The following is a 57,671-nucleotide window of genomic DNA, read 5'->3' as shown; positions in this document are numbered from 1 at the left end:
CTTTTCTGTCAAATCGTCGAGCAAAAAATTCCCTCAGAAAAAGTTTACGAAGATGAAGAATTTTATGCCTTCCGTGATATTCATCCGGCAGCACCTGTTCATATTCTGCTAATCCCCAAAAAACATGTTGCATCCTTGATGGAATTATCGCCTGAAGATGAAGCATTAGCAGGCAGACTATTGTTGACAGCGCAAAAAATTGCTCGTCAATTTGGGCTCGATGAAAATGGGTTTCGAGTGGTCAATAATATTGGCGTAGAAGGTGGTCAAACAGTTTTCCACATTCACTTCCATCTTTTGGGCGGGAGAACGCTTACTTGGCCTCCAGGTTAAGTTTTTGACAGTTTGCCTGATATTTGCGTATAATTATATATTAGCGGGTGTATATCGGATTTGATCTAACTCGTTGGAACGAACCTCCATGATCAAGGAGTTGCGTAAAAGTTCCACTTGCGTTGCGTATCGTTCCGCTATAACGTTATTTAAGTGGTCGCAAAAATTTCCCAATAAGGGAGATCAACAATGAATCAAAACCATTGATGTTGAAGGGTTTTGTAATGGTTCCAGCTTGGAGCAACAATTTTTCTTCCGTCCATTTTGTTTGGATGGAGTTAGCAGGTGTTTTGTGCTGACCGTCCTCTGAGGATTCGGCCGCTTGCTAAAACATGTTTGGTCCCATTATGTGGCTGACCCGTGGAGGGAGGGAAAAGCATGATCACAACAAAAGTTCGCAAAAATGAATCACTTGACTCTGCTTTGCGTCGATTTAAAAAAGAGACTGGTGGAGTAGTGAAAGAATACCGTAAGCGCGAGCGTTATCAGAAACCAAGTGAAAAGCGTAAGCTTAAAGCTGCCGCTGCCCGTAAGAAAAAGCGCAGAAGACCTTAAAATGAGGTGTAAGTTGTGAGTCTGGTAGCTACATTGGAACAAGATATGAAAACAGCGATGCGAAATAAAGAAAAAGATAAATTAGCAGTCATTCGAATGGTTCGCGCCGCCATAAAAAAGGTAGAAATTGATTTAAAACGTCCGCTTAACGATGAAGAGGTGCTCGATGTCATCACACGAGAAGTGAAACAAAGAAAAGATTCAATCGCTGGTTTTGAAAAGGCAGGTCGTTCAGAATTAGCAGCAAAGGAGCAAGGTGAATTAGAGATATTGCAAGTTTATCTACCTGCTCAATTGAGTGATGAAGAATTACGCCAAATCGTTGTTGAAACGGTCGAGCAACTAGGTGCAACATCAAAAGCAGAGATGGGTAAAGTAATGGGAACTGTTCTTCCTAAGGTAAAAGGACGTGCAGATGGAAAAAAAGTAAGTCAAATCGTAAATCAGACATTATCCTAGTAAATAGCCGCTGAGGCAATCAGCGGCTTTTATACTGTCTGGAAATAATAGAATAATTGGTGTATTATACTAACTAAAATTATTATAGAGGATGATAATAAAATGGGTTCTGAATCACTAACTATAATACTTTTTTCTATACTAATCATCGCATTACTTATGCTTGTCTTCACTGTAATTCCAATTACACTATGGATTAGTACAATTGCCTCAGGATTATATGTAAAATTATCGACTCTGATCGGGTTGCGTTTACGAAGGATTCGACCTATCTATATCATTGATCCATTTGTAAGGGCAAAGAAAGCTGGATTAGAGCTTGAAATGTTGCAGTTAGAAGCGCATTTTCTTGCAGGAGGTAATCTAAATCAAGTAGTCAATGCACTGGTTACAGCGAAGCGCGCTAATGTAGTATTAGGTTTTGATCAAGCAACTGCAATCGATTTAGCTGGGCATGATATTTTAGAAGCTGTGCAATTGGCGATTCGCCCAAAAGTGATACATACACCTGAAATAGTCGCTATCACCAAGGATGGTATTGAATTGCATATGTTGGCTCAAATCACCATACGAGCTAGTCTAGATCAATATATAGGTGGTGCAGGAGAGCCAACGATTATCGCTCGGGTTGGTGAAGGATTAATTAGTGTAGTCGGTTTAGCAGACTCACATAAGGAAGTGCTTGAGTATCCTGATCAAATCTCCAAAAAATTATTAGAAAAGTCATTAGATGCTGACACAGCATTTAAAATCATTTCGATTGATTTAACTGATTTACAAATTGGGCAAAATATAGCGGCACGCATTGAAGCAGAACAGGCCGAAGTAGAAAAGAGAATTGTCCTTGCAAAAGCAGATGAGCGTCGTTCGCTTGCTTTAGCACAAGAACAAGAGATGAAAGCACGAGTTGAACGGATGCGTGCTAAGATGATGGAGGCAGAAGCAAAGGTACCAATTGCTGTTTCAGATGCCTTGCGTTCGGGTAAATTGGGTGTTCTTGATTATTACAAATTAAAAAATATCGAAGCTGATACAGCTATGCGAAATCACTTCTCTTTTGAAGCAGGAGTCGGAGGAAACCAAACCGTAGGTGGAGGAAAATGATGTGGCAAGAATTGATTCGCGCAATGGGAATTAGTCTCTTTTTATTACCTGTGTTCATTTTCATCGCCCTATTGCTACTCTTTTTGTGGAATTCTTATCATTTTTCGAAGAGAGTAACGGCTAGTCGCCAAAAAGAAACTGCACAAGTTTCAAGAAAGAGGCATTTTTTGGAAGGCTTTCGTGTCAAAAAAAGGATTGAATCTGACTCCTTTTCCCTGGCTCAACGATCCCAACAAACAGCAAGAGAAAGTAATCAGCGGTTCAAGATAAATCATATACGAGAAAGTCGATTCCGGCACTTCCAGCGAAAAACGGGCTGAGTGTCGGTTTTTTGTTGATGGTTTTGTTTTGCTTTCTTGGGTGAGCAAACTTTCATAAACGAGCAGAACGTAGCATAGAAGTATCAATGAAGCGGAGGTTTGGCGAATGGGTTGGAAACGAAAAGTTCATCAGATGGCGGAAGGTCTTTTTGATATCCCAACAGAGATTACCAGTGAAGATGTTCGATTGGAGTGGGTGGGAAAGAGTCTCTTACAAATCGAAAATCACCAAGGAATGGACTGGTTCCAACCTGATGAAGTACGCTTACACAGCAAAACAGGCAAACTGAAAATAAATGGGAGTAATTTAAAAATAGAATCAATGAATCGATATGAGATTCGAATTAGTGGTCAAATTGAGTCGATTCAATATCAATCATGAGAGGAGAAGCGATTTGGCAAACAATATTACGACGAAGCTCTGTGTGGGGAAAGTTCAACTTGAATGTCAAGGTGAACGCATACAGGACTGGCTTCGACAAGTCGTTCATGAGCAAATTGAACTTGAACAGACAATTTGGCTAGATACGAAGAAAATTCGCTTTATCATCTTGCTCACAGATTTTCATCGAGTTGTTCGAATGATTCGCCAATATCGATTGCAGATGAAAATTGTTCAGAAACGCGGTATGCCTTTTATAGTGAGTCAAGCATACAAACGAAAGTTTTTCTTCTTAGGAATAGGACTTTTTTTTCTATTGTTAATCGTAATGAGTTCCTTTATATGGCGTGTTGATATTGTGGGAAGTGAGCAGATTCCAGAAGGGGTCATCCGCTCCTTGCTCGTTCGAGAAGGTATTTTTGTAGGACAATGGAAAACTGCTCTGCCAAAAGCTGAGGAAGTACAACATCGATTGCTTGAACAGCTGCCGGATGCTTCATGGATTGGGTATCGAATTGAAGGTACGCGTGCGTTGATTGTGATTGTGGAGAAAAAAAGGATTGAGAAGCACCTTGATGAGATCCCTTCATATGGCCCTGTTCATTTAGTTGCCCGCAAACAGGGATTAATTCGAGATATGAAGATATTAAAAGGACATCCAGAAGTAGAGGTATCCGATATGGTTAAGAAAGGACAGCGACTGGTTTCGGGAATATATGGTGAAGATGAAGAGACAGGGAAAGGACAAGTCGTTGGTGCACAAGGGAAGGTTTTTGGTGAAGTTTGGTATGAAACAGATGTCGCTATCCCTTTAAATCAAGTGGGAAATCTTTATACAGGTCGTCGAGAGCAAGCTTATTTTCCTTATATTGGCGGGCAGGTTCTTCGTATTGACTGGTTCCAAAGACCAAAATCTCGAAATTTTACGCCGATGTCTTTTATTCAACCATTACAAATCATGGGTAAAAGATTGCCCTTTGGCTTGATACGAGAAGAGTATCGTGAGACGATGGTACAAAAGAGACATCTTTCAGTTAGTCAAGCAGCATTGCTCGCTAGAACACAGGCTCGTGAAGAATGTTTAAAAATGATTGGTAAAGATGGTAAAATTATAGAGGAAAAAGTTTTGCACCAAAACGTAGAGAATGGTAAAGTTTATTTGAAGCTACACTTTGATGTAATAGAGGATATCGCAACTCCTCAACCGATATTACAAGGAGAATGAGCCATTTGTCAGAACATAACTATTTGATAAAAATCCCGCTAGAGGGAGCTACAGAGGCAATGAGCTTGTTTGGTCCTCGGGACGCTTTTTTGAAAGTTATTGAGGCTCAAACATCAGCCAAACTTGTATTAAGAGGCGATCAACTAAATATTAAGGGTGATGAAGAATCCTGTAAACGTTTAGAAGAATTGTTTACAACGTTGTTGTCACTCGTTAGACAAGGTTATCAGCTTTCTGAACGTGACGTTTTATATGCAGATCGATTATCGCGGAGAGGTTTGACGAAAGAGTTACTCGATCTTTTTCAAGAGGATGTCGGAATCACTCAAAAGGGCAAATCGATTGTTGCAAAAACTTTAGGTCAGAAACATTATACCACGGCGATTCGTCGATCAGATATCGTTTTTGGGATTGGTCCAGCAGGGACAGGTAAAACATTTCTTGCTGTTGTGATGGCGGTAATGGCCTTAAAGCAACAAAGTGTGAAAAGGATTGTCCTGACACGTCCCGCTGTAGAAGCTGGTGAGAATCTAGGTTTTCTCCCAGGTGACCTGCAAGAGAAAGTAGACCCATACTTACGACCTTTATATGACAGTTTATATACAATGCTAGGTGCTGAACAAGTAGGAAAGATGTTGGAAAGAGGTTTGCTAGAGATTGCACCTCTTGCATATATGCGCGGTCGAACATTAGAAGATTCATTTGTTATTCTAGATGAAGCACAGAATACCACCCCTGAGCAGATGAAGATGTTTCTCACACGTCTAGGTTTTGGCTCAAAGATGGTTGTAACAGGTGATGTAACGCAAGTCGATCTTCCTCGTGGTAAAGAGTCAGGGTTAAAGGAAGCTGAACGCATCTTATTAACCGTACCAGAAATTCGTTTTATTTATTTGGGACAAGAGGATGTAGTGCGACATACATTGGTACAAAAAATCATCAAGGCGTATGAACTCAGTGAAGCATGATTAGATCGTAGGGGGTGAAATCTGTAGTCTAAGAGCAGCACAATTGATGTTTTTAGATAGCAGATTACATGATGAAAGAGATAGCAGAACCTCCCAAAAAAACTTTCAAACAAAAGGGTAAACCCTTTGACTGGAGACGGAGTAAAAGAATACGTATAGGTATTTACGCGATCTTGGGGATCGCGTTCTATTTGTTGTTGATGAAGGACGTTTTACCTGTACAGTATGATCTGCGAGAGGGGTCGATCAGTAAAGAAACGATTTTCTCTCCAATCACGACTATTGATAAATTTGCGACACAAAAAGCACGTAATGAAGCGATAGAAAAAGTGGAACCTCAGTATAGTAAAGATGAGGAAGTCATCAATACACAGATTGAGCGAGTTGATCGCTTTTTTACGGAAGCTCAAAAAGTGATTGTTGATAAAAACTTGGATGAAAAAGCAAAGACTGCCAAGTTGCAAAAATTGTTTCCAGTCGTTTTATCGGATGAATTTTATAAAAATGTATTAGTGATTCCGCTAGACCAACTACAAGAAATTCGTCTGAGTACACGGGAAATCGTTTTTAAAATACTAAATGAAGGCGTACGCCGTGATGAAGTATCGCAAAAAAAGAAACTAGTAGATATCTCATTTGAAATGCCATCCCTTTCAAGTGAATCTCAAGCTGTTGTACGAGAGTTAACAAAGCAAAGTATTATACCTAATGAATTTTATGATCCAAAGGCGACTGCGGCGCTGCAAAAGGCTACAGCAGATAGTATGAATCCCATTCCGATCCGAAAAGGGCAAGTCATCGTTGCAAAAGGCGATATCATCACAAGTGACCAATACCGTAAGTTAAAAGATTTAGGCTATATACATGACCAAACCATATGGTCTGTAAGAGCAGGATTGGCGCTGATTATTATCTTTATGATCGTGATGTCATATGTCTATTTGGATCGATTTCATCATCACTTACATCAAGATCTTTCAAAATTAATCATTCTAGCTTCTGTCTTATTTTTAACTGTGATAGGCATGAAGGTTGTATCAATTGGTCAAAATCTAGAGTGGAACACTATTGGTTACCTAGCTCCTACTGCTTTTGGTGTTATGCTAATCGCCCTATTACTCGATACTCATCTCGCATTTGGTTCGGCTGTTTTATTAAGCATTATTGCGAGTGTGATCTATCAGAATGAAAATTATTTCTTATTCGATTTTCGTTATGGTCTTGTTTCATTAGTCAGCAGTGTGGCAAGTGCTTTCTATATTTCAAAAGTGCGCCAGCGAAGCAAAATTTTAGTAGCGGGTTTAATTGCTTCGGGGACAAGCATCCCTTTGATTTTAGCAATGTTGTTATTAGTCCCAACCGATATTGGCGACTGGAAGACCATGTTGATCTCCCTTTCTTTTGGATTGGCGAGTGGGATTTTTTCTGCTGTACTTACAATCGGCTTCTTACCCTACTTTGAAACCGTGTTTAGTATTCTTTCGCCAATGCGTTTAATTGAATTATCGAACCCGAACCATCCACTATTACGTAAATTGCTTGTTGATGCACCTGGCACCTATCATCATTCCATTATCGTGGGCAATTTATCCGAAGCTGCTGCGGAAGCGATTGGAGCGGATGGATTACTTGCTCGTGTGGGAGCTTACTATCATGATGTAGGGAAAACAAAACGACCTCAGTTTTTTATTGAGAATCAGTTTTATCAAGAAAATCCCCATGATAAAATAGCACCAAATTTGAGTAAGACAATTATTCTCAATCACCCTAAAGATGGGGTTGAGTTATTGCGGAAATATCATATACCCAAACCATTACAAGATATCGCCGCTCAACATCATGGGACAACGCTCTTAAAATATTTTTATTTTAAAGCAGTTAAGCAATCAGCAGGTACACAAATGATTGAAGAGGATTATCGTTATCCTGGTCCGAAGGCACAGTTTAAAGAAGCAGCAATTGTGGGAATCTGTGATTGTGTAGAGGCTGCTGTGCGCTCGATTGCAAGACCAACACCAGCGCGGATCGAAAATATGGTTCGTAAGATTATTCAAGATCGCCTAGAGGATGGACAGTTTAATGAGTGTGATTTAACACTGAAGGAGCTAGAATTGATCCGTAAGTCGATCTGTGAAACATTACAGGGATTGTTTCATTCACGAATTGAATATCCAGAGTTACCGCATGGAAAAGGGGTGAAACATGGATAGACTACGTTTAGAATTAAATCAAGAGGTTCTGGTTAATGGAGAAATTGCCTCAGCCATATCACGCATCAAAGAAGCACTACAGATGGCGGCAGAAGTTGAAGACTTACCTCTGGTTGAAGTTTCCTTAACATTGGTTGGAAATGAACGAATCCGCCAGCTTAATCACCAGTTTCGTGATCGTGACCAGGTAACGGATGTACTCTCTTTTCCATTATGGGAAGATGATGAAGATTGGATTCTCGATGAGGATGAGGATGCTGTTTCGTTAGGTGATATAATCGTTTCAGTTCCAAGGGCTATGGAACAAGCGGATGAATATGGTCATTCAATTGAACGAGAACTTAGTTTCCTCGCTGTACATGGTTTTTTACATCTATTAGGTTATGATCATCAGACAGAAGCAGAGGAGCGCGCAATGTTCCAGAAGCAAGAACAGATTTTGGAACGGATCGGGATGAGTAGACATGTGGGTCCATAAATTTCTAAAAAGTATTGGATATGCATTGGAAGGGTTAAAATATACTCTGACCACTCAACGCAATATGCGGATACATTTTGTGATTGCGTTAGTTGTACTCATAATTAGTTTCTACTTACCACTTAATCGTCTAGAAGTGCTCATTCTCTTTTTATCTATAGCGATGGTGCTGTTTGCTGAACTTTTAAATACAGTCTTGGAAACAATTGTTGATATGGTGACTCAGGAGTTTCACCCATTGGCGAAAATCGCCAAGGATGTAGCGGCTGGTGCTGTTCTGCTTACAGTTGGTTTAGCAGTAATCGTGGGCATCAGCATTTTTTACCCTTATCTAAACTTATTATTTGTAGGCGTGATCAGTGAGCCTTTGCGACTGCCCAGTGTGCAGCTTGCTGGAATGATAGCTTTTACCTTCCTTTTTACATTGATGCTCAAAGGATGGCTATCTCGTTATAATCGGCAATCATTTGAACCAAGTATAGCTGTTTCAATCGCAAGCTGTATTGCTGCTTTGATCACTTTTGTAATTGGAAACTTAGCCATCGCCATCTTGTCCTATTTATTAGTCACTATGCTGGTAGCATCTCGCTATCGAATGAAACCAGACTGGGTTCCTCTGGGGATGGGAGCATTGATCGGCACTGCGATAGCGATCATTGGAGTACTATTGATCGGAGGTTAACGAATGGATCAACGTGTGATGAAAGTTCGCGAGGCACAACAACGGGCTTATGTACCATATTCTCATTTTCCAGTGGGTGCAGTAGTTGAGACAGCAGAGGGTCTTTTGATATCGGGGGCAAATATTGAAAATGCATCTTATGGGTTGACAATGTGTGCAGAAAGAGTTGCCTTATTTAAGGCATACTCTGAAGGATATCGGCAATTCCGTTCTCTTACTGTAGTAGCAAATACAAAGCGGATGATTTCTCCATGTGGTGCTTGCCGTCAAGTGATGAGTGAACTATGTCATCCACAGATGGAGGTCATCTTGATCAATGCTTCTGGAGAACAAATGAAGACAACAGTAGAAGAATTATTACCTTATGCATTTTCTGAGGAGGACTTACCATGAGTACGCCTTTTCGCTCAGGATTTGTCGCATTAATCGGACGACCGAATGTGGGAAAGTCAACATTAATGAATCATCTAATCGGTCAGAAGATTGCGATTATGTCTGATAAACCACAAACAACACGCAATCGGATTCATGGAGTATTAACCCAGGATGAAGGTCAAGTGATTTTCCTTGACACACCTGGCATTCATAAACCACACTCAAAACTGGGCGATTTTTTGGTCAAAACAGCACAAAATACGTTGAGCGAAGTTGATTTAATTTTATTTTTAGTTGATGCAGCAGAAGGGATTGGACCTGGTGATCGATATATTATTCATCACCTTAAGCAGGTGAAAACTCCTGTGTTTCTGGTAGTGAATAAGATCGATTTAGTACATCCAGATCAATTATTGCCGCTCATTGATCAATATCGTCAATTGATCTCCTTTCAGGAAATTGTCCCGATCTCAGCATTAAAAGGAAATAATGCTGTGACGTTGTTAAATCTTATTTTTAAACAATTACCAGAGGGTCCAAAATATTACCCGCCCGAACAAGTAACAGATCATCCTGAACAATTTATAGTTGCTGAGATGATTCGTGAAAAAGTATTACAACTGACACGGGAAGAGATTCCTCATTCAGTAGCGGTCGTCATCGATGAGATGAAGTTGCGTCCTGATAAAGAATTGATTGATATTCGGGCAACGATTTTTACCGAAAGAGCTTCTCAGAAGGGCGTACTGATTGGGAAACAAGGACAATTATTAAAGCAAATCGGTACACGGGCGCGTAGAGAGTGTGAGCGGTTATTAGGCTACCGTGTTTATCTAGATTTGTGGGTAAAAGTAAAAAAAGATTGGCGTAACCAAGTTCAACTATTACGGCAATTCGGATATGATGAGCGGGAATAAAGAAAACTGGAAAATTATGTAGTGTCGCTAAATCGCCTATCAATCGTGGACTTCCTTCGCTAAAGCGAACTCATAATCTCTTTCTAAGTAGGTCATTCTAAGCATAGATTATGAAATAGTAGAGACTTGTGGAGAAGGAAGGATGATGCTAGTTGCGTAATTTCTCTTGGGAGTGTTTTCAAGTAACTGGCAGTATAGACGCGTATCTGTTATATAAGGACTTAGAAGAACTCTTTCAATGCTTTGATCAAGATGAATCTGAGAGAAGAGCTGAATACCGAGAAGGAGAAATATAAGTCTGATGAGGGAGAGCTGAGGAGCGAGGTATGTTACAGAGAACAAAGGGAATCGTTTTAAAGGTGCAGGATTATGGTGAAAGTGATCAAATTGTACGTCTCTTTTCTGAACAGTTAGGACGAATTTCTTTGATGGCTCGCGGAGCAAAAAAGACCAGAAGTCGCTTGAGTGCTGCAACAGAGCCTTTAATAGAAGCTGAATTCTTGTTTTTCCAAGGAAGTGGTATTTCTTCGCTGTCTCAAGCCGATGTGATAAACTCTCATCGTCAGATTCGTGACGATTTGCTTCAGATGGCATATGCTGCTTATTGGTTAAGTTTAATCGAACACAATATAGAAGAGCAGGAGCCCCATCCTGCTCTTTATAGACGTTTGGTAAAATTGCTCCATTCTTTAGAACATGAGGTTGATGCCGAGGTGTTAACTCGGATTTGGGAATTAACGATTCTTGAAATCGCTGGATATAAGCCTATTTTTGATCGATGTGTACGTTGTCATCGATCTCCTGAGCAATTCTTTCTTAGTGTGAACCAAGGTGGGTTCCTTTGCCAACAGTGTCGAAGTAGTGATCATTTTTCGATCTCTCTTGCAGAGCCAGTAGGTAAGTTACTGCCCATGCTACAACAGATTGATATTACGAGAATCGGAAAAGTGAGTGTAAAATCAGAAACGAATAAAGGCCTTGAAATCGCACTCCATCATTTGCTTGATCAAAATCAAGTCACACCTAGAAAGTCATGGGAATTTTTACAGCAGATTCGGAAATTAGATTTTAAAACGGATTCAGAATCATAAGAAGTAGTATGAAACATGGAGAGTCAATATTTCACAGTGGGCGGAAAAATGCTCCTTACAACGCATTTTAATAGGCAGGTGTAGCGAAGGATAGGTTGAGGGAGCTAGCCAAGTTGATACTACCCTGAGTAAGTTGCATTCATCTGTAACAGCCCGAACTGGAGGCAAAACGTGAAATATTGATGGAACCATAATCTTTTGTCTTCAAACCGAACAGTGATCTTTTATGATCACTGTTCGGTTTGCCAATTTATCTTGTAGTTAAGAGCTTTATGACAACTTTTCGCGATTTGCGATTCCGTAAAGGATGCCACCCAGTATTAGACTAAGTGCAAGCAGGAGTAATAGATTACTGTATAGGTTTGCAGTTGGTAGAGCATGGGTAAGTGGAAGAGTAACTTTGTGTAGCGGCTTTGTTAAGAAGCTACCCACCATTGCGATCCCTATGCCTTCGGCTAAGAAACAAGCAAAGTTAAGAATTCCCATGCCTTCTCCTGCTTCATGATCAGCTAGCTGAGCTGAAACGGTAGCAGAGATTGCAGTTTTTATAAAAGAGAGACTGCCAAATGTAAAAATTGTCATCACGGTTACAAACCAAACTGAGAAGTCGACAAAGACTGATAGCAGCAGTAATGAGGTCACCATCACAGCTAAACCGAGATATAAAGTAGAGCGCTTCCCAAATTTGTCAACGAGAAGACCACCTATCATACCAAATAAAACAACGCTGATTGTTCCTGGCAGTAGTACACCTACTCCAATCACATCAGTAGACTTTTGAAAGATTTCCCGTACCATATAGGGGATCATTGAGATGAAACCCGCAACTGTACCTAATAAGATACAACCTGCAAGTACACTTAATATAAACCTTTTTTTCAAAAGTAACTTGGGATCAATAAATGGATGTTTTGTGTGTAGGATACGTAACATAAAGCCAATATAGCAGCACAAACTGAACAACATATAGCTGAGCTGATGAAAAGAAAGAAATAGTGTAAACATCGTGATCGCTAAAGATAGAAGAACAGCTCCGAAGACATCAAACTGCTGATCAAGACTTGGTTCTTCAGGCAGCAGCTGGCTTAGAAAGGGAAGTGCACATAGTGTCAGGGTAGGAACGAGGAATAAAAATGCCCAATGGATATGGTTTGCCATCAGTCCCCCAATCGCTGGTCCAATTCCTTCTCCTAGTGCTACAAATGAGCCAATTAACCCAAAGGCTTTCCCCTGAGTCTCTTTTTTTACATAACGGGTAATGATCACCATCATTAAGGCAGGTATAGCTGATGCACCAACTCCTTGAAGAATTCGAGCTATGATGATGAAGGGCAGATATACAGAACTGAGAAATCCCAAAAAGGAACCAAAATTATATACTGATAAACCAAAAAGAAATAGTTTTTTTACACCAAAGCGGTTAGAAAGGTTGCTGTAGATAACAGATCCAATTGCAAATGGAAGAATAAAACCAGTATTGACCCAATTAGCGATTGCAGGTGATATATGAAATTGCTTTGCGATATCAGGCAAGACTACATTAAAGACAGTTTCATTCATGACGCTGAAAAAAGCCAAAAAACTTAACCAGATTACCATTTTTGCTTGATTTGATGATATTTTCGATTTGATCACGTAATTAAACCCCTTTTCAACTTAAAGGGGAACCACGTAGTTTATAGGGCAGCTGATACGTCCTCCCCTTGAAAATATGCCCCATTGATCAATAAATACTTCACATCAATCCCTCCTTATTCTTAATTGAGAGTATACTAAAAGCAGACAAAAATGTTCAACGATTGTATATTAAACCCAAAGCCCTCCACTTTATCATTGTGGAGGGCTTTGGGTTCGGGATTTTAGCCGTGTGCAGAGCTGGTAGCTTAGTTGCTCATCTTGCGCCGGGTTTCAGTCCAGCTTCGAGCAAGCTGGGCGATGATCGGCGCTTGTTTTCCTCCTGCGAACCGTTCCGGGAGCTGCACCAAAGTATGGTGTACGACCTTGCCTTCGGATTCGAAAAGCTCACGAGCATAGCTCGCAACATAGTAGGCGAGGTGGTTGCTGCTGGAAGAAGAGGACTTGGTTACCTCGTTCAGGCTCATCCCCTCCCTCTGAAGCCGCTCGATCACATCTGCCGGCACATTGGAGTTGTAGTGGGGTACGTTGCAGATCTGCCCCCACTCGAATCGATATGGCATGTAGTAGTGTTGAACCACTTCTACATGCTGGCTTCCGGTTGATCCCCCGATGATCACCAAGTCAGGCTTTGTCTCTGCCATTTTCTCCTGGATATAGCTCTGGAATGGAGAGCGTTCAGAGACTCGCCGGACAATGAGCTTGCAGCGTGTCACCGGTGGGCTGCAAATCAGCCACGAAGTCAAGTAGAGAACAGTGAGAGGAGGTTGCTGTTGCTGCATCTAATACCTTCTTGTTGAGTGCTTTTCGTTCACTTCTATCGCTGTATCTTTCTTCGATAGGCGGCTCCCTCATGGAGTTCCCATGGTAATGGGGAACAATATGCTATGATTAAACAATCATAGCATATCTTTTACAAGTTGACATTTGACTTCTTAGCAAAGCTTTGCTATAACGAGGAGAAGTGAATCTAGCACGACGAAAAAGAGGAGTAGCTGGAATTAGGTTGTGAAGCGATCCAGGGAGGGTGTAAGCCTGGTCAACCTACCCAGTGAAGGGCGCTTTGGAGTGCTTATTGAATGAGGTGGGTCTGGGCATACAAGTCTAGATCAAATAGGGTGGTACCGCGAGTCAACTCTCGTCCCTATGCAAATGCATAGGAATGAGGGTTTTTATTTTGGAGGTAGATCAAATGAATTTACAACAGATGATTATGACCTTGCATCAGTATTGGTCAAAACAAGGCTGTATCCTTGTTCAGCCTTATGATGTTGAAAAAGGAGCCGGAACATTAAATCCCATGACATTTTTACGGGCTCTTGGCCCCGAGCCATGGAACGTAGCATATGTGGAGCCTTCACGTCGACCAGCAGATGGTCGCTATGGAGAAAATCCAAATCGACTTTTTCAACATCATCAATATCAAATCATTATGAAACCTGCACCAGATAATATTCAAGAGATTTATTTAGAAAGTCTACGTCAGATCGGGATTGAACCACTTGATCACGATATTCGTTTTGTAGAAGACAACTGGGAAAATCCGACTTTTGGTGCTGCTGGTCTCGGTTGGGAAGTATGGATGGATGGTATGGAGATTACACAATTTACGTATTTCCAACAAGTAGGTGGAATTGAGACACAGCCTGTATCTGTAGAGATTACTTTTGGCTTGGAGCGGTTAGCTACATATATCCAAGACACTGATGATGTTTACTCTTTAGAGTGGGTGGAGAATGTAAAGTATGGTGAGGTTTTTCAACAAGCTGAATATGAACACTCAAAATATACGTTCGAACTTTCAAGAACGGAACTCTTGTTTCAGTTATTTAATGAGTACGAGCGGGAAGCTGAGCGAATATTGGCAGAAGGAATTGTATTCCCCGCTTATGATTACATCTTGAAATGTTCTCATACCTTTAACTTACTCGATGCAAAAGGTGCCATTAGTGTCACTGAAAGAACGGGATATATTCAACGAGTGAGACGGTTAGCAAAAATGTGTGCCAAAGCTTTTGTTCAAGCTAGAGAGAAATTAGGCTATCCATTATTAAAAACAGAAGAGGAGGAGCAAATATGAGTCAAGATCTTTTAATTGAGATTGGTTGTGAAGAGATTCCTGCGCGCTTTATTGATCAAGCTGTTACTCAGCTAGGAAATCTGACAGAAAAATGGTTAGATCAAGAGCGAATTCAATTTCGTATGCTAAAGACTTATGCAACTCCGCGAAGACTCGCTGTTTTAGTAAAAGAAGTGGCACAGACCCAGGCTGATCAAACAGAGGAAGTGCGTGGTCCCGCATTGCGTATTGCGCAGGCACAAGACGGATCATGGAGCCCTGCTGCACAGGGTTTTGCTAGAAAGCAAGGGGTTACTGTTGATGAATTGGAAATACGAGAACACAAAGGCGAAAAATATATCTTTGCGATACGTCATGAAGTAGGCATCTCCACCTCATCACTTGTGCAATCAAAGTTTGTTCAGGTTTTGCAAGCGATTCAATTTCCATCAACCATGCGCTGGGGAGATCGGCATCGTTTTGTTCGTCCCATTCGCTGGTTAGTCGCTCTATATGGTGAAGAAATGATTCCGTTAAAATGGGCAGGGCTCGAGGCTGGACGACAAACAGTAGGACACCGCTTTCTAGGAAAGGAGATCTCACTTTCATCTGCATCTTGTTATGTTGAGGCTTTAGCAGCAGAATCGGTTATCGTAGATGTGAAGGAAAGAAAAGAAAAGATTGTAGCACAGATCGAAGAATTAGCAAGGCAATATGATTGTAATATCCCGATCGATCCTGGTTTATTACAAGAAGTAACTCATTTAGTCGAATATCCAACTGCACTAGTGGGGAGCTTTGATCAGAAATTTTTGGTTTTACCTAAAAAAGTGCTAACCACTACAATGCGTGAACATCAACGATATTTTCCGGTGGAGAATACGAAAGGAGAGCTACTCCCCTTATTTGTTACGGTTCGAAATGGTGATAAACGAAGTCTAGAGCTTGTAAAACGTGGCAATGAAAAAGTATTACAAGCTCGCTTAGCCGATGCTCAATTTTTCTATTTGGAGGATAGAAAATTATCAATTGATGCGGCTGTTAAGCAACTAGATCGGATTATTTTTCGTGAAAAACTGGGTTCAATGGGAGATCGTGTTCGCAGAATTTATGCCATTGTGACTGAGCTTGGCGAACGATTTCATTTGGATCAGACATCACAGAAACAACTTCAACGCGCAGCGCATATATGTAAGTTTGATTTAGCTACTCAAATGGTAGATGAATTTTCGAAATTAGAAGGGTATATGGGCTATATTTATGCGAAAGAAGCTGGAGAAGACGAACGTGTAGCACGTGCAATTGATGAACACCATGCACCGCGTACAGCAAATGATCAGCTTCCAACAGATATACTTGGTGCCCTTCTATCACTCGCTGATAAAATGGATACTATTGCTGCCAGCTTTGGGATCGGAGTTCATCCTAGCGGTTCACAAGACCCATATGGTCTAAGGAGAAGAGCATTAGGCGTTGTTCAGATCTTACTCGACCAATCAGAAATTGAGCTTACTTATCATGATTTGATCCAGATTTCGCTAAGAATCTTAGAACAGGAAGAACTATTAAAAGAAGATCGTTCAAAAGTAGAATTAAGTCTACTCGAATTTTTCCGGATGCGCGTTCGCTCGATCCAACTTGAACAACAGATTCGATATGATGTGGTAGATGCCTTGTTGAAAAATGACCAGGAACCCCTATCTTATCGTTTTCAAAAAGCAGCATTTTTAGAGCAAAAATTAGGGCAAGAGCAATTTAAATGGGAGGTAGAGGCATTTACCCGGACAGCGAACATTGTTCAATCTCAAAAAGCGCAGGTAGCTCAGCTCCTTCCTGAGCAATTAACAGAACCAGCGGAAAAAGAGTTATATGAGGCATTGTTACAAGCAGAAGTGTCACAACGAGCAGCTGATCAAGCACAAAATCCTGAAGCAGCCTATCAAGCAATCCAGAAAATGGCACCAGTTATTCATCGATTTTTTGATCAAATTCTCGTTATGGTTGAAGATGAAGCGATTCGTACAAATCGACTCGCACTGTTAAAAAGTGTAATGGACTGTACGATAAGCTTTGCCAATTTCCAAGAAATAGTATTTCCACAAGAAGAGAGTGTTCTATCTTAATAGAATGATTGTTATATTTGCAGCTAGGAACTTCTTTTTAAAAAGGAGAACTTGGCTGCATTTTATTGTATAGGAAGTGATCGGATGTGATTAGTATATAATATATAGTGTCTTTTTTAATAAAAGTATGGCATAATACATAAATAGAGCGACATTGGCAGTCTAGTGGGGGAAGGAAAGTGAGGTAGGAAACCATCGAATTATCAAAACGTCAGCATAAGATTATCGAGATTGTAAAAACGGAGGGACCGATAACAAGTGAGCAGATTGCAGAACAATTGCATTTGACCCGCGCTACACTGCGCCCTGATCTAGCAATCTTAACAATGGCTGGCTTTTTAGAGGCTCGACCTAGAGTTGGCTATTTTTATTCTGGTAAATCAGCCAATCAGCTATTAATCGAACATATACAAAGTCTGATGGTAAAAGATTACAAATCTCGTCCTGTTGTTGTCCAAGAAAAAACATCCGTATATGATGCAATTTGTACGATGTTTCTGGAAGATGTAGGTACACTTTATGTTGTTAAGGGACAGAATCGTTTAAGTGGCGTACTCTCTCGCAAAGATTTATTGAAGGCGGCGATGGGAAATCATGAGCTTACAGCGGTGCCTGTCAGCGTTGTGATGACGCGTATGCCAAATATTGTTACATGTAAACTTGATGATACACTTGTTCACGCGGCAGGGCAAATGATGCGTCATCAAGTAGATTCGGTTCCTGTAGTTCGAATAGCAGGAGATGAAGAGTGGGAAATTATCGGTCGGATTACAAAAACGACAATTGCTCGTGCTTTTGTTGAATTGGGAGAAAACATATCGATCTAGAGGAGGTCTGAAATGAGTCGACCGGTTATATATGTCATTTCTGACTCATTGGGGGAAACAGCCGAGTTTGTAGTACAGGCTGCAAAAAGCCAATTCCATGACAGTGATTTAGAGATTCGACGAATTCCATATGTAATGGATGAGCAGACCATTCATGAAACAATTCAAGCTGCTAGAGAAGAAGAGGCACTGATCGTATTTACATTAGTTGTTCCAGAATTACAATGCCTGTTGATCGAGGAGGCGAAGAAGGCAGAAGTACCATATATTGATCTAATGGGTCCGATGATAAATGGATTAGCTTCTCTTCTTCAACGATCTCCAAAGAAAGAGCCTGGTTTGATTCATAAACTGGATGCAGAATATTTTCGAAAAGTAGAGGCCATTGAGTTTGCTGTCAAATATGATGATGGACGAGACCCTAGAGGGATTATGCATGCAGATGTTGTTTTAATTGGTGTCTCACGTACTTCCAAAACACCACTATCCATGTATTTAGCACATAAAAGCCTAAAAGTGGCCAATGTTCCATTGGTTCCTGAAGTGGATCCACCTGATGAATTATTTTTGATCCCACAAGAGAAATGTATTGGACTTATTATTCATCCTGAGCAATTAACCAATATCCGGCGAGAACGGTTACGTTCGTTAGGCTTGGCATCTGGTGCAAGTTATGCCAATGTAGAGCGCATCCTTGAAGAGATCGATTATGCAGAAAAAGTAATTCGACGCGTCGGATGTCCTCGAATTGATGTTTCCAATAAGGCAGTTGAAGAGACAGCAAATTTGATTATGGATATTTTAAAAGGTGGAGGTGCTACAACATGAAACAGTGGGTCTATTTGTTTGAAGAGGGTCAAGCAGATATGAAGGATATTTTAGGTGGAAAAGGCGCTAATTTGGCAGAAATGACTTCGATTGATCTTCCTGTGCCACCCGGTTTTACTATTACAACAGAAGCATGTATGCAGTTTTTTGCCCAAGGCGAGCAACTGAGTAAAGAAATGGAAACACAAATTGAACAAGCACTAGAAAAGTTGGAGCAGAAAATAGGAAAACGCTTTGCTGATCCTACTGATCCTCTACTCGTTTCGGTGCGTTCAGGATCTGTTTTCTCTATGCCTGGAATGATGGATACTATTCTAAATCTCGGGTTAAATGATGAGACCGTAAAGGGACTCGCTACACTATCTGACCCTCGGTTTGCATATGATTCGTATCGTCGATTTATCCAAATGTTTAGTGATGTCGTACTAGGCGTTGATCATTTCTATTTTGAGCGACTGATTACTGAACGCAAACAGGCGCAAAAGGTGAGTCAGGATACAGAATTAACAGCAAATGATTGGCAACAATTATGTGAGCAGTTTCTCGCTTTGGTCCAGAAACATACTAGAAAACCATTTCCCCAAGAACCAAAGGAACAGCTTCGTTTAGCGATCATTGCGGTTTTTGGCTCATGGAATAATGATCGAGCAAAAATCTATCGAAAAATACATCAAATTCCAGATCATCTCGGAACAGCAGTAAATGTTCAATCGATGGTGTTCGGCAATCGAGGTAATGATTCTGGTACAGGGGTTGCTTTTACTCGTAATCCTTCAACAGGTGAAAATAGATTATATGGTGAGTTTCTTCTAAATGCACAGGGTGAAGATGTGGTAGCTGGTGTTCGTACTCCACAGCCAATCGACCAACTGCAACTTAAGATGCCTGAGATTTATCAACAATTTGTACGGTTAAGCCAACAATTAGAAGCACATTATCGCGAAATGCAAGATATTGAATTTACTGTTGAGCGTGGAAAGCTATATCTCCTTCAGACACGTGCAGGAAAAAGAACTGCGCAAGCTGCTGTCAAAGTTGCAGTCGATCTTGTACTAGAAGGGCTGATAAGCCAAGAGGAAGCTTTACTACGTGTTGATCCTGATCAATTGCAGCAAATATTGCATCGCCGTCTTGATCCAAATGGTGAACTAGATGTGATTGGGAAGGGTCTACCTGCTTCACCAGGTGCTGCTTCAGGGCGAATTGTCTTTGATGCGGATCAAGCGGAAGAATGGGCGAATCGTGGGGAACGTGTCATCTTGGTTCGACCAGAGACAACACCAGAGGATATCCATGGTATGCTCGCTGCTGAAGGAATCATTACCAGCCGTGGCGGCATGACAAGTCATGCTGCTGTGGTAGCGCGAGGGATGGGCAAAGCGTGTATCTGTGGGTGTGAACAAGCAAAAATCGATTTACGTCGGAAAGAAGTGGAATTTGGTCAACGCGTCTTAAAAGAGGGAGATACTATTTCAATCGACGGTGGTTCGGGACGGGTTATCGCAGGTGATGTTCCATTAATCGATCCTGAATTAACAAACGAATTTCAAACACTATTAAAGTGGGCGGATCAAGTTCGACGATTAGAAGTGCGTGCCAATGCAGATAATCCAGAAGATGCCGCCAAAGCTCGTGAATATGGTGCAGGTGGAATCGGCTTGTGTCGGACAGAACATATGTTTATGTCGACGGAACGCGTTCCCATTGTACAAAAAATGATTTTATCCGAAACACAAGAAGAGCGAAACCAAGCATTACAACAATTGTTACCCATGCAGGTAGAAGACTTTGTGGGAATTTTTCATGCAATGACAGGTTTGCCTGTCACGATCCGTCTACTTGATCCTCCTTTGCATGAGTTTTTACCAAACCTAGAAGATTTGCTTGTGGAAGTGACTCAGCTTCGCGCTTCGGCTGATGCTGATCCTCGTCAGTTAATTGGGAAAGAAGCTTTGCTCCGCAAAGTTAGAGCCCTGTCCGAAAGCAATCCGATGTTAGGTCATCGAGGCTGTCGATTAGGCTTAGTAAGTCCAGAAATCTATGCTATGCAGACTGAAGCAATCTTATTAGCAGCAGCAGAAGCGATTCGTGGTGGCGCAGATGTGAAACCTGAAATTATGATCCCATTAGTTGGGCATGTCAATGAATTGAAAGAGATGCGCCGCCTGGTCGAAGAAGTGGCGAAGGAGACTGAGGCTCAAACAGGTCTTGAAATACCCTTTACCATTGGTACGATGATCGAAGTACCACGTGCTGCATTAACAGCGAGTGAAATTGCAGAGGAAGCCGATTTCTTCTCTTTTGGTACAAATGATTTAACACAGACAACGTTTGGTTTTAGTCGTGACGATGCTGAAGGAAAGTTTTTGCATCTTTATGTGGAAAATAAAATTTTACCAAACAATCCGTTTGTTACCCTTGATCCGCAAGGAGTCGGTCGTTTAATTCGCTTTGGTGTCGAAGAAGGTAGAAAAAGTAAAGCAACTTTAAAGACAGGCATCTGCGGAGAACATGGTGGCGAAAAACACTCCATCCAATTTTGCCATCAAAGCGGCTTAGATTATGTTAGTTGTTCACCTTATCGTGTGCCCCTGGCACGACTTGCCTCTGCTCAAGCTGTCTTGCTTGATTCTTAAAACTTACTTTGGATAAAACGTAGGGTTTCTTACCTAACTACGGCTAATTGGTTCCTGTGCGAGGCGGATGATAGATGAGGACGTTGGCCAGTTAGAATATGTAATTTACTTTCAAAAGAAAAATGTTTGGAGTTGAATTAGATGTGGCTGAATCATCTAGCACTGAATTTTTTTTCGTGCTAGGTGTTTTCTTTTATTCATTTTGGGGAAGGTAATACGTTTGGGACTAACTTCTAGTGAAAGAGGAAGGAGAAGTCGTTTTTTATGTAGAATACCTGGGTAGGGGAACTCGCCTCCTTTGTGAATGAAAATATTTCCTGAAAGAAAGAATAGAAATTCTGAAGGACTTTGACGAATGACGGCGAATAGTATCGAGGTATTATGAGCATTATTTTTCTAGGCAAATTATAGAAAGCAGTGGTAACGTGGGGGGACGAATTCCAGAGGAAACAATCGAACAAATACTACAGCAGATTGACATTGTTGACTGCATTGGACAGTATGTCTCACTGAAAAAGAATGGACGTTATCATTTTGGTCTCTGTCCGTTTCATTCTGAGAAATCTCCTTCATTTTCTGTAACGCCTGAGCGGCAGATATTCTATTGTTTTGGCTGTGGTAAAGGTGGTACAGCAGTTAATTTTCTAATGGAGCTTGAACAGTTAACTTTTCGTGAAGCTGTACTTCAACTCGCTGAGGGGCTAGGTATTGAGGTACCGCTTACTCATGCAGTGGATGAAAAGAAGGAAGAAGAGAAAAGTCAGCTATTTCAAGCGCTTGAGTTAGCAGCGAAAATGTACCATCATCTTTTAACTCAGACCCAATATGGGCATTCAGCTAGAGAATATCTACTGCGACGAAGAGGGTTATCAAAAGAGACAATCCTTACTTTCCAGCTAGGTATTGCTCCACCTGATGGACAATTTTTATTATCATTCTTAAAAAAACGTGGCTTTTCCGAACAATTATTAGAGAGAGCAGGATTAGTTGGATCAAAAGATTTGTCGAATCAGCGCAAACGATATTTTGACCGTTTTCGTGGGCGGATTATTTTGCCAATTCATGATACCCAAGGGCGAGTGATTGGATTTGGTGGAAGAAGTCTACAAGCAGGACAAGCAGCCAAATATATCAATAGTCCTGAAACGATTTTATTTCAAAAAAGCAATTATTTATATAATTTTCATCGAGCTCGTGCTTCCATTCGTAAGCAACAACAAGCAGTGCTATTTGAGGGTTATCTTGATGTGATTTCAGCATGGCAGGCAGGTGTTGAAAATGCAATCGCTGTTCTAGGGACATCTTTGACAGAATCACATGTGAAAATCATCCAACGAAATACCAAGCAGGTAATTTTATGTTTTGATTCTGATCGTGCGGGTACTCAGGCTACCCTTCGCGCAATTGATTTATTTCATGATGGAGCCTGTACTGTCAAGGTGTTACAAATGCCCTCAGGGATGGACCCGGATGATTTCATCAGAGCACAAGGTATAGATGCTTTTAAAGAGCAAGTTTCAATAGGTGCAATCTCCACTACAGCTTTTCGGTTGGAACAATTAAAGAGAGAGTATCAACTGACTGATGATGACCAACGTATGGGCTTTATTTCACAGGCTGTTAAATTGATCGCCCAGCTACCACGACCCGTTGAGCGAGATCATTATCTTCAAAAGTTAGCTAAAGAATACCATCTTTCACTTGATGCATTAAGACAAGAGTTGCGTCATGCAAAATTTAAACAAAAGAAGAATCCAGACAGGGATAAAGAAAATTCTGCGTGGAATAATGGATATCAAGAAGTTAACAAACATTTGGTCGGTTTTGCTCGAAATAAGTCGATAGTAGAACAGTCTGAAATGTACCTATTAGCGCTGATGTTACGGGATCGGTCTGTATCAGAATGGGTGAAAGAGCATTTAGGGGGCGATTTTTATACTGAGATTTATATTGTTTTAGCCGCCCACTTATATGCTTATTACGATCAAGGAAATCCAAGCAATATTCATCGTATTCTTGAGTTCGTTGATGACCCATCTCTCGTACCTATCATTAGCGAATTGGCAATGATGAATATTCCAACAGAACCTTCAACAGATGCGTTAAAAGATTGCGTACGTCATATTCGAAATTATCCATTGCAACGTCAAATTGAAGATAAGCGGAAGCTGGTTGAGCAATTAGATAATGCTGGTGAAGCGATCAAAGCCGCTGAGCTCCTGCGCACGATCGAGGAGCTAAAGAAAAAGATTGTCTAGTGCGGTACGTTGGCTATCATCAGGAAGGAGGAAACATACTTTGGCAAACGAACATAATGTGGATACAGAGTTGGAGTTAACCTTAGATCAAGTCAAGACTGAGTTAATTGCAAAAGGCAAAAAGCAGGGACTACTCACATATAAAGAGATTATGGATAAGATGAGTGTCTATGGTCAAGACTCTCAGCAAATTGACGAGTTCTTTGAAAGTTTAGCTGATCAAAGTATTGAGATCGTCAACGATGAGAGTGAAGCTGATGATGTTGGGGAAAGTAGCGATGCAGAGACGATAGAGGAAGATCTCAGTGTTCCACCAGGTGTAAAAATTAACGATCCTGTACGTATGTATTTAAAAGAGATCGGAAGAGTCCCTCTTCTTTCAGCAGAAGAAGAAGTAGAGTTAGCCAAGCGAATCGAAGAGGGCGATGAGGAAGCAAAAAGACGTCTAGCTGAAGCTAATTTGCGCCTTGTTGTAAGTATTGCAAAGCGGTATGTAGGTCGGGGCATGTTATTTTTAGATTTAATTCAAGAAGGAAACATGGGCTTGATCAAAGCTGTAGAGAAATTTAATTATCGAAAAGGTTTTAAGTTTAGTACGTATGCTACTTGGTGGATTCGTCAAGCGATTACTCGGGCGATTGCTGATCAAGCTCGAACAATCCGCATTCCTGTTCATATGGTTGAAACAATCAATAAGCTGATTCGTGTATCACGTCAGCTACTTCAAGAACTAGGACGCGAGCCTGTTCCTGAAGAGATCGCTGAAGAAATGGGTCTTAGTCCTGAAAAAGTACGTGATATCATGAAAATTGCACAAGAGCCCGTCTCTTTAGAAACACCAATTGGTGAAGAGGACGACTCTCACCTAGGTGACTTTATTCCTGATGATGATGCGCAAGCTCCTGCTGATGCTGCAGCATATGAGCTTTTGAAAGAACAGTTAAAAGATGTTCTCGATACGCTATCAGAACGTGAAGAAAATGTCTTACGTCTCCGTTTTGGTCTTGATGATGGTCGAACCAGAACCTTAGAAGAAGTGGGTCGCGTTTTTGGTGTTACACGTGAACGAATTCGCCAGATTGAGGCGAAAGCACTGCGTAAATTGCGTCATCCCAGCCGCAGCAAACGATTAAAAGATTTTCTTGAATGAAGTGATACGCGCCCAATGGGTGCGTTTTTTTGTTCATATCAATTCTATTCGTTTTTAAGACGCAATGCAATCGACCATTCAACTGGCTTGTTAAGAAATGAAGTCGCACTTTATTCTAACCTATTACCATTTATTGGGCAAGTTTGTATTTTTTTCTTCTTTTTAGCTGGGCGATGATAAATTTCCATCGATTGGGAAAGATAACGGGGAGTCAAAGGAGTGAAGATGATGAACCGTCGTATCTTATTGAGCTTATGGACAATCATTTTTATCATGACAGGATTTGAAATTCAACCAGCAGAAGCAAATCATCATAGGTTAATATCTCGACCTCATTATCAAATTGAGGCACAATATGATCCACATCTAGATCAAGTCCGCGCCCATATGGTTGTTACATTACCTAAGAATCAATTTAAAAAACAGAAGGAAGTCTATTTTCACCTCTTTCCTAATGCATTTCGTCAATGGAGATTTGATCAAGTCTCTAAACCAACGAAACCCGGTTTTATTGATATATCAAAGGTAAGCGTAAATCGACAAAGTGTTAAACCAGTTGTTAGAGAGACGATCATGAAAGTTCCATTGCCAAAAACTGTTTCAAATGAAAACCAGTCAAAAATTGACCTTGATTTTATGCTTCAACTCCCTCGAGGAGGAACAAGGTTAAATACATTTAAGAATACAGCTTTCTTAGCACAATGGTATCCAATGCTAGCAGTAAAGGATCGAGAAGGTTGGCATATTGACCCATACACAACGACAGGTGATCCGTTTTATTCGATCATGTCAGACTTTGATATTACAATACACACTCCTCGTGGATATGAAGTGATTTCAACTGCTCAAGATCAGAACCAGCAAACAGGTAATTCTTTTCACCTCAAGCAGAACAATGTTCGAGATTTTGCAGCCGTGATCACTCGTGATTATCGAGTGTTAAGAAAAAATGTGGATGGGATCGAAGTAAATCTTTGGTATTTAGATGGAATGGAGGATGTAATAACATCACTCCACCAAGCTGCTCTTAATGGGATGCATTTCTATAATCAACGCTTTGGGAAATATCCTTATCGTGAAGTTGATGTTGTACTTGGAGAGACTGGCTTTGGGATCGCAGGCATGGAGTATCCGGGTTTGGTTACCTCTGTTCCGAAAATCCCCACACGAGAGGGAGAAAAGGCAGCGATTAATGTAGTTGTTCATGAATTGGCTCATCAATGGTGGTATGGAGTCGTTGGAAATAATCAAGTAAAAGAGCCGTGGCTTGATGAGGGTTTAACAACTTTTTCTGAGTTTCTCTATATGCAGGAGAAGATGAATGAACACGACAAATCCTTCTTAGATCGCGTTACTGTTCGAACCAATGAAATCCATAGAACTGTAGGGCTAACTTCAGCAGAACCTTTGTATCGATATCCTGATAGTGTATACGGCTTGATGGTATATGTTCGTCCAGCGGCGATGCTTTATGACTTGATGAAGCAAGTCGGCACTGAGAAAATGATGAAAATACTTAGTAGCTATTACAAAACGTATCAATATCGGGTGGCAACAACAGGTGACTTTATTAAATTAGCAAAACAAGTGACTGGCAAAAACTTAGACCCATTCTTCCAAAAATGGCTCTACTTTAAGTCACAATAAAGAAAGAGCGTACCAGATTCTCCTGGTACGCTTATTTTGTTTCAAATATTTCACGACCCATGACAACATGTGTACAGTGAGCTTGGCGTATTTGATTAAGATGTCTCTTTCGAATTCCTCCATCAACCCAAATCTGCGGCACTTGACTAATTTGCTTGACCGTTTCACATTTTTGTAGCATGGACGGAATGAATGTTTGTCCTCTACCATCTGGTTCTGCTGTCATGACTAAAACGGCATCTGCTTGATCAAGTGCATAAGCATAGGGTTCGATTGGTGTAGCTGGGTTAAAAGCAAGTCCAATTTTCATACCAAATTCATGTCCACAAGCGATAAAGTCCTGTATATAACCCAATGCTTCAACATGGCCAAAGATAACACTCGGTTGGTATTGTATCACTTGTTTTAGATATAGATATGGATTGCTTACCATCAGATGAAAAGAGAAAGGTTGCTTAGTTAATTGTCTTAATGCTTGTACAGTTTTTATTCCAAATGTGATGTTAGGAATAAAATGACCATCTTCAATGTCGATGTGTAGATCAGGATACTCTTGAACACGTAATACTTCATCCGCCAGTCTTAATGGATTAGCGGAAGCGATGGAAGGTGAGAAGATCATTGTGCTAATTCACTACGAAATGCTCGAACCTGATCCATAAATTCCTTCACACGCTTTCCATCGACATGATTTTCAAACTTTCCATCCACTTTAAATGTCGTTCCAACGACTGCGCCATCCGCGACTGATAGTTGATCACGGAAGTTGTTTAAACGAACACCAGTATTTGCAAAGACAACAGTTTCAGGAACGATTTCTTTCACTTTCTTTAGCAATTGTGAATTTGTCTCTTCTCCAGCAGTTAGCCCTGAGACACAAAGTGCATCTGGACGATTATTAAAGACTGTTGATTTAGCGATACTTTCAATATCGCGATCAGCTAGATATTTTGCAGCTTCTGGTACGATATTAAATAATAGCTTTACATTTTCTGCCCCAAGACGATACTGATGACGAATCGTTTCACCTACATTGGTATCCCAAGTACCAAAATCACTTGCATAAACGCCTGTAAAGATTTCACGAACAAATGAGGCGCCTGTAGCAGCTGCTAAATCAAGCGATTTTTTTGCATCCCAAAGTACATTTACCCCAAAGGGAACACGAATTTCTGACATTAGTTCGCCAATGACTCGACCCATTGCTGCAACAGTTTCTGTTTTTACATCTGTTAGATAAGGTAAGCTAAATTCATTAGAGAAAAGAACAGAGTCCACGCCACCATCCTGAAGTGCTTGTAAATCTTTTCTTGCCATTTCAACAACATATTCCATACCTTTTTCATGATCATAGTATGGGTCCCCCGGTAATGGCAATAAGTGACACATTGCAATAATTGCTTTTTCAGTTCCTATGATATCTTTTAACCAACTCATTTTATTCTCCTCCAAGTTTATAGCAGTAGTAGTGTTTTTTACGCTTTAAGTTTGGTTTTACGTGTAAAGAAAAGAAATCCACCAGTTAAAATAGCGAGCAGAAGTGCTCCGATCCATTTCCAGTTCAATACCTGACTGATGATAAAGGCAAGCCAGTTTCCTCCAGTAAGGGCAGTAATTTTCGATGCACCTTCTGGGAATTTAAAACCTGTATTGACCGCAGTCTCTGTGATCATAGGTCCAAAATAGCTAGCAACCATCAGCACAATTGCCATAATCACAGTTCCTGTAATTAAGGTCCGTATCAAATGCCCACGGTGCAATGGTGTAACGAGGGCTACAAAGAAGGCTGTCGCAGCTAAATCTCCAAAAGGAAGTGTTGTATTCATGGGAACAATCATTGCCAAGATGAGTGTGATCGGTATAAGTAAAATGGATACTGTAATAGTCGTTGGGTGACCAAGTGTAACTGCTGAATCAAGCCCAATATAAAACTCGGACCCTTTAAACCGTTTAGACATAAAATCTTTCGCGCCTTCAGAGATTGGAATGAGTCCTTCCATGATTACTTTGACCATTCTAGGTAAGAGCAACATAAGTGCTCCCATTGAAATAGCTAACTCTCCAGTTTTCTTAAAATCATACTGCACAATAATTCCTAGAATAACCCCTAGCAAAAGTCCAATAATCATTGGTTCTCCAAGAATTCCAAGCTTTTGCTGTAGAGATGAGCTTTTTTTATCGCTATGCTTTAAGCCAGGAATCAAGTCATACAGTTTATCGAGCAACAGTGTGATGGGAATCGCCGTAACAGCGGAACCATGAGCAATCGAAATCCCAGGAATCCCTATTTCTTTTTGCACCTTTTCTGCTGAAATATCGGCGAGTCTAAGTGTAACGATACAATGAGCAGCGGCAGCGATCAGACCAAATACAAGGCTATCGGTCAGTGTCATCACAATGGCACCTGTAAAGGCAAAATGCCAGTAATTCCAAATATCGATATCGACCGTTTTCGTCTGTTTACTAACAAGCATTAATAGGTTCACAACAATGATAAAAGGAATAATCACTGCACCCACTTTAGTGGCAAAGGCTAAGCCTGCCGCCGCTGGCCAACCAGCATCTACAACCGATAATTTTAAGTGGAATTTATCAACTAAAATTTTTGTGACAGGCCCCACTGAATCCCAGATGAGGCTCAAAACAAGATTTAGTCCAATAAAACCTACTCCTACAGTAACTCCTGCTTTTAAGGCTTTACTAAAGGAGAGTTGAAACAATAGACCAATAATCAGGATAATAATTGGCATCATGACTGTTGCGCCTAGATCACTGATATAGTTAAACGCTTTCAATATAATGTCCATCTGAAACCCCCATTTCGTATGCCTCTATTTGAGATGATGTAGGATTTGTTGTTCAGTCGCTTCTTGACCAATCCCCGTTAAGAAAGAAATTGCTGTTACAATAGGTTTTGAAAAGTTATCTTCCAGATGCATGGTTGTAATAATCAAATCAGCATGATCTGCATGTCCAGCAACATCGTTCATGGTACATTGGATAATATTAGCTTCAATTCCATTGTCTTGAAGTAAATTTTTAACCTTTTCGACTACTACAGTCGATGTTGCTACTCCTGTACCACAAGCGATAACAATCGTCTTCATTGGGGACTCACCTCCTTTCAACGTAACAGATGATCTTTGCCAAAAGAACTGTCTTCATCCAACTGGGTTAAAAATGGATAGAGCACTTTTACAACTTGCTCGACGTCTTGAACAGAAACCGTTTCCACCGGTGTATGTGTATAGCGTGTTGGTACAGAGAGTGAAGCAACAGGAATTCCATGTTCTTCAAATAAAATATAGGCGTTTTCTGTTATCACCCCGATTGCTACTTCACGTTGGTACGAAATTTGATTTTCTTTAGCTGTTTTGATCAGAGTTTGTAGTAAACGTTCATCAGGCATCACGCCAGCTAGTGTTCCACGACCATGAAAATTATAAAATGTAAAAGCTGGCCCTTTTCCAAGTTCAACGGGTGTGAAGCCCTTTAGTTCAGGTGTATCGCAGGCTGGGGTCACATCGATTCCAATCGATATGTCAGGCTGGATTCGACGTACTGCTGGTAAGATACCACGTATATTTACTTCTTCTTGTACACATGCGACGAGATAGACATCCCAGTTGAGCTTTTCTTTTGTTTGACCTAATCGGTTAGCAAGCTCGATCAAGATGGCACATGCGACGCGGTTATCCATCGATTTATTTGATATCAATCCATCAGCTAACTCCACAAAATTTGATTGAAAACAAATAAATTGACCAATTTCGACTCCTAATTGACGCGCATGTTGAGCTGAAGATGCCCCAATATCAACATATAGAGATTCAATTGTGGGTAAGTTATTTTTCTCAATTGGTTTCATAAAGTGATGTGACTTGATTCCAATGATTCCTGGAACATTCCCTTTTGATCCTAAGATATTTACTCTTGTCCCAGGTAAAATTTGTACATGAACACCCCCAACACGATCAACTCGTAGAAATCCATCTTTTTCTATTTGTCGTATCACAAACCCAATCTCATCCATATGACCAAAAATCATCGCTTTTTTTGCATTTTTTTTCCCTGATGGAAAGTGGCAGATTAAGTTTCCTAATTTATCGATCTGAATATTTGATGAGACCTTTTGAAAAGCTTGTAACATATATTGAATCACTTGATCTTCTCTTGATGACACTCCTACTAATGTTGTTAAATCCTCAATTAGTTTTTTCAAAGGGCTTCATCCTTTCGACTCTCTTTTATGATCTGAAAAATTTGTTCAACTGATGAAGCCCTTGTCAACTCCATTAATCGATCTGGATTTTGAAATAGACCTGTTAGTTCTTGTAACATCTCAAGCTGACCATGTGGTTCTTTCATTGCAAGCATAAAAATCAAGTTTACTTCTACTTGTTGATCATTCATTCCCATCATTTGAAAGGTTACGGGTTTGGATAATGATGCAAAAGAGACCGCTTCCATTTTCACGTGTTCGGGGTCAGTATGAGGGATAGCAACACCACATACAGATGTTTGCAGACCGGTTGGGTAAATCTTTTCTCTTGCTATTACTGCGTTTGCGTAGCTTGGATAAACGATATCTTGATTTTGTAATTGACCAGAAAGAAATGTGAGTAGATCTATCTTACTTTCCGGTTTTAAATCGAGAAAGACAGTCGTAGGTCGCAGAAGTTGAATCAGTTGGCTCATACTTATCCTCCAATCCTAAGTGGAAATTCGTAGGTCAATCCCTAGATTTTGTATCATTTGAACATGTTGTTGATCTAATTGTTCATCATCAGTAATCATTACATCTAACACATCTAAATCAGCGATTTTAGAAAAGGCAACCTTGTCCAACTTACTGCTATCGGCAAGTAAAATCGTTTGTCCAGCCGCTTCGATCATCATTCGTTTTAAACGAGTTTCTTCAATGTTTGAATTTGTCATCCCTTTGGTCATGTCGACAGCATCCATCCCTAAGAATGTTTTATCTACATTTAAATTTTGTAAAATATTCTCTGTTATCGGGCCGGTTAAACTATAGACGCTTTTTCTGCGTTGACCACCTAAGACGACCAATTCAATATTTTCATTGTCACTTAAAAGCATGGCAATTTTGATGTCATTTGTAATAACCGTGAGATTGTCCATCGCGACTAAACGCTTTGCTAACATGAGAGTTGTTGTGCCAGAGTCGAGAAGAATGGTTTCTCCTGGATGTATAAACTCATCGAAGGCTAGCGAAGCAATTCTTTCTTTTTGTTCTGTAGCATGAATCTCTTTTAAAATGTGTTTTGGTTCAAAGCGAGTTCCTTTGTGTAGGCTACTTGCACCTCCATAAGTCCGCACTATCAAACTTAAATCTTCTAATTTAATCAGATCACGCATAATCGTAGGTTTTGATACATGAAACATCTCAATGAGTTCAGAAATGCTAACAAATCCATGCGCATTCACATGTTGAACAATTTTTTCTTGGCGTTCTGCTGGAAGCATTTCATACCTCCTTTGATTGATACTTTATGATCATTTATGAGATGTTATGATTTAATGTGATCATAACATATTATATGTAAATAAATCTATATTTATTTAGAATGTATTCAAATGTGATCAAAATATTGGCTCCATGATTGCCTAAACCTTGTATATGTAATCTTTGCTATAATGAAACAACACTGCGTAGAAAGAGTGAAGGTTGGATGGATATATCTGTGCGGATACAAAAAATAGCATCCTATGTTCCAAACGGGAAACGTGTGGTTGACATTGGGGCTGATCATGCTTATTTATTATTGCATTTAGCCATAGAAGATGTTTTAGAAAAAGGAATTGCTGGAGAACTGAATCGAGGGCCTTATCGAAATGCATGCCAACAAGTGAAGCGATATGGGTATGAGAGTAAGATTGATGTACGGTTGGGAGACGGGCTTACAATTTGTCAGCCAGATGAGATAGATGTTGTGGTCATCGCTGGAATGGGGGGTGTATTGATCAGAGATATTTTGGAGCAAGGAGTTCAGCGACTACACACCGTTGAACGACTCATATTACAACCAAATGTAGCTGCTGATATTATTCGAAGTTGGCTTCAGATAAATGGTTGGCGATTGATTGCTGAAGATTTGATCGAGGAGTCTGGCATCATTTACGATTTACTTGTTGCAGAGCCAGGATATGATGATCAACTTTATCAAGACCCATTTCTAACACAACAAGAACTATTAAAAATAGGTCCTTTACTTTGGAAAGATCAACATCCCCTGTTAGTCAGACGACTAAAGGAAGAACACGAAAAAAGAACCCGGATTTTTGCACAACTTGCTCAATCAAAAGGTAGTCAAGCCATACAAAAACGTGATCAATTAAATCAAGAGCTCAAACAATGGGAAAGGATGATTCGATGGGCGTCACAGGAACAGCATTAATCAGGGTAATGGAGCAGATCGCGCCGCCATCCCTAGCTGTACCAAAAGATCGAATTGGCTTACAGGTAGGAAACCCGCAACAAGAGGTAAAGGGGGTACTGCTCACGCTCGATGTGACAGAGGCAGTTATAGATGAAGCGATTCAAAAAGGTTTAAATTGGATCATTACGCATCACGCGATTTTGTATCGACCGCTGACTACCATTGATACATCAACTCCTAAGGGAAGGCTGCTCACAAAGGCTTTGGCACATGAGATCAATATTTTGGTCGCCCATACAAATTTGGATACAGCTATCGGTGGTGTTAATGATGTTCTTGCCCAAAGACTTCAGTTACAATCGGTTAAACCACTTGAGATTCATTACATAGAGTCATTAGTAAAGCTAGTAGTAACTGTGCCGATTAGTCATGAACAACAAGTTATTCGAGCGATAACAGACGCGGGTGCAGGATGGATTGGTAATTATAGTCACTGTACGTTTCGCCAGCAAGGAACGGGAACCTTTCTACCTCAATCTGGAACGAATCCATTTATTGGCAAAGCGGGTAAGTTAGAAGAGGTAGCAGAGACACGGTTGGAGACGATTTTGCCCGAAAAGTTGACAAATAAAGTATTGACAGCGCTCTTTGCAAACCATCCATATGAAGAAGTGGCCTATGACCTATATCCTTTAAAACAAGCAGGCAAAGAATATGGATTGGGTCGGATAGGGGATTTAGAAAAAGAATTAAGTTTGGAACAACTAATAAAGGTCATAAAGAAAGAATATCAAGTAGATGGATTACGTTTGGTCGGTGATCCTACTAAGAAAATCAAACGAGTAGCAGTATTAGGAGGAGCTGGAGGTCGCTATTGGCCAAGAGCATTGAAGCAGGGCGCAGATGTGTTGATTACAGGTGATCTTGATTTTCATACAGCACAAGATGCTTGGCTGGCAGGATTTGTATTGATAGATCCCGGACATCATATCGAACACTTGGCGTTAGAGCCATTAAAAGAGAATCTGCAAGGTGCGTTATCACAGCTTGCTATTACCGTTTCACAAGTAAATACGAACCCGTTTCAGTTTAGATGAGGTGAAATGATGTAAATTCGTTATTAGGAAGAGATTACCAACAAAGAGTTATTTATTATATATTCTTCTTTATGGTACAATGAAGAATCAGGTGAGAAGTAAACGAGGTAATCGCTGGTGGTGAATACCACGAGAGGAAAGTCCGAGCTTTATAGGGCAGGGTGCCGGCTAACGGCCGGTGGGGGCAACCCTAAGGCTAGTGCCACAGAAATGAAGACCGCCGATGGAGAAGCTGATTCTCACAGGTAAGGATGCAACGGTGCGGTAAGAGCGCACCAGCAACATGGAGACATGTTGGCTAGGTAAACCCCACCCAAAGCAAGACCGGATAGGAGATCAGATACTGTTGCCCGCAGTGATCTCGGGTTGGTCGCTTGAACCTCATAGCAATATGAGGTCTAGAGAGATGATTACCCCTTCAATGTGGCAGATGTTCAAGCCATCGCAATGACCACAAGAAGGACAGAACTCGGCTTATTGTTTGCTTCTTAAAGCTTGTCCAAAGACGCTAACCAGCGTCTTTTTTATTTATGAAAAAGGCTAGCCTAAAAATGTATAGGCTAGCCTTTATGGTTCGTTTGTATAGGCAGGAATTTGAAGCAATTTATCCACTGTAACAAAAGTAAACCCTTTTTCACGAAGCGCATGGATAATTCTTGGTAAGGCGACTGTAGTAGCTGAACGATTTCCTCCACCATTATGTTGTAACACAATGCTTCCATTTTTAGCATTATTGATTACAGTCTGAAAGATTTGTTCAGGTGTTCGATTTGGCGTCCAATCTAGTGTATCAACATCCCAGTTCACAACCGTAAAATTAAGTCCTTTCAGTTGGCTATTAATTTTTTCGGCTGCACCATAGGGTGGTCGCAAAAGTTGCATGTTCTTCCCAGTCTTTTCATAAACAATACGATTTGTTTTTTCAAGATCGTCATGTAAGGAATTGGGATTTAATTTAGGTAAATATTTGTGCTGCCAACTATGACTGGCAATTACATGACCCTCTTCGAGAATCTGTCGCAGCATTTCAGGATATGCTTGTGCTTGATTTCCAATGACAAAAAAGGTAGCAGGTACTTTCTCATCTTTTAGGATTTTTAAGATTTTCTTTGTATAAACTGTTTCAGGTCCGTCATCAAAGGTGAGTGCAATTTGCTTCTTTTGTCGTGGACCGTGTAAAATAATCGGGTTTTTTAGCAATGCTGAACTTTCTTTCATTGCTATGGTTTGCTGCTCTTCTAATTTCTTTTGGCTTGTAAATTGCGCTTGTTTTTGTTCTTTAATTGCTTTTAAATGCTCTGCTTTTACTTTTGCTTGGGTTTGATTGACCGCCTGACCATCAGAACAACCAGTTACCAATAAAAAAAAGCCCATACATACAATCCCTATGGATCGTAGATGAAACATAGCCCCATCTCCCATAAAATCTGTAAATCTTTAACACCCATGTCAACATTTTTAGTATGATGGGCTATTCATTTTTTCCACCTAGATTATACATTTCTTTATAAATATTATCAAATATTGCATGTCATAAATATAAGATCCTATTAAGAATAGATCATATTCAAATGGTAAAAAATACATAGAAGAAATGAGCCACATGGAGTTGATGAAATGCGTTTATTAAAAGAATTAACAGAGGCAAAAGCTGTTTCTGGGTTTGAACAAGAAGTACATGACATTATGCATCGTGAATTAGAAATGGCTGGTACAAAAATTGTTACGGATCAATTGGGGAGTATTTTTGGTGAAGTAAATGGTACGGAAACGTCTCCTCGCATTTTAATCGCAGGGCATTTGGATGAAGTCGGTTTTATGGTGAATGAAATTACCAATAATGGGTATTTGCGTTTCACACCAATCGGTGGCTGGTGGAGCCAAGTGCTACTTTCTCAACGTGTCTCAATTGTAACCCAGCAGAGAGTTTTTACGGGGGTGATTGGTTCTAAGCCCCCACATATTTTAACACCTGAAGAACGAAAACGAGTCTATTCAATGAAAGAAATGTTTATTGATGTAGGCGCCAAAAGCGAAGAACAAGTAAAAGAATGGGGAATTCGTGTCGGTGACCCGATTGTTCCCATTTGCCCCTTTGAAATTATGCCTGACGGTGATACAATCCTTGCGAAAGCACTTGATAATCGGATGGGTTGCTATGTTGTCATTGAAGTTTTAAAACAATTACAGAAAGAGAAACATCCTAATACCGTTATTGCTGGGGCAACTGTACAAGAAGAAGTAGGTTTACGTGGGGCTGCTACCACACCTCATGTAACTGAGCCCGATCTTGCCTTTGCAATCGATGTAGGAATCGCCGAGGATGGACCTGGTGGAGAGCAAAATCATAAAGCGCGATTAGGTGGTGGGCCATTGATTACATTTTTAGACGCATCGATGATTCCACATCGAGGATTACGTGATTTTGTAATCGACATTGCCGAGAAAAATCAAATCCCACATCAAATCGAAGTGATGCCGGGCGGAGGTACAGATGCAGGAAGATTTCATATGTTTAAGCAAGGAGTACCTTCAATTGTGATTGGTGTAGCTGCTCGATATATACATAGCCATGTTTCCATGATTAGTAAAAAGGATGTCGAAATGACAGTAAAGTTACTCGTTAAAGTAATTCAAGCTCTTGATCTCAATCAATTTAAGGCTTTATAGCTACAATCACTTGTAAAGACTTTCGATTGTGAAAGGTTTACGATATGATAGGAATTGTTTTCATATCCCAGCCTGCAAGGTTGGGATATGAACATGTCTTTGATCCGAAGAGTATTTCAGCTTGATATAGAAGGTGTAAACATGAGTCGTCTAGATTAGATGAGGAGGGAGCGAAATGGGGCAAACTGAAGCGTTTTTTCAACATATACTGGAGAAGGTAGAACAAGCACCGAATGAATCTCTTGATCAATTGATTACACAAGCAGGTGATATAACATCTATTTTCCTTGTTTTTGTCGATATCTTGAAAGGATTTTGTGAAAAAGGTGCCCTTTCCAGTCTTCGTGTAAATGAAATGGTGATACCTGTTAAACAATTAACAGAAAAATTATTATCTAAAGGAATGCCAGAGGAAAATCTTATTTTCCTAAATGATCATCATCCAACTCAAGCGGTGGAATTTGCTGCTTTTGCACCACATTGTATTGCTGGAACGGAAGAAGCAGAAGTCGTTGACTTGTTAAAGCCGTTTCAGTCATTACCCACTGCACAAACCTATTTAAAAAATTCGACAAATGGGTTGTTTGGCGTGAACCAGCAAGGGAAGCGATTTTTTGAATGGCTAGAAGAGAGGTTTCAAATAGGAAAAAGTCTTTTTATGATCGTTGGAGATTGTACCGATTTATGCATCTATCAGAACGCAATGGGGATTCGCCTTATGGCAAACCAATATAATGCCGATGTAGATATCGTAGTCCCAGTTTCACATGTGCGAACATATGATGTGCCAGTTAAGCAGGCAGCAAAACTTGGAATTCCTGCTCATGATGGAGATGTGTTAGATACGGTCTTTCTGTATCATATGCAATTAAATGGAGTTCGAATCATACAATCAATTGCTGACTAAAAATGAGGTATGTCAATGGAAACACAATTTATACTCGAGCTACTTCAAAATTATGGCTATATTGGGATTTTCCTTTTCTTAGTACTTGGAATCGCTGGGCTTCCTCTCCCGGATGAAATCATGATGACCTTTCTTGGATACCTAACCTCAATTAGACAATTAGATTTTACTTGGACTTATTTAAGTGCCTTGCTAGGTTCTGCTTCAGGGATCACCATTAGCTATATACTAGGACTCAAATTAGGATATCCTTTTTTAAAACGCTACGGTAAGAAAATATTTATTACACCGCGTCGCCTAAGAATTAGTCAATTACTCTTTCGTAAGTATGGAAGTGGCCTGCTTTTTATTGGCTACTTTATACCAGGCGTTAGGCATGTGACCGCCTATTTAGCAGGAATATCAAAAATGAGTGTCACTCGTTTTGCATTATTTGCTTATTCAGGTGCAATCATTTGGTGTGCCACGTTTATTGGATTAGGCCATCTACTTGGAGCTAATTGGGAGCTGATTTTTGTATTTCTACACCGGTATGGTGCTTATGGATTGCTTCTATTGGTACCGATCCTCATATGGTTTTTCTGGAGTAAGAAAAATCGAAAACCCTTGCGGAATGGCCGCTAAGGGTTTTCAATTATCCTTGAACTTGAATTTTATGAGTTGTTTGTGTCGATTTTTTTCGTTTCATTCGATAGCGTGAGATGTTAAGTAGGATACCCATTTCGATCATTTTTATCATAAGTGCCGAACCGCCATAGCTGATGAAGGGAAGCGGTACACCAGTCACTGGTAATAGTCCTGTAACAACACATAAGTTAAAGATTGTTTCAATCGAGATCAAAGTAATAATTCCTACACTAAGTAATGTACCAAATTGATCGGGCGATTGGATCGAAATGATCACCCCACGAATAATCAGAGCGATAAACAATCCGATCAGTGTTGCCCCTCCGATAAAACCTAACTCTTCACCGATAATCGAGAAAATAAAATCAGTATGAGCTTCTGGTAAATAAGCAAGCTTTTGGATGCTGTTTCCTAATCCGCTGCCCGTTAGTCCTCCTGGTCCAATCGCAAATAGAGATTGGAGTAACTGATATCCTTCTCCTGACTGATCTTTCCATGGATCCATCACCGTTGTCAATCGTGCTACACGATAATCATCCATAACAAGAACAGCAGCGAGAATGGGAATTCCTAGTACCAATAAAAGGAGGAGATGTTGAATTTTGGCACCGGCACAATAAATAATGACAAGACAAGTGCTTAAAATAATGATAATAGCACTGTAATGTGGTTCAAGTACTAGCAATAGACAAATGAATCCAATCACAACTAACGGTGGGATGATCGCTCGTTTAAACTGATTTAAAACAGGTTGCTTTTTAACCATAATGGATGCTGTGTAGATGATCATCGCCAACTTGACAAATTCTGAGGGTTGAAAGGATGTAAAGCCGAGATCAATCCAACGCTTCGCACCGTTAACCGTATGTGCAAGGAATAGAACAGCAACTAATGAGCTAAGTGAGATTAGTAAAATAAGTCGAACTCTTTTTCTGTAAATATGATATGGAATATTCGCTGCAACGAAGAAAAGTATCAAACCAATTGATCCAAAGACTAACTGTTTACGAAAAAAATAATATGTATCTTTGAAGTCAGTTAAACCTTTATAATAACTTGTACTAAATACCATAACTAATCCAAACCCAAGTAAGAGAAAGGTGAAAAAAATAATCCAATAATCGGGTTTTTGCGGTTTCATTTAAAAAGTCTCTCCTTTATTCTAAAGAACTTATTATCTACTCTATTTTATCCAAAAATGTTTCATATTAACTTGATTCGCTCATTTCACACCATTTTCCTGGTCTTCGATTGATTAAAGACTTTATCTATAATGCTTAAAAATTTTATCAGCTATCTCTATCTCCTGTGTCAGAACAGCGTAAATCATCTGTTCAACTTATGATTCCTCCATTATAATGGATAATTGAATAGTTTCATAATCGGAGGGATCGGTTGTTTTGAGGCGTTTAACACCAATGGAGATTTATAACAAAGATTTTAAACAAGAAATGCGTGGTTATAACAAAGATGAGGTAAATGAGTTTTTAGATTTAATCATTCAAAACTATGAGGATTTAATTCAAGAAAATGAGAGCTTGCGGGAACAATTACAAAAAGCAAAGCGAAATGGAGGCGGAGGGAGTCGGAGTGGATCAGCAGATTTAAGTGCTTATGAGGAAGTGATTGAAGAAATTCTAATGAGACTTGAGCGAATTGAAAGTAATATCTTTTAAGTAGAATATGTTTTATTAATAGATGGATAGCCTTCCAATATATAGGTCACATATCCCCCTAGGTCGCAAGCCATACTAAACACATATCCGGCTAGAGATTTGGGGGGATTTACCCATGGATGAACGAGAACAGAAATACCGTGATCATGAGTATCGTTCCGAGTTTGCTCAAGATATCACGCCAGACGTAGATCGATCATTTTCTGATCGAGATGAAGTAAGTAATTCAGGTACCGGTTTTGGGATTGCTGGGATTGTCTTTTCGGTTCTCTCTTTTTTTCTCTGGCCGTATCTGATGGCTCCTATCGGTATTATATTAGGAGTTATAGCAGTCAGTCGCAAAAGTACTGCTGGTTGGTGGGCGATTGGCATAGGTGTGATTGCTCTCATTTTAGTTACGATTTTTATGATATTTGCAATTCCATTTCGAATACTGTTTTAGCCGGATATATAAAACCTGGCATTTCCAAAATTGGGGTGTCAGGTTTGTTTTTCTTTAAATGGAGAAAATGGTAAGATGGATATCAGATAACTTCTTCTACCTGTTTAGTTTCCAAATGATCGAATCTCAAACTTGTATATCCTCCTTTGAGGAGTGAACATATTCATGCTTGGATTTCAAACCATATTAAATACCGGTTGGGATCATGATGATATATATGTTCCATCTGGTTTTTTACGAAATGCTTGGAACCTTTGTTTACCAAAAGGCACACTCTCTATTTTACTAAGTGTTATGAGTTATGTGTTACAAGGTCTTTCGAAAGAAGAATTGTTAGAGCAGATGAGAAGAGAAGAAAAAGAATTACATCTATCTCCATTCACTTTTCATCTAAAGAATGATGGTGCAGACGGGGAAATTATTAAACGGGAAAATGAAGTTCGAAAGTTACTTGAACGCTCGGGTTATGAATATCCACAAAATATCGAATCATGGCTTTCACTTTTGGTGCAAGTTGGGATTTTGATTGAAATACGCTACAAAAATCGTATTTTTTTAGATTTAGTTGTTGAGCCATATCCCGTTCCAGAAAAAATTTTAACTTTTCAAGATGATGAACTTCATTTTTTATTAATTCACAGAGAATCATTGAAAACTCACAAATGATAAAGTGGTGAAATTCTAGGAGGTCATCGATGAGTCGATTAAATGAGATATTAGAATTTAATCAGAAGTTTGTTGAGGATGAAACATATCTTTCTTATGAGACTGACAAATATCCAAATAAACGAATGGTCATTGTTACTTGTATGGATACTCGTTTAATTGAATTACTGCCTAAGGCGATGAATATAAAAAATGGCGATGCAAAGATAATCAAAATTGCGGGTGCGTTAATCACTGAGCCGTATGGGTCAGTGATGCGAAGTCTTCTCGTTGCCATATCACTTTTGAATGCAGAAGAGGTCTATATTGTGGGTCATCATCATTGTGGAATGATCGGTCTACATACAGAGCAGATTGTTGAAGCTCTTGCTTTAAAAGGAGTTTCGCGTGAAAACGTTGATCAATTGGAGAAGACAGAGTATGTAGACTTGCAAAATTGGTTAACAGGTGCTAACAGTGTCGAGGAAGCAGTTAAAAAAAGTATCTCCATGATTCAGTCGCACCCACTATTTCCAAGATCAATTCCGATTCATGGTCTAGCAATTGACCCGCATACAGGTAAGCTCGACTTATTAGTTGATGGGCAAAAATAGTGCTCTTTCCCTAATCCTATAGAGGGTTAGGGTTTTTTAATGATATACAGAGAAAAACTCAGACAAGTTAAATAGAATAGTGCTTTGTGTTGATAAAAACGTTTGCATTAAGAGTGGATTCAATATTATGACACTTGTAAAAAATTAATTTCTATGTAAATTTATTAAAATGCAGGCGTTAAGTCATGAAAGTTCCTAGGAGGTAATGCATGGCAACGATTAAGGATGTTGCAAGAATGGCGGGCGTATCACCTTCAACTGTTTCTCGGGTCATTGCCAATAGTCATTTAATTAGTTTTGAAACCAAAAAAAGAGTGAAGAAGGCAATGAAGAAGTTGAACTATGTACCAAATGCAATTGCACGTAGTCTAGCGAGAAAATTTACGAGTACGATTGCTGTTGCGGTTACAACTGAGAATCGGGTTGAAAACCTTCATTCAGTCACGAATATTGTAAATGGTCTTGAACAGGCCGCTCAAGCGCGTAATTTCAATTTGCTGTTAACCCTTAGTCGTTCAGAGGAAGAGGGAAGGGAGAAATGTTTGCGATTGATTCAGGAGAGGCGAGTTGATGGGCTCATTTTATTGAGCTCCATTCATAATCCAATCTTGATTAATCAATTAATGGAAGAAAGAGTACCTTTTGTGTTAATTGGGGGAAATGATCAGCACTCAGTTCCTTCCGTCAATCATGATCATAGGTGGGCCGCACAAACCGCTACAAAGCATTTATATGACCAAGGATATAGAGAAATCATGTTATTATGTAGCAATCGTGAAATAGATCAACAAAAAGGTGTTTTAAATGGGTATCGACAGTATGTCCATGATGACCGAATTATTGAATCATCGTATGCGCCTGATCAGTTATATTCTATTTTAAAGCAAGCGTGGCAACATAAGCAATTTGATGCTGTTTTAATGACAAATCCTTTTTTATTGTTAAGCTTATTGCATTTTGCCGAGATGCATCAGCGATCAATTCCTAGTGATTTGGGGATATTATCATTATATGATTCACCATTGCTTCATTTATCACAACCAAGTATCACAAGTTTCTCCTTACAAAGTATCGAAATGGGCAAACAAGCAATGAATCTATTGTTAGATTCTATTGAAAGCCCTACAGAGACCAACTCGATTGACATTCGCTTAAAGAGCGAATTAATATTACGCACTTCGACATTACGACAAGCAATGGCATAAAAGGACTGTTATAATAAAGAATCGATTGAGAGACGGAAAATGAGTTCATTTTCCGACTTGGAAAGTTAACATTGAATGAAGAAGGATTTCATCACTCGCATGTTCGCCCATTTTTTGTTAAACTCGCAATAGAACGGATATCTTCGATGCAGCGTTCATAAAAAATTCACATAAATGATGTCCTTTTATGAAAGCATCACGAAATGGTCGAGGAGTAGTGAAACTATGATTGCCTAGCATTGTGGTTAGAAAGGAGAGGACTCCCAATTGATCTATCTCGACAATAGCGCAACTACAAAAGTCATCCCTGAAGTTGTCGATGTGATGACAGATATTATGAAGAACATGTATGGGAACCCTTCTTCGTTACATGGACTGGGTGTAAAAGCAGAACGGCTAATTGAAACTTCACGGAAAATCTTAGCCCAAGAACTGGGCGCCCAGCCTCAAGAAATTGTATTTACTTCAGGCGGTACGGAGGCAAACAACTTAGCAATTCGTGGTACAATTGAATCCTATGGACATCGTGGAAAACATATCATAACGACTATGATCGAACACCCTTCTGTTTATGATTTATTTCAGAAATATGAACAAGAAGGATGGCAAGTCACGTATCTCCCTGTTGATCAGCAGGGGAAAGTGAATCTTGCAGCATTAAAACAAGCACTTACGAAAGATACAGTGCTTGTTTCTGTGATGCATGTAAATAATGAAACTGGCGTGATTCAACCGGTTGAACAAATCGGAGAAATATTAAAGCAATATCCAAAGACGTTATTTCATGTGGATGCAGTTCAATCATTTGGTCGCCTTCCACTTCATCCTGTCAAACATCAGATTGATCTACTCACTTTCTCTGGACATAAGATACACGGCCCTAAAGGGATTGGAGCACTTTATATTCAAAAAAATCGACGGATTGCCCCAATGTTGATCGGTGGTGGGCAAGAGTATGATCTTCGTTCAGGAACACAAAATGTCCCTGGAATCGCGGGGCTTGCCAAAGCATTACTCTGGATCAAGCAAAAACGTGTTGCACGATTACCTGCAATGGAAAGCTGGAAGCAAGCGTTTTTAAAATCGATTGAGCAAATACCATTAGTGAAAGTGAATGGCGCAATTAATCGGATAGATAGTGTGCCATACATTATAAATTTATCATTTCCAGGTCTAAAATCAGAAGTAGTTGTTCATGCTTTGGAAGCAGAAAATTGCTATGTTTCGAGTCGATCAGCTTGCTCTTCACGTACGGAAAAAGTGAGTCGTGTGCTACAAGCAATGGGGGCAAGTGATCAACAAGCGATTGGCTCCATTCGAATTAGTCTCGGTTTTTTATCAGAAGCAGATGATTTAAATAGATTAAGTCAACGATTATGCAAGGTAATTCCGCAACTACAGAGAGTTATGAAGGTGTAAAAAGATGAAATATGATGCAATTTTACTTCGTTATGGCGAATTAGCATTAAAAAAGAAAAATAGGCGTATGTTTGAAGAGCAATTAATTTTAAATATCAAAGAGAAATTACAATTGTTTCCGAACACATCGTTAGAGCGGGAATTTGGCCGGCTTTTTGTTGTATTGGAAAATGAACAAGAGCCAGAACCGATTATTGAAAAGTTAAAGGAAGTATTTGGTCTGGTTGGATTTAGTCCTGCCAGACGTGTCTCTTCCGACCTAGAGGAGATAAAAAAAGCAACACTTGATATTGCGCTGAATCAGCCGAGTTCTTATCAGTCATTTAAAATTGAGTCGAAGCGCAGTGATAAACAATTTCCGATTCGCTCTCAACAATTAAACCATGAATTAGGCGGATATGTTCTTGCCAATACGGAAAGATTCGCTGTGGATGTAAGAAATCCTGATTTAGTGATCCATGTTGAGGTAAGAGGAAAATTTTCATATGTCTACGGGAATGATATACTGGGGTTGGGTGGTTTGCCTGTCGGTACAAGTGGTCGAGTTCTACTTTTGCTCTCTGGAGGGATTGATAGCCCGGTCGCTGGCTATTTGACGAGTAAAAGAGGAGTCGAGCTGCATGCCATCCACTTTCATAGCTATCCATACACCAGTGAACGTGCAAAACAGAAAGTAGTCGATCTGGCACATTTATTAACTCCATTTAGTGGCACAATCCATCTACATGTGGTTCCATTTACCGAGATTCAGACAGAGATTAATCAGCATTGTCTTTCTTCCTATTCAGTTACCATTATGAGACGTTTTATGCTACGAATATCCGAAGCGATTGCGAAAAAACACGGATGTTTAGCTTTAGTGACTGGTGAGAGTTTGGGGCAAGTGGCAAGTCAAACTCTTGAGAGTATGCACACTATCAATGCTGTTACGCATTACCCTTTACTGCGTCCACTAGTAGGAATGGATAAGGTCGAGATCACGAAAATCTCAAAAGAGATTGGTACGTATGAAACGTCAATCTTACCATATGAGGATTGCTGTACTATTTTTCTGCCTAAAAACCCAAAAACTCGTCCGACAATCCAAGCTGCTGTGAAACAAGAATCAGCACTTAAGATTGATGAACTCGTTTCTCGGGCGGTTGAAGGGACGGAATTAATTGTTTGCGAAACAAAGCATGAGGAAGAGTTTGATTATTTTTAGGGGGGAGGATGTGTATGATTGATTTCTATCAAGAGGTATATCGTTTGACACGTCTACTAGTGGAGCAACCGAGTATTGTGGGTACAGTAGATGAAAAGAATATGGCGCAGCTTCTTCATAAGACCCTCCAAGAAAATCCTTATTTCCAGGAAAATCCGAATCACCTCCATTTACAGCCAACAATCCAAGATGATCGTGAAAGATATAATGTATTAGCGTTAGTAAAAGGTAGAAATCCAGATAATAAAGGAACAATTCTTTTGCTTGCTCATATGGATACCGTTGGTGTAGAAGATTATGGGAAATGGAAGCGTTTCGCTTTTTCGCCAGATCAATTACGATCACAATGGCTGGAAAGTTCAGCCATCCCTGAAAATGTAAAGGATGATATCTTAAAAGATGATTGGTTAGGAGGACGAGGCATTCTCGATATGAAATGCGGGATTGCTGTGCAAATCGCCTTAATCAATTATTTTTCAGCTCATCGCGACCAGTTGGATGGTAATATCATGCTCGTGGTCACATGTGATGAAGAAAACGATCATCGAGGCATTTTATCAGCTTTAAAAGAGATTAAGCGTTTAGCTGGTAAAGAACAAATTCACTATATTGGTGCAGTGAATACTGATTATATATCTCCCCGTTTTTTAAATGATCCATCGCGTTATATTTATCTGGGAACAGTAGGAAAACTTTTACCTACCTTCTTTGTTGTGGGTAAAGAGACTCATGCTGGTCAACTTTTTGAGGGATTTGATCCAAACTTGATTCTATCGGAGCTGACAGGTCGTCTAAATTATAACCCTGATTTTTGTGATGTGATGGATGGTGAAATTACCCTTCCTCCAGTATCGCTTAAACAAACTGATTTAAAGAAGCGATATGATGTACAAACTCCACAAACAGCTTTTGCCTATTTTAACTTCTTTGTCCACAGTTGGTCACCGAAAGATGTGCTTGAACGATTAAAAGATGTAACAACGGATGCTTTTGCGGCAGCGATTGAGAAATACGAACAACGCTACCGCCATTTTTGTGAGGTGGCACAATTACCTTACCAATCACAGCAAATTCAACCACGGGTCTATACCTATCATGAATTCTATCAAAAGTGTGTAGAACAATATGAAGGTGAATTTGAGGAGAGCATCCTCAGATATTCTATCAATTTATTAAACGAAGAAAAGCTAGATGTTAGAGAATACTCCTTGAAAATGGTGGAAGAGCTATGGCGATGGGGAGGAGATGGGGAACCGGCGATTATCTTATTCTACTCATCGCCTTATATCCCTCGCATTGTCGTAGATGAATCAGAGAAGAAAAGCAAACATTTGATTGAGGCTGTAAAACGCGCGGTTGAAAAACTGCAACCGCAATGCGAAGAACCGATTCAAATTCGTAAATTTTATCCCTACCTCTCAGATATGAGCTTTGTGGCGATTAGTGATACAGAGTTTGATATTCAACACTTTGAACAAAATATGCCAGCCTGGGGTCGAAAATATCATTATGATGTGGAGTCAATACGTGAATTAGATGTTCCGGTTGTGAATATAGGTCCGTATGGTAAAGATGCTCATAAGCAGTGGGAACGTGTAGAGTTAAATTATTCCATGCAAATCGTCCCAAATCTAGTTGTTCAAGTGATGCGGGAGTTATTTGCATCATATCAATCTAAAAGTTAATTTTTTATAGGTCACTCACTTTATCGATTCAATGACTAAGAGCAACTGTTGCATAAATGGAGGTCGCGATGTACTTTGAAAGGTCTATGCAATTCTTTTAACAAGTGAATCGGCCGTGTTATTTTGAGATAGGGAGAAGGAGCTAGCGATGGAATTGATGTGGACCGATATCGATTTTTGGTTAAGTATTGTATATATTATTATCCTCGACTTAGTACTAAGTGGTGACAACGCTGTTGTTATCGGTATGGCGGCACGAAACTTGCCGATGAAGCAGAGAAAGAAAGCGATCATGATTGGCGCTGGATTAGCAGTGATTCTCCGCGCAGCTTTGACTGCTGTCGCCGCCTATTTGCTCAATATCCCACTAATTATGACGATTGGAGGAGGTTTACTTCTCTGGATCGCGGTGAAGCTATTAGTGGAAGAAGAGCCAGAATCATCAATTGCAGTTGGATCAAATATGCGCACAGCAATTAAAACGATTATTATCGCAGACTTAGTAATGAGCCTAGATAATGTGGTGGCAGTAGCGGGTACAGCACATGGCAATATTGTGTTAGTGGTTTTTGGACTAGCATTTAGTATTCCGATTATTATGTGGGGAAGTAAATGGGTAGCGAACTTGTTAAATCGTTTCACTTGGCTTACCTATGTAGGTTCAGCAATCTTGGGCTATACTGCTGGGAAATTAATCATTGATGATCCTGTGATTGACCGAATGATTGCTGATCAAAATCCTGTAAACCAAGCCTTGCCGATTATCCTTGCTATCTTAGTTGTGTTAGTCGGTTATCTTTGGAAGAAAAAGATCGAGATGGATGGAAAGACGATATGAGCAATATGACCAAACGAAAAACCTTACTAACTTGGGTTAGTAAGGTTTTTCGTTTATAATATTTCACCGTTTGATTCCACTACTTTTTGATACCAAGCAAAACTATCTTTCTTACTTCGTTCTAGTGAGCCGTTTCCATGATCGTCTTTGTCCACATAGATAAAACCATACCGTTTACTCATCTCAGAAGAAGAGCAACTCACGATATCGATCGGTCCCCAGGGGAAGTAGCCTCTGACATCAACACCATCGGCAATCGCTTCTTTGACTTGCCTAATATGTTGGCGTAGGAAATCGATCCGATATGGATCATGAATCTTTCCGTCGGCTGAGATTTGATCATAGGCGCCAATGCCATTTTCCGTGATCATAATCGGTAATTGGTAACGATCATAGTAGAGATTTAACGCAGTTCGCAAACCAATTGGATCAATTGACCAGCCCCATTCACTAGCAGGTAACGCAGGGTTGATATAAGGCTCTCGATGCTGTGCATCAGCGATACGGGTGTAGTAGTAGGAAAACGTTAAAAAATCAGCCGTATTTTTGAGAATCTCTTCATCTTCCTCATCGATTTGTAAATCTATATTGTGATCTTCAAAAAAACGGAATGCATAGCCTGGATAGTAGCCTCTCAAAAGAACATCGGAAAAGAAATATTCCATTTGGTTCATTTTTACAGTTGCTAAAATATCTTCAGGTTTTGTAGTAGCGGAATGGGCGATTGCGTCAAATAACATGATACCGATATGCATGGAAGGATTGATTTGTTTCGCTATTTTTGTCGCTTTTGCACAGGCAACTAGCTCATGGTGAATCCCTTGATATTTTGCTTCCTCAAGATTGGAAACTCGATCAGCTGGAATGCCCAGATGGTTAAATGATTCAAATGAGATAAGATTTATTTGATTGACCAGTATCCAATATTTCACTTTGTGTTGAAATCGTTTAAAGATAACTTCGCAGTATTTGACAAAAAAATCGATTGTTTTCCGATTGTACCAGCCATTATATTCTAAGGCTACATGTAAGGGCATTTCGTAGTGCGAGAGAGTAATCACTGGCTCCATGCCATGTTTCAGTAATTCATCTATCAATCGATCATAAAATAATAATCCAGCTTCGTTTGGTTCACTTTCATCACCATTTGGAAAAATTCTCGACCAGTTGATTGAGGTACGAAAAGCATTCATTCCCGTCTCAGCAAGGAGGGCGATATCTTCTGGATACCGATGATAAAAATCAATTCCTGTTCTTTTTGGATAATAGCCTTTCGTATCTTCTAACGCTCGTTTAATCTCTTGGACCGTAATTTCTTTATTTGAACGCTTTGTGATCTCAACATCTCCTTGATAGCGGTTGATATCGGCGACACATAATCCTTTGCCATCTTCTAGATATGCCCCTTCGCTTTGATTGGCAGCAATGGCTCCGCCCCATAGAAAGTCATTTGGAAAGGTTTTGGGATTTTTTTTCACTATGATTCCTCCAAATTGATTGAACATAGAAGATCTCAGAGTGTTGACAAAGTCCGTGATCGGCGGCTCGTCTCGGGGTTCTCGGCGACGCTCCGACCCGGGCTTGCAAGGATGTGAGCCTGTCCGCGTTCTGACAGCCTTCACGGCCGGGCAAAACTCGCCTCCTTCGGCATCCGCCTGCGGAGACTCGAACAGTTTGCCCGAAAGGAAAATGCCGCTTCAGCTGCCATTCCGCTAAGATGTGCCCGAAATGGAGCTTTGCCGATCACCTCTTCACTCGCTTATTCGGTTTTTCTTCGTGTGATCTTTCTTTTGAATGAGAAAGGTTCATCTGTTGTTATAGCGTTTCTCCGTTTGATCCAATTACTTTTTGATACCAATAAAAGCTATCTTTTTTAATGCGCTTTTTGCTTCCATTTCCGTAATCATCTTGATCTACATATATAAAACCATATCGCTTAGACATTTCTGATGTACCTGCACTGATGATGTCTATACCTGACCATGGTTGATAACCGATTAATTGAACCCCATCTTTGACTGCCTCTATCATCTGTTGAATATGTTGACGATGGTATGCAATCCGATATGCATCATGCACCTTTCCCTCTTCAGTCAGTTCATCTCGGGCACCCAAACCATTTTCAGCAATCAGTAACGGCAGACCACGATATCGTTTGTGTAGGTTATTTAATGCGATCCGTAAGCCGATGGGATCAATTTGCCATCCCCATTCGGAAGTTTCCAGATAGGGATTCATCTTATCTTCACCCATATTCCAAGCAATCGTATCCAATTGATTGTCACCATGTTTGGATACTGTTGTTAAATAATAACTAATGGCGAGAAAATCAATGGTATGTTCAGCTAATAGTTGTTCATCATCAGCTTCTTCCTCTATGGATATATTGTGTTCTTGGAAGTAACGAATGATATAGCTGGGATATGCACCATTTACCATAACGTCTGAAACGAAGAGACCTGCATCCGTTTCCTGCATTGCTGCTAAGACATCTTCAGGCTTTGTACTTGCAGGATATGTGGTCATATCATAGATCATGGAACCCATCTGCATCCCGGGATTGATCTCTTTCCCTATTTTGACGGCTTTTGCATTGGCAACTAATTGATGATGAAGCGCATGGAATTTTGCTGTTTGTAGGTCATCTTCTTCTTGAGCAATCAGTCCAAGCGCAAGATATGCATCAGTCAGTCCAGAATTAAGCTGATTAAAGATGATCCAGTATTTTACTTTAGATTGATATCGTTTTAGAATTGCACGGCAATATCGTTCAAAGAAATGGATTGTTTTGCGATTTTTCCAACCGCCATATGAAGTGATCAATTTTAAAGGCATCTCATAATGAGAGATCGTTACAATCGGTTCAATCCCATGCGCCAACAATGTATCAAAAAGATGATCATAAAATAGGAGCCCCTGTTCATTGGGCGTTTCTTCATCACCATTGGGAAATATCCTTGTCCAATTGATCGAAGTGCGGAAAGAATTTAAGCCTAATTCTTTCAATAAACGAATATCCTGCTCATAATGATGATAAAAATCAATGCCAAATCGTTTTGGATAAATCTTTAACTCATCACGAATGCCTGCCTCGATTTGCTCTCTTGTCTCAAATACAGGGATATCTGATATTTTGTCACGTTCTATATATGGCACTACATCGGCTTGCGAAATCCCTTTTCCATCAATATTCCAAGCTCCCTCACTTTGATTAGCAGCAACTGCACTGCCCCAAAGAAAATGGTCTGGCAATTTGTTCGGTACTTTTTTCATTAGAAATCCTCCTTGATTAGAAGAAATTCGTGCCAATCAGTATTTATTGAGGGTGATTGATTCGCTTACTCATTTGCTCAAAAACTTTTACCAACTGATTGGCTATGTTCCATTCACTCATAATGGTCATCAAAGTATCTTGCGCATGGGCAAATAGTAGTGAAAATTCATGTTTATTACCTTGTGCCTCGCTTTGAATCGTCTCAGTTTGAGCCTTATGAGCAAGCAACGTTTCTTGTTTTGCCTCTTTTAGTTTTTCACGTGCTTCTGTGAATTGTTCCTCCCCCATACATTGAAATGACTCCATGATGAAAGTTCTTGCATTCCCTGCATGAAGGATAATCTTCATCGCTACTTGGCTTATTTCTTCTGTCATTTTCATGACTCCTTTATCACTGTTGTTACACTTCTTCACTTGCTTCTAATTTTAGTTCTTGATTGTCGTATATTTTAAAGAATGGATACCAGATTACCAAGGATAGAGCGGCCAAAACAAAGAATAGAATCACACCCCGCCAATCCCCATTTACCATATAAGTTGAAATGGGATAAGGAATATACCAGAGTTGAAATGCTTTATAAGGAATAGCAACCCAACCAGCTTTTAAGACAAGGTAGGTGATTGCAGGAATGAGTGTGCCATTAATCCAAAATGGAATCATTAAAATAGGATTAAAGACGATAGGAGCTCCAAAGACAATCGGCTCATTAATATTAAAGATAGATGGGGCAATGGTGGCTCGTCCAATCGCTTTTAGTCGACTGGATCGTGCAAAGAGAAGCAGGATACCCAGTGTTAATGTAAATCCAATTCCCCCTGCTGCCATCCAGCCTGAGAAATAAACTTCTTGGGTGAAGATATTCGTGGGCTCCAATCCTTTTTGTACCATAGCAGCATTATCGGCAATTGCTTTGACCATAATGGGAAAGGTGATCGGATTTAAAACCCAGGTACTGATCCCAAAAGAGTAAAAGAAAACCATAATAAAAGATAAAACAACAACGCCCCAGAAACTCTGACTAATATAGGATAAAGGTTGGAAGATCGTCACGATTAGGTTGAAAAAATCGAACTTCAATTGCGCAACAAGCCATCCAGCAAAGAGAAGAATGGTAATCGGAAGTAATGAATCAAACCAAACAATGATAAAATCTGGGAGGGATGATTCCTTTTTGAAAAATGAGAACTTAGCAAACTGTAGCATCACAAATCCAACAATGAGTCCAATAATAATCGAGACGAACATACCCGTTGCCCCAAAGCGTTCAAATAAGAATGTAATCTTTCCGTCCTTGGCAATCACAGGGCTGATCAGCATCAGATAAAGAGTTACAGAAGTAAGTCCTGCTAAAGTTTTTTTGTCGTTTATTTTATTTTTGTCCATCACATTATAAGGAATTAAATAGGCAACAAATATCCCTACCATTCCAAAAGAGAAGGAATTGATCAAAGAGAAATCAGGGAGAAGTCCAGGTTTTAGTTCATTGATCAGTGAAATCATAGTGATCAATGAACCGACTAGAATGAAAGGTAGAATGGCCATTACAGAGTCTTGAATCGAAGCAATCCAGATATTTTTGGTGATCTTATTCACTTTTGGGGCAAAAGTATTCTGCATATAATGGATAAGTTTTTCCATTTGTTTCCCCTCTTTCTATTTATTCATGAAGATTGATCTAGTTTTTGGATCAAATCAAGTGCTTTTTGACCATCTAAGCGACCATAGATTGATTGTGGAATGACAGCCACTTTTGCATGATAATTTTCTGCTTCTTTCTTAACCTCTTCTTCCATATATGAAAGATGTGGCCCGATTAGCAGAATATCTACATCCTCGATGAGTTCAGATAATTCTGCTTCACTTCTAGCTAGTACTTCTATCTCTACATTCTGTTTTTTTGCTGCTTTTCGAATTCCCGCGGCCATAAATCCACTGGAAGCTCCACCACCACAGATTAACAGGACTTTTTTCATTACCAATCCCTCCAAATAAAAGTAAACGCTTGCATTTCCTAATTAGGTTGAATTTAGTATCCCATCTTTTAAAATGATGATCCAATAAAAAAGGTTCCTATCCTTAGGAACTAAATTTATCCTCTATGATGAGCTGAACTAATTATGCTAATAATAAATGGGATTATATAAAGGGGTGTTAGAGAATGCGACGAGAAAAAAAAGAGGCATTTCTAAACTTCTTAGAAACACAAAATAACTGGACTCCAGCAAGTAATTTGGCAAACCATTTGCATGTTTCGACACGGACGATCCGTAAATATGTAAGTGAAATCAATAAGGAGAGTCCACTGATTCTTTCATCTCAAGAAGGCTATCGCCTTAACAAAAAAAAGTGGAAGGAAAAAGATTCGATTATACATTTTCCTGATGATACTCCATCAAAGAGAATGAATCTCATCTTAAGAGAGCTGATTCTTCATCCAGAAGGAATCAATATTTTTGATCTAAGCGAGAAGACTTATGTAAGCCTTTCCACAATTGAAAGTGACGTGACACATGCAAATCATTTGATCCAACCTTTTCAATTACGTGTAAAACAGAAAAAGGATCATTTAATTCTTGTAGGAGAAGAGACTGCCAAGAGAAAATTAATGAGCCAAATTATCTCCAATGAGACTTCAAATGATTTCTTAGGTATTGAAACAATCCAAGAAGCTTATCAAGAGTATCATATTGCCCAATTAAAGAACGACCTAAGTGAGATTTTAAGGAATTATGATTTATTGATTAATGAATACATGCTTAATAATATTTTGTTACATCTTGTGATTACGATTGATCGGATTAAGAAAAATAAATGGATTACCCAGCAATTGAAAATGAAGAGCGTAAAAAGTAATTCAGAAATCTTAGCAGCTCGTTCAATTGCGAAAATGATTGAAGATCAGTATGGGATCATTTTTAACGAATCAGAAATCTATTATCTTGTCATTTTATTGGCTAGTAAGACGACATTGTTAAATTATCAATCTATTACGCCGTATACGTTAACACAATTTATTGATAAACATTATGTTGATCTTGCAAAAACATTATTAAAGCGTGTCCATGAATCCTATTTTATTGATATTTCGGATGATGATTTTTTTGTCAAGTTTACGCTACATATCCGAAATTTAATTTTTCGAGCGAAGAATCAGGTTTCTGTAAGAAATCCACTTGTGTTTAAATTAAAAGAAACATATCCTCTGATTTATGAAGTGGCTGTTTTTATTTCAAATGAACTACAACAAATGGAAGCAATCTCAGTAGATGAAGATGAGATTGGTTATATTGCATTTCACATTGGTTCTTATTTTGAAAGAAGAAAGGAACTAGAAAAGAAAATTTTATGTGCAGTCATTTGTCCAAATTACTATGATATGCAGATTGATTTAGTGCAAAAGTTAGAGGAAAAGTTTAGAGATTCAATTGAGATTATACATGTCTCAGCTGAAGCAGTTGATCTAGCAGAAGAGATAGAATTGGTCATTAGTACATTGCCTAGTCATATGGAGCAGACCCCTTCAGTTTTTGTTCATCCTTATATGACTGAGCAAGATTATGAGCGGATTCAGCGACAAATTCTAAAGCTAACTGAGCGGAAAAAGATTGAGAAAGTAAAAGTCTACTTGGAAACATTTTTTTGCGAAGAATTATTTATGAAAAATGTTTATCTGAATTCGCATGAGGAATATATTGCTTTTATGTCAGAATGTATGATGACATATGGCTATGTACATGATGATTATGCTCAAGCTGTATTAGAACGGGAAACGCTTTCTTCAACGGCATTTAATAATCATGTTGCTGTTCCTCATTCTATTAAGATGGATGCACGAAAAACTGGGATTTGTATCATTTTAAACGATCAGCCTGTGAAATGGGGGGATGAGAAAGTCCAAATTATTGCGATGATCGCTATGAATCAACGGGATCGTAAAATATTTAGTCATGTATTTGAGAGTTTTATCAATATTTTATCTGAATGGGATCATGTAAAAGAGCTGATCAAAGCAAAAGATTATCAAGATTTTATGGATAAAATTGTCTATCTCGTGGAGCGCGTTTAACCACCGAAAAAAATAGGTGGTTTTTATTTGGAGATTCATGTAAAATATTGACATCATTTAGGAGGGAGGGCTTATTACGACAAATACCAGTCATTCAACCCAGATCGATATTACAAGCTATATTACGAAGATGATCAATCAAGCAATTGAAAAAAGGGCGAGTGATATCCATGTAGAGCCGAGGCCTTCAGGTTTATGGATTCGTCAACGAATTGATGGATTACTGGTTGTACATGATCAAATCCAGGCACAACAAGCGCCCGCATTTATTTCAAGATTAAAAATAATGGCTAATTTAGATATAGGAGAAAAACGATTACCACAGGATGGCACACTTTCAGTTTCACGTTTGGAAGGTACTGTCGATCTTCGTGTTTCAACATTGCCTACCATTCATGGGGAAAAGGTAGTTCTTCGACTGTTTCGTAATCAGATGGAAGCGCTCTCTCTTACGAATTTGGGCATGGACAAGCATCAACTTCAGTCAGTAGAAAGGTTTCTTCGCTGTAGTCATGGACTCTTAATTACGACAGGTCCGACAGGTTCAGGTAAGACGACAACACTCTATGCTCTTCTTTCGCAGCTAAATCAACCAGCACGAAATATCATTACATTAGAAGACCCGATTGAACGGCGGATTTCAGGTTTTAATCAAGTAGCCATCCGTCCAAAAACAGGACTCACTTTTGCCAAAGGATTACGAGCCGCTCTGCGACAAGATCCTGATGTGATCATGGTTGGGGAGATTCGTGATCGTGAGACGGCAGAGATTGCGATTGGTGCTGCTCTAACCGGTCATCTGGTTCTGAGTTCTTTGCATACTGCTGATAGTGCTTCAGTTGTTACGAGGCTGCTTGATATGCAAGTCGAGCATTACCGTGTCGCCGCAGCTTTGATCGGTGTGATTGCACAACGATTGATGCGTTTGCAATGCACCTATTGTATCGGAAAGGGTTGTAAACATTGTGACAAAACGGGTTATTTACACAGAATCGGTATCTTTGAAGTAATGTCAGTGAATGAAGAGTTGGAGCGGATGATTGTCCAAGATTACTCTGTTCGTTCGTTACGCCAATATTTGCGAAATAACAAGATTGATTCACTGAAAGAAGTGGCAATGAGGAATGTCAGGAAAGGCTTAACGACACAAGAAGAGTTTTTACGGGTGATGAGTGATGTGGAGAGTTAAGAAGCAGCTATCAGCAGAATTGTTAGCACGGTTGAGTGAACAAATGATGCATTTGTTGCAAAATGATATACCATTACTGGAGAGTATCGAGTTATTAGTAGAGCAAAAGTTTATTCCCGAAAAGATCGGTAGGGGCTTGATTGAACAGATTGAAGCTGGGAATACCTTATCAGCAGCACTTGAGCAGCTGGATTTCCCAGCACTGTATCTTTCGTTGATTCGAATTGCAGAGGAGTCAGGTGGGCTTGCTGCAGGGTTTTCACGCTGTTACCAGTTTTATCATCAGAAAGATCAATTTAGACAAGAAGTGATTCAAGCAAGTATTTATCCATTAATTGTTCTCGGTTGTATCTGTTTAGCTCTCCTTTTTATGGTAACAGTCATCTTACCTCGTTTTACAGAACTATATCAATCGTTGGGAATTTCACTCCCGCCTCTGACGCGTTGGATTGTTTCGATGTCATCAGCAGTAGACCAAATGATCTATTTATTTATCTTAATATTCCTAATTATCATCCTCGTATTTTCTAAGCAAACGGTGAAACTCGAACGTTTTTTCCTGCATATTCCAGGGATTCGTTCCCTTTACCGTTATCGGTTTACGCATTATTTTGCACTTCAGCTAGGCTCTTTGCTACAATCTGGTGTTCCTCTATTACAGTCTTTAGAGCTAATCGCTAAGCTGTCACCTTGGATTGAAGTGACCAGAGCAGTTCAGAAAGTAAAAGAATGTTTAGTAAAAGGGGATTCCCTTCAACTAGCACTTGAGAATTGTAAACAAGGTATTTTTGAGACTTTTTTACCTCGTTTAACAGCTATTGGAGAACGGACAGGTCGCTTGGAGGAGATTTTGTTACACGTTGCAAACACAATGGAGCGTTTGATCCGTTTACGGTTACAGAAATATGTAAAAGGGATGGAACCATTGTTTATTCTCCTATTAGGTGTTGTCATTTTGGTCGTGGTCGTTTCGCTTTTTTTACCGATGTTACAACTCGTACAGGCTATTTGATCGGGGGAGAACAATGAAAAGACGATTTGATGAACAAGGATTTACCTTAATCGAAATGCTGATTGTCCTATTTATAATCGGGATTATCATTGCAATTGCTTTACCAAATCTGAAAACGGCCGGAGAGCGGGCGCGGGATAAAGCTGACTTGGCAAATCGTAGGATGATTGGGGCACAAGCGGACAATTATTATTTAGAGTATGGGACTTATCCCGCAAGTGTGGATGAGTTAGTGAAAAAAGGGTATCTACGTAAAGTTCCGCCTTGCCCAGGTGGAAAGGGAAAGTATGTGATCAATCGTTCAGAAAAGGTTTCCAGTGATCAACGGGTGATGTGTAGATGAATCACGAGTATCAGAGCGGATGGACATTGATTGAATTGATTGGAACTTTAAGCATGATCACGATCCTGATCGCTCTATTGTTTCCTTCCTTAAT

58 protein-coding genes and 1 other RNA gene (2 of these 59 running past the window's edge) are annotated in these 57,671 nt (G+C 39.7%); 43 read left to right on the top strand and 16 right to left on the bottom strand.

Annotation, left to right across the window (positions count from 1 at the left end):
• The 15 genes from BUB71_RS05475 to recO form a co-directional block, all read left to right on the top strand.
• Positions 1-333, top strand: partial view of a histidine triad nucleotide-binding protein gene (locus BUB71_RS05475; RefSeq protein WP_073153520.1) — the 3' portion only. The gene continues 12 nt to the left of window position 1, outside the view; the window shows 333 of its 345 coding nt (coding positions 13-345); its start codon lies off the left edge, out of view; the stop codon is at positions 331-333.
• Positions 334-711: 378 nt separating this feature from the next.
• Positions 712-888 carry a 30S ribosomal protein S21 gene (gene rpsU / locus BUB71_RS05470; protein ID WP_073153517.1) on the top strand — a complete coding sequence of 59 codons (177 nt, stop codon included), beginning with the start codon at positions 712-714 and terminating at the stop codon, positions 886-888.
• A 15-nt stretch (positions 889-903) separates the two neighbouring features.
• On the top strand, positions 904-1,347 hold the full coding sequence (locus BUB71_RS05465) for a GatB/YqeY domain-containing protein (protein ID WP_073153514.1): 444 nt from the start codon (positions 904-906) through the stop codon (positions 1,345-1,347).
• A 102-nt stretch (positions 1,348-1,449) separates the two neighbouring features.
• Positions 1,450-2,451 carry a flotillin-like protein FloA gene (floA, locus tag BUB71_RS05460; RefSeq protein WP_073153511.1) on the top strand — a complete coding sequence of 334 codons (1,002 nt, stop codon included), beginning with the start codon at positions 1,450-1,452 and terminating at the stop codon, positions 2,449-2,451.
• A complete protein-coding gene (locus BUB71_RS05455; RefSeq protein ID WP_139278990.1) occupies positions 2,448-2,771 on the top strand; it encodes a hypothetical protein in 324 nt (107 codons plus the stop codon). Before floA ends, BUB71_RS05455 begins: the two co-directional genes overlap by 4 nt.
• Before the next feature lie 106 nt (positions 2,772-2,877).
• On the top strand, positions 2,878-3,153 hold the full coding sequence (locus tag BUB71_RS05450) for a YabP/YqfC family sporulation protein (RefSeq protein ID WP_073153504.1): 276 nt from the start codon (positions 2,878-2,880) through the stop codon (positions 3,151-3,153).
• A gap of 13 nt (positions 3,154-3,166) precedes the next feature.
• Positions 3,167-4,378, top strand: coding sequence for a sporulation protein YqfD (yqfD, locus tag BUB71_RS05445; RefSeq protein ID WP_073153501.1), 1,212 nt, complete (start codon positions 3,167-3,169; stop codon positions 4,376-4,378).
• Between the two features lie 5 nt (positions 4,379-4,383).
• Positions 4,384-5,346, top strand: a complete 963-nt coding sequence (locus BUB71_RS05440) for a PhoH family protein (protein ID WP_422785134.1) — start codon at positions 4,384-4,386, stop codon at positions 5,344-5,346.
• Positions 5,347-5,414: 68 nt separating this feature from the next.
• Positions 5,415-7,556: an HD family phosphohydrolase gene (locus BUB71_RS05435; protein ID WP_073153494.1), complete on the top strand. Its 2,142-nt coding sequence runs from the start codon at positions 5,415-5,417 to the stop codon at positions 7,554-7,556.
• Complete coding sequence (gene ybeY / locus BUB71_RS05430; protein WP_073153491.1) at positions 7,549-8,034, top strand: rRNA maturation RNase YbeY; 486 nt, start codon at positions 7,549-7,551, stop codon at positions 8,032-8,034. Before BUB71_RS05435 ends, ybeY begins: the two co-directional genes overlap by 8 nt.
• Positions 8,021-8,716 carry a diacylglycerol kinase family protein gene (locus BUB71_RS05425; RefSeq protein WP_073153488.1) on the top strand — a complete coding sequence of 232 codons (696 nt, stop codon included), beginning with the start codon at positions 8,021-8,023 and terminating at the stop codon, positions 8,714-8,716. Before ybeY ends, BUB71_RS05425 begins: the two co-directional genes overlap by 14 nt.
• Before the next feature lie 3 nt (positions 8,717-8,719).
• The gene (gene cdd / locus BUB71_RS05420) at positions 8,720-9,109 is read left to right on the top strand and encodes a cytidine deaminase (protein ID WP_073153485.1); all 390 of its coding nucleotides are present in this window, start codon (positions 8,720-8,722) and stop codon (positions 9,107-9,109) included.
• On the top strand, positions 9,106-10,008 hold the full coding sequence (gene era / locus BUB71_RS05415) for a GTPase Era (protein ID WP_073153482.1): 903 nt from the start codon (positions 9,106-9,108) through the stop codon (positions 10,006-10,008). Before cdd ends, era begins: the two co-directional genes overlap by 4 nt.
• Before the next feature lie 152 nt (positions 10,009-10,160).
• Positions 10,161-10,304: a YqzL family protein gene (locus BUB71_RS05410; RefSeq protein ID WP_073153479.1), complete on the top strand. Its 144-nt coding sequence runs from the start codon at positions 10,161-10,163 to the stop codon at positions 10,302-10,304.
• A 30-nt stretch (positions 10,305-10,334) separates the two neighbouring features.
• Positions 10,335-11,099: a DNA repair protein RecO gene (recO, locus tag BUB71_RS05405; RefSeq protein ID WP_073153476.1), complete on the top strand. Its 765-nt coding sequence runs from the start codon at positions 10,335-10,337 to the stop codon at positions 11,097-11,099.
• 270 nt (positions 11,100-11,369) lie between these two features.
• Here the strand turns inward: recO and BUB71_RS05400 are convergent, their stop codons facing one another.
• Entirely contained in the window at positions 11,370-12,734 is a 1,365-nt protein-coding gene (locus BUB71_RS05400; protein ID WP_245815530.1) for an MFS transporter, read from the bottom strand.
• Positions 12,735-12,982: 248 nt separating this feature from the next.
• The gene (locus BUB71_RS05395) at positions 12,983-13,516 is read right to left on the bottom strand and encodes a hypothetical protein (protein WP_139278989.1); all 534 of its coding nucleotides are present in this window, start codon (positions 13,514-13,516) and stop codon (positions 12,983-12,985) included.
• A gap of 410 nt (positions 13,517-13,926) precedes the next feature.
• Here BUB71_RS05395 and glyQ point away from each other — a divergent pair, with 410 nt between their 5' ends.
• The 8 genes from glyQ to BUB71_RS05355 all read left to right on the top strand — a co-directional run bounded on the left by glyQ (position 13,927) and on the right by BUB71_RS05355 (position 26,262).
• Complete coding sequence (gene glyQ / locus BUB71_RS05390) at positions 13,927-14,814, top strand: glycine--tRNA ligase subunit alpha (RefSeq protein ID WP_073153471.1); 888 nt, start codon at positions 13,927-13,929, stop codon at positions 14,812-14,814.
• Entirely contained in the window at positions 14,811-16,916 is a 2,106-nt protein-coding gene (glyS, locus tag BUB71_RS05385) for a glycine--tRNA ligase subunit beta (protein ID WP_073153468.1), read from the top strand. The genes glyQ and glyS overlap by 4 nt, the downstream gene beginning before the upstream one ends.
• Before the next feature lie 194 nt (positions 16,917-17,110).
• Entirely contained in the window at positions 17,111-17,743 is a 633-nt protein-coding gene (gene ccpN / locus BUB71_RS05380; RefSeq protein WP_073153465.1) for a transcriptional regulator CcpN, read from the top strand.
• Positions 17,744-17,755: 12 nt separating this feature from the next.
• A complete protein-coding gene (locus tag BUB71_RS05375) occupies positions 17,756-18,571 on the top strand; it encodes a pyruvate, water dikinase regulatory protein (protein WP_073153462.1) in 816 nt (271 codons plus the stop codon).
• A complete protein-coding gene (ppdK, locus tag BUB71_RS05370; protein ID WP_073153459.1) occupies positions 18,568-21,207 on the top strand; it encodes a pyruvate, phosphate dikinase in 2,640 nt (879 codons plus the stop codon). The genes BUB71_RS05375 and ppdK overlap by 4 nt, the downstream gene beginning before the upstream one ends.
• Positions 21,208-21,632: 425 nt before the next feature.
• Entirely contained in the window at positions 21,633-23,465 is a 1,833-nt protein-coding gene (dnaG, locus tag BUB71_RS05365) for a DNA primase (protein ID WP_073153456.1), read from the top strand.
• 40 nt (positions 23,466-23,505) lie between these two features.
• Positions 23,506-24,615: an RNA polymerase sigma factor RpoD gene (gene rpoD / locus BUB71_RS05360; RefSeq protein ID WP_073153453.1), complete on the top strand. Its 1,110-nt coding sequence runs from the start codon at positions 23,506-23,508 to the stop codon at positions 24,613-24,615.
• Positions 24,616-24,840: 225 nt separating this feature from the next.
• The gene (locus tag BUB71_RS05355) at positions 24,841-26,262 is read left to right on the top strand and encodes a M1 family metallopeptidase (RefSeq protein WP_084731136.1); all 1,422 of its coding nucleotides are present in this window, start codon (positions 24,841-24,843) and stop codon (positions 26,260-26,262) included.
• Positions 26,263-26,293: 31 nt separating this feature from the next.
• Here BUB71_RS05355 and BUB71_RS05350 read toward each other — a convergent pair whose 3' ends face one another.
• From BUB71_RS05350 to BUB71_RS05320, 7 genes are read right to left on the bottom strand one after another with little or no spacing between them, the layout of a single operon-like run.
• Complete coding sequence (locus BUB71_RS05350) at positions 26,294-26,884, bottom strand: beta/alpha barrel domain-containing protein (RefSeq protein WP_073153446.1); 591 nt, start codon at positions 26,882-26,884, stop codon at positions 26,294-26,296.
• Complete coding sequence (locus tag BUB71_RS05345; RefSeq protein WP_073153443.1) at positions 26,881-27,699, bottom strand: BtpA/SgcQ family protein; 819 nt, start codon at positions 27,697-27,699, stop codon at positions 26,881-26,883. The genes BUB71_RS05350 and BUB71_RS05345 overlap by 4 nt, the downstream gene beginning before the upstream one ends.
• Positions 27,700-27,737: 38 nt before the next feature.
• The gene (locus tag BUB71_RS05340) at positions 27,738-29,069 is read right to left on the bottom strand and encodes a PTS galactitol transporter subunit IIC (RefSeq protein WP_073153439.1); all 1,332 of its coding nucleotides are present in this window, start codon (positions 29,067-29,069) and stop codon (positions 27,738-27,740) included.
• A gap of 24 nt (positions 29,070-29,093) precedes the next feature.
• On the bottom strand, positions 29,094-29,369 hold the full coding sequence (locus BUB71_RS05335; protein ID WP_073153436.1) for a PTS sugar transporter subunit IIB: 276 nt from the start codon (positions 29,367-29,369) through the stop codon (positions 29,094-29,096).
• A gap of 17 nt (positions 29,370-29,386) precedes the next feature.
• Positions 29,387-30,484 (bottom strand): M42 family metallopeptidase, encoded by a 1,098-nt coding sequence (locus BUB71_RS05330; protein WP_073153433.1) that lies wholly within the window; start codon positions 30,482-30,484, stop codon positions 29,387-29,389.
• On the bottom strand, positions 30,481-30,960 hold the full coding sequence (locus BUB71_RS05325; protein ID WP_073153430.1) for a PTS sugar transporter subunit IIA: 480 nt from the start codon (positions 30,958-30,960) through the stop codon (positions 30,481-30,483). Before BUB71_RS05325 ends, BUB71_RS05330 begins: the two co-directional genes overlap by 4 nt.
• Positions 30,961-30,975: 15 nt before the next feature.
• On the bottom strand, positions 30,976-31,749 hold the full coding sequence (locus BUB71_RS05320; protein ID WP_073153427.1) for a DeoR/GlpR family DNA-binding transcription regulator: 774 nt from the start codon (positions 31,747-31,749) through the stop codon (positions 30,976-30,978).
• Between the two features lie 206 nt (positions 31,750-31,955).
• Between BUB71_RS05320 and BUB71_RS05315 the strand changes: the two genes are divergently transcribed.
• From BUB71_RS05315 to rnpB, 3 genes are all read left to right on the top strand, one after another.
• A complete protein-coding gene (locus BUB71_RS05315) occupies positions 31,956-32,681 on the top strand; it encodes a tRNA (adenine(22)-N(1))-methyltransferase (protein WP_073153424.1) in 726 nt (241 codons plus the stop codon).
• On the top strand, positions 32,639-33,760 hold the full coding sequence (locus BUB71_RS05310) for a Nif3-like dinuclear metal center hexameric protein (protein ID WP_245815529.1): 1,122 nt from the start codon (positions 32,639-32,641) through the stop codon (positions 33,758-33,760). The genes BUB71_RS05315 and BUB71_RS05310 overlap by 43 nt, the downstream gene beginning before the upstream one ends.
• 95 nt (positions 33,761-33,855) lie before the next feature.
• Positions 33,856-34,252: RNase P RNA component class A (rnpB, locus tag BUB71_RS05305), an RNA gene on the top strand.
• 75 nt (positions 34,253-34,327) lie between these two features.
• Here the strand turns inward: rnpB and BUB71_RS05300 are convergent.
• Positions 34,328-35,167: a polysaccharide deacetylase family protein gene (locus BUB71_RS05300; RefSeq protein ID WP_175552289.1), complete on the bottom strand. Its 840-nt coding sequence runs from the start codon at positions 35,165-35,167 to the stop codon at positions 34,328-34,330.
• A gap of 210 nt (positions 35,168-35,377) precedes the next feature.
• Here BUB71_RS05300 and BUB71_RS05295 point away from each other — a divergent pair, with 210 nt between their 5' ends.
• From BUB71_RS05295 to BUB71_RS05285, 3 genes are all read left to right on the top strand, one after another.
• Positions 35,378-36,430, top strand: a complete 1,053-nt coding sequence (locus BUB71_RS05295; RefSeq protein ID WP_073153418.1) for a M42 family metallopeptidase — start codon at positions 35,378-35,380, stop codon at positions 36,428-36,430.
• A gap of 175 nt (positions 36,431-36,605) precedes the next feature.
• Complete coding sequence (locus tag BUB71_RS05290; RefSeq protein WP_073153415.1) at positions 36,606-37,337, top strand: cysteine hydrolase family protein; 732 nt, start codon at positions 36,606-36,608, stop codon at positions 37,335-37,337.
• Positions 37,338-37,352: 15 nt separating this feature from the next.
• Positions 37,353-37,961, top strand: coding sequence for a DedA family protein (locus tag BUB71_RS05285; protein WP_073153412.1), 609 nt, complete (start codon positions 37,353-37,355; stop codon positions 37,959-37,961).
• Between the two features lie 10 nt (positions 37,962-37,971).
• Here the strand turns inward: BUB71_RS05285 and ftsW are convergent, their stop codons facing one another.
• Entirely contained in the window at positions 37,972-39,105 is a 1,134-nt protein-coding gene (ftsW, locus tag BUB71_RS05280) for a putative lipid II flippase FtsW (RefSeq protein WP_073153409.1), read from the bottom strand.
• A gap of 259 nt (positions 39,106-39,364) precedes the next feature.
• Between ftsW and BUB71_RS05275 the strand changes: the two genes are divergently transcribed.
• The 9 genes from BUB71_RS05275 to BUB71_RS05235 all read left to right on the top strand — a co-directional run bounded on the left by BUB71_RS05275 (position 39,365) and on the right by BUB71_RS05235 (position 47,692).
• Positions 39,365-39,640, top strand: a complete 276-nt coding sequence (locus tag BUB71_RS05275) for a DivIVA domain-containing protein (RefSeq protein ID WP_245815528.1) — start codon at positions 39,365-39,367, stop codon at positions 39,638-39,640.
• A gap of 115 nt (positions 39,641-39,755) precedes the next feature.
• Complete coding sequence (locus tag BUB71_RS05270; protein WP_073153406.1) at positions 39,756-40,082, top strand: hypothetical protein; 327 nt, start codon at positions 39,756-39,758, stop codon at positions 40,080-40,082.
• A gap of 165 nt (positions 40,083-40,247) precedes the next feature.
• Positions 40,248-40,748, top strand: coding sequence for a DUF6042 family protein (locus tag BUB71_RS05265; protein ID WP_073153403.1), 501 nt, complete (start codon positions 40,248-40,250; stop codon positions 40,746-40,748).
• Positions 40,749-40,777: 29 nt separating this feature from the next.
• A complete protein-coding gene (locus BUB71_RS05260; RefSeq protein ID WP_073153400.1) occupies positions 40,778-41,341 on the top strand; it encodes a beta-class carbonic anhydrase in 564 nt (187 codons plus the stop codon).
• Positions 41,342-41,550: 209 nt separating this feature from the next.
• Positions 41,551-42,546, top strand: a complete 996-nt coding sequence (locus BUB71_RS05255; RefSeq protein WP_073153396.1) for a LacI family DNA-binding transcriptional regulator — start codon at positions 41,551-41,553, stop codon at positions 42,544-42,546.
• Between the two features lie 267 nt (positions 42,547-42,813).
• Entirely contained in the window at positions 42,814-43,965 is a 1,152-nt protein-coding gene (locus BUB71_RS05250; protein WP_073153392.1) for a cysteine desulfurase family protein, read from the top strand.
• Positions 43,966-43,969: 4 nt separating this feature from the next.
• A complete protein-coding gene (thiI, locus tag BUB71_RS05245) occupies positions 43,970-45,169 on the top strand; it encodes a tRNA uracil 4-sulfurtransferase ThiI (protein WP_073153388.1) in 1,200 nt (399 codons plus the stop codon).
• Positions 45,170-45,183: 14 nt separating this feature from the next.
• Positions 45,184-46,854, top strand: a complete 1,671-nt coding sequence (locus BUB71_RS05240) for a M20/M25/M40 family metallo-hydrolase (protein ID WP_073153385.1) — start codon at positions 45,184-45,186, stop codon at positions 46,852-46,854.
• Positions 46,855-47,002: 148 nt separating this feature from the next.
• A complete protein-coding gene (locus tag BUB71_RS05235) occupies positions 47,003-47,692 on the top strand; it encodes a TerC family protein (protein ID WP_245815527.1) in 690 nt (229 codons plus the stop codon).
• A gap of 53 nt (positions 47,693-47,745) precedes the next feature.
• Here BUB71_RS05235 and BUB71_RS05230 read toward each other — a convergent pair whose 3' ends face one another.
• From BUB71_RS05230 to BUB71_RS05210, 5 genes are all read right to left on the bottom strand, one after another.
• Positions 47,746-49,197 (bottom strand): glycoside hydrolase family 1 protein, encoded by a 1,452-nt coding sequence (locus BUB71_RS05230; protein ID WP_217653535.1) that lies wholly within the window; start codon positions 49,195-49,197, stop codon positions 47,746-47,748.
• Positions 49,198-49,507: 310 nt separating this feature from the next.
• Positions 49,508-50,965, bottom strand: coding sequence for a glycoside hydrolase family 1 protein (locus BUB71_RS05225; protein ID WP_073153379.1), 1,458 nt, complete (start codon positions 50,963-50,965; stop codon positions 49,508-49,510).
• 43 nt (positions 50,966-51,008) lie between these two features.
• On the bottom strand, positions 51,009-51,341 hold the full coding sequence (locus tag BUB71_RS05220; protein WP_073153376.1) for a PTS lactose/cellobiose transporter subunit IIA: 333 nt from the start codon (positions 51,339-51,341) through the stop codon (positions 51,009-51,011).
• A gap of 25 nt (positions 51,342-51,366) precedes the next feature.
• On the bottom strand, positions 51,367-52,605 hold the full coding sequence (locus BUB71_RS05215; protein ID WP_073153373.1) for a PTS sugar transporter subunit IIC: 1,239 nt from the start codon (positions 52,603-52,605) through the stop codon (positions 51,367-51,369).
• Between the two features lie 23 nt (positions 52,606-52,628).
• On the bottom strand, positions 52,629-52,940 hold the full coding sequence (locus tag BUB71_RS05210; protein WP_073153370.1) for a PTS sugar transporter subunit IIB: 312 nt from the start codon (positions 52,938-52,940) through the stop codon (positions 52,629-52,631).
• A 185-nt stretch (positions 52,941-53,125) separates the two neighbouring features.
• Between BUB71_RS05210 and BUB71_RS05205 the strand changes: the two genes are divergently transcribed.
• From BUB71_RS05205 to BUB71_RS05185, 5 genes are all read left to right on the top strand, one after another.
• On the top strand, positions 53,126-55,033 hold the full coding sequence (locus BUB71_RS05205) for a BglG family transcription antiterminator (RefSeq protein ID WP_073153367.1): 1,908 nt from the start codon (positions 53,126-53,128) through the stop codon (positions 55,031-55,033).
• Positions 55,034-55,106: 73 nt separating this feature from the next.
• Positions 55,107-56,222 (top strand): GspE/PulE family protein, encoded by a 1,116-nt coding sequence (locus BUB71_RS05200; RefSeq protein WP_479692010.1) that lies wholly within the window; start codon positions 55,107-55,109, stop codon positions 56,220-56,222.
• Positions 56,209-57,234: a type II secretion system F family protein gene (locus BUB71_RS05195; RefSeq protein WP_073153360.1), complete on the top strand. Its 1,026-nt coding sequence runs from the start codon at positions 56,209-56,211 to the stop codon at positions 57,232-57,234. Before BUB71_RS05200 ends, BUB71_RS05195 begins: the two co-directional genes overlap by 14 nt.
• A gap of 13 nt (positions 57,235-57,247) precedes the next feature.
• The gene (locus BUB71_RS20175; protein WP_073153357.1) at positions 57,248-57,577 is read left to right on the top strand and encodes a competence type IV pilus major pilin ComGC; all 330 of its coding nucleotides are present in this window, start codon (positions 57,248-57,250) and stop codon (positions 57,575-57,577) included.
• Positions 57,574-57,671, top strand: partial view of a pilus assembly FimT family protein gene (locus tag BUB71_RS05185; RefSeq protein WP_073153354.1) — the beginning only. 337 nt of this gene lie beyond the right edge of the window; the window shows 98 of its 435 coding nt (coding positions 1-98); the start codon lies at positions 57,574-57,576; its stop codon lies off the right edge, out of view. The genes BUB71_RS20175 and BUB71_RS05185 overlap by 4 nt, the downstream gene beginning before the upstream one ends.

Origin of the sequence: Seinonella peptonophila (genome assembly GCF_900129355.1) — a bacterium.
Classification (GTDB): Bacteria; Bacillota; Bacilli; order Thermoactinomycetales; family Thermoactinomycetaceae; genus Seinonella; species Seinonella peptonophila.
This window is presented reverse-complemented; position numbering and strand designations above follow the sequence as displayed.

Bases quoted from the DNA above. Each gene is read 5' to 3' on its own strand.
- rpsU (WP_073153517.1), top strand. From the start codon at position 712: ATGATCACAACAAAAGTTCGCAAAAATGAATCACTTGACTCTGCTTTG.
- floA (WP_073153511.1), top strand. From the start codon at position 1,450: ATGGGTTCTGAATCACTAACTATAATACTTTTTTCTATACTAATCATC.
- BUB71_RS05455 (WP_139278990.1), top strand. From the start codon at position 2,448: ATGATGTGGCAAGAATTGATTCGCGCAATGGGAATTAGTCTCTTTTTA.
- BUB71_RS05450 (WP_073153504.1), top strand. From the start codon at position 2,878: ATGGGTTGGAAACGAAAAGTTCATCAGATGGCGGAAGGTCTTTTTGAT.
- BUB71_RS05435 (WP_073153494.1), top strand. From the start codon at position 5,415: ATGATGAAAGAGATAGCAGAACCTCCCAAAAAAACTTTCAAACAAAAG.
- ybeY (WP_073153491.1), top strand. From the start codon at position 7,549: ATGGATAGACTACGTTTAGAATTAAATCAAGAGGTTCTGGTTAATGGA.
- BUB71_RS05425 (WP_073153488.1), top strand. From the start codon at position 8,021: ATGTGGGTCCATAAATTTCTAAAAAGTATTGGATATGCATTGGAAGGG.
- cdd (WP_073153485.1), top strand. From the start codon at position 8,720: ATGGATCAACGTGTGATGAAAGTTCGCGAGGCACAACAACGGGCTTAT.
- era (WP_073153482.1), top strand. From the start codon at position 9,106: ATGAGTACGCCTTTTCGCTCAGGATTTGTCGCATTAATCGGACGACCG.
- recO (WP_073153476.1), top strand. From the start codon at position 10,335: ATGTTACAGAGAACAAAGGGAATCGTTTTAAAGGTGCAGGATTATGGT.
- BUB71_RS05395 (WP_139278989.1), bottom strand. From the start codon at position 13,516: ATGCAGCAACAGCAACCTCCTCTCACTGTTCTCTACTTGACTTCGTGG.
- glyQ (WP_073153471.1), top strand. From the start codon at position 13,927: ATGAATTTACAACAGATGATTATGACCTTGCATCAGTATTGGTCAAAA.
- glyS (WP_073153468.1), top strand. From the start codon at position 14,811: ATGAGTCAAGATCTTTTAATTGAGATTGGTTGTGAAGAGATTCCTGCG.
- BUB71_RS05375 (WP_073153462.1), top strand. From the start codon at position 17,756: ATGAGTCGACCGGTTATATATGTCATTTCTGACTCATTGGGGGAAACA.
- ppdK (WP_073153459.1), top strand. From the start codon at position 18,568: ATGAAACAGTGGGTCTATTTGTTTGAAGAGGGTCAAGCAGATATGAAG.
- BUB71_RS05355 (WP_084731136.1), top strand. From the start codon at position 24,841: ATGATGAACCGTCGTATCTTATTGAGCTTATGGACAATCATTTTTATC.
- BUB71_RS05350 (WP_073153446.1), bottom strand. From the start codon at position 26,884: ATGATCTTCTCACCTTCCATCGCTTCCGCTAATCCATTAAGACTGGCG.
- BUB71_RS05345 (WP_073153443.1), bottom strand. From the start codon at position 27,699: ATGAGTTGGTTAAAAGATATCATAGGAACTGAAAAAGCAATTATTGCA.
- BUB71_RS05340 (WP_073153439.1), bottom strand. From the start codon at position 29,069: ATGGACATTATATTGAAAGCGTTTAACTATATCAGTGATCTAGGCGCA.
- BUB71_RS05335 (WP_073153436.1), bottom strand. From the start codon at position 29,369: ATGAAGACGATTGTTATCGCTTGTGGTACAGGAGTAGCAACATCGACT.
- BUB71_RS05325 (WP_073153430.1), bottom strand. From the start codon at position 30,960: ATGAGCCAACTGATTCAACTTCTGCGACCTACGACTGTCTTTCTCGAT.
- BUB71_RS05320 (WP_073153427.1), bottom strand. From the start codon at position 31,749: ATGCTTCCAGCAGAACGCCAAGAAAAAATTGTTCAACATGTGAATGCG.
- BUB71_RS05315 (WP_073153424.1), top strand. From the start codon at position 31,956: ATGGATATATCTGTGCGGATACAAAAAATAGCATCCTATGTTCCAAAC.
- BUB71_RS05310 (WP_245815529.1), top strand. From the start codon at position 32,639: ATGGGAAAGGATGATTCGATGGGCGTCACAGGAACAGCATTAATCAGG.
- BUB71_RS05300 (WP_175552289.1), bottom strand. From the start codon at position 35,167: ATGTTTCATCTACGATCCATAGGGATTGTATGTATGGGCTTTTTTTTA.
- BUB71_RS05295 (WP_073153418.1), top strand. From the start codon at position 35,378: ATGCGTTTATTAAAAGAATTAACAGAGGCAAAAGCTGTTTCTGGGTTT.
- BUB71_RS05290 (WP_073153415.1), top strand. From the start codon at position 36,606: ATGGGGCAAACTGAAGCGTTTTTTCAACATATACTGGAGAAGGTAGAA.
- BUB71_RS05285 (WP_073153412.1), top strand. From the start codon at position 37,353: ATGGAAACACAATTTATACTCGAGCTACTTCAAAATTATGGCTATATT.
- ftsW (WP_073153409.1), bottom strand. From the start codon at position 39,105: ATGAAACCGCAAAAACCCGATTATTGGATTATTTTTTTCACCTTTCTC.
- BUB71_RS05270 (WP_073153406.1), top strand. From the start codon at position 39,756: ATGGATGAACGAGAACAGAAATACCGTGATCATGAGTATCGTTCCGAG.
- BUB71_RS05265 (WP_073153403.1), top strand. From the start codon at position 40,248: ATGCTTGGATTTCAAACCATATTAAATACCGGTTGGGATCATGATGAT.
- BUB71_RS05260 (WP_073153400.1), top strand. From the start codon at position 40,778: ATGAGTCGATTAAATGAGATATTAGAATTTAATCAGAAGTTTGTTGAG.
- BUB71_RS05255 (WP_073153396.1), top strand. From the start codon at position 41,551: ATGGCAACGATTAAGGATGTTGCAAGAATGGCGGGCGTATCACCTTCA.
- thiI (WP_073153388.1), top strand. From the start codon at position 43,970: ATGAAATATGATGCAATTTTACTTCGTTATGGCGAATTAGCATTAAAA.
- BUB71_RS05240 (WP_073153385.1), top strand. From the start codon at position 45,184: ATGATTGATTTCTATCAAGAGGTATATCGTTTGACACGTCTACTAGTG.
- BUB71_RS05235 (WP_245815527.1), top strand. From the start codon at position 47,003: ATGGAATTGATGTGGACCGATATCGATTTTTGGTTAAGTATTGTATAT.
- BUB71_RS05230 (WP_217653535.1), bottom strand. From the start codon at position 49,197: ATGTTCAATCAATTTGGAGGAATCATAGTGAAAAAAAATCCCAAAACC.
- BUB71_RS05225 (WP_073153379.1), bottom strand. From the start codon at position 50,965: ATGAAAAAAGTACCGAACAAATTGCCAGACCATTTTCTTTGGGGCAGT.
- BUB71_RS05220 (WP_073153376.1), bottom strand. From the start codon at position 51,341: ATGACAGAAGAAATAAGCCAAGTAGCGATGAAGATTATCCTTCATGCA.
- BUB71_RS05215 (WP_073153373.1), bottom strand. From the start codon at position 52,605: ATGGAAAAACTTATCCATTATATGCAGAATACTTTTGCCCCAAAAGTG.
- BUB71_RS05210 (WP_073153370.1), bottom strand. From the start codon at position 52,940: ATGAAAAAAGTCCTGTTAATCTGTGGTGGTGGAGCTTCCAGTGGATTT.
- BUB71_RS05205 (WP_073153367.1), top strand. From the start codon at position 53,126: ATGCGACGAGAAAAAAAAGAGGCATTTCTAAACTTCTTAGAAACACAA.
- BUB71_RS05195 (WP_073153360.1), top strand. From the start codon at position 56,209: ATGTGGAGAGTTAAGAAGCAGCTATCAGCAGAATTGTTAGCACGGTTG.
- BUB71_RS20175 (WP_073153357.1), top strand. From the start codon at position 57,248: ATGAAAAGACGATTTGATGAACAAGGATTTACCTTAATCGAAATGCTG.